This window comes from Paenibacillus antri, assembly GCF_005765165.1.
In the GTDB taxonomy this organism is placed as follows: Bacteria; Bacillota; Bacilli; order Paenibacillales; family YIM-B00363; genus Paenibacillus_AE; species Paenibacillus_AE antri.
Genome location: NZ_VCIW01000004.1, coordinates 346028 through 388108 on the forward strand (window position 1 = coordinate 346028; position 42081 = coordinate 388108).

General features: G+C 47.8%; 47 protein-coding genes (1 of these 47 running past the window's edge). 14 read left to right on the top strand and 33 right to left on the bottom strand.

Going from position 1 to position 42081, the window contains the following annotated elements:
* On the top strand, positions 1-1141 hold the 3' portion of the coding sequence (locus tag FE782_RS09220; RefSeq protein ID WP_138193782.1) for an NAD(P)/FAD-dependent oxidoreductase. 101 nt of this gene lie to the left of the window's left edge; 1141 of the gene's 1242 nt are visible here — the last part of the coding sequence; its start codon lies beyond the left edge, outside the window; its stop codon occupies positions 1139-1141.
* A gap of 934 nt (positions 1142-2075) precedes the next feature.
* Here the strand turns inward: FE782_RS09220 and FE782_RS09225 are convergent.
* Positions 2076-3149: a DUF4432 family protein gene (locus FE782_RS09225; protein ID WP_138193783.1), complete on the bottom strand. Its 1074-nt coding sequence runs from the start codon at positions 3147-3149 to the stop codon at positions 2076-2078.
* 39 nt (positions 3150-3188) lie between these two features.
* Here FE782_RS09225 and FE782_RS33275 point away from each other — a divergent pair, with 39 nt between their 5' ends.
* The gene (locus FE782_RS33275) at positions 3189-3764 is read left to right on the top strand and encodes an aldo/keto reductase (protein ID WP_369127157.1); all 576 of its coding nucleotides are present in this window, start codon (positions 3189-3191) and stop codon (positions 3762-3764) included.
* Here FE782_RS33275 and FE782_RS09230 read toward each other — a convergent pair.
* Entirely contained in the window at positions 3686-4012 is a 327-nt protein-coding gene (locus tag FE782_RS09230) for a helix-turn-helix domain-containing protein (RefSeq protein ID WP_238392399.1), read from the bottom strand. The two genes, FE782_RS33275 and FE782_RS09230, sit on opposite strands and share 79 nt — an antisense overlap.
* Before the next feature lie 234 nt (positions 4013-4246).
* Here FE782_RS09230 and FE782_RS09235 point away from each other — a divergent pair, with 234 nt between their 5' ends.
* The 3 genes from FE782_RS09235 (at position 4247) to FE782_RS09245 (ending at position 7151) form a co-directional block, all read left to right on the top strand.
* The gene (locus FE782_RS09235; protein WP_138193785.1) at positions 4247-5359 is read left to right on the top strand and encodes a fatty acid desaturase family protein; all 1113 of its coding nucleotides are present in this window, start codon (positions 4247-4249) and stop codon (positions 5357-5359) included.
* Positions 5360-5381: 22 nt separating this feature from the next.
* On the top strand, positions 5382-5702 hold the full coding sequence (locus tag FE782_RS09240) for a MocE family 2Fe-2S type ferredoxin (RefSeq protein ID WP_138193786.1): 321 nt from the start codon (positions 5382-5384) through the stop codon (positions 5700-5702).
* A gap of 213 nt (positions 5703-5915) precedes the next feature.
* Entirely contained in the window at positions 5916-7151 is a 1236-nt protein-coding gene (locus tag FE782_RS09245; protein ID WP_138193787.1) for a Gfo/Idh/MocA family protein, read from the top strand.
* A 60-nt stretch (positions 7152-7211) separates the two neighbouring features.
* On the opposite strand, the gene FE782_RS09250 is transcribed toward FE782_RS09245, so the two are convergent.
* Complete coding sequence (locus tag FE782_RS09250) at positions 7212-8033, bottom strand: phytanoyl-CoA dioxygenase family protein (RefSeq protein ID WP_138193788.1); 822 nt, start codon at positions 8031-8033, stop codon at positions 7212-7214.
* A gap of 64 nt (positions 8034-8097) precedes the next feature.
* Here FE782_RS09250 and FE782_RS09255 point away from each other — a divergent pair, with 64 nt between their 5' ends.
* Positions 8098-9003 (top strand): helix-turn-helix domain-containing protein, encoded by a 906-nt coding sequence (locus tag FE782_RS09255; RefSeq protein ID WP_138193789.1) that lies wholly within the window; start codon positions 8098-8100, stop codon positions 9001-9003.
* A 47-nt stretch (positions 9004-9050) separates the two neighbouring features.
* Here FE782_RS09255 and FE782_RS09260 read toward each other — a convergent pair whose 3' ends face one another.
* Both FE782_RS09260 and FE782_RS33280 read right to left on the bottom strand, forming a co-directional pair.
* A complete protein-coding gene (locus tag FE782_RS09260; RefSeq protein WP_138193790.1) occupies positions 9051-9950 on the bottom strand; it encodes a helix-turn-helix domain-containing protein in 900 nt (299 codons plus the stop codon).
* A gap of 244 nt (positions 9951-10194) precedes the next feature.
* Positions 10195-10500, bottom strand: a complete 306-nt coding sequence (locus FE782_RS33280; protein WP_369127158.1) for an integrase core domain-containing protein — start codon at positions 10498-10500, stop codon at positions 10195-10197.
* A 277-nt stretch (positions 10501-10777) separates the two neighbouring features.
* Between FE782_RS33280 and FE782_RS09270 the strand changes: the two genes are divergently transcribed.
* The 4 genes from FE782_RS09270 (at position 10778) to FE782_RS09285 (ending at position 14701) form a co-directional block, all read left to right on the top strand.
* Positions 10778-12388, top strand: coding sequence for an extracellular solute-binding protein (locus tag FE782_RS09270; RefSeq protein ID WP_158299321.1), 1611 nt, complete (start codon positions 10778-10780; stop codon positions 12386-12388).
* A 91-nt stretch (positions 12389-12479) separates the two neighbouring features.
* A complete protein-coding gene (locus FE782_RS09275; RefSeq protein ID WP_138193793.1) occupies positions 12480-13379 on the top strand; it encodes an ABC transporter permease in 900 nt (299 codons plus the stop codon).
* Positions 13380-13408: 29 nt separating this feature from the next.
* A complete protein-coding gene (locus FE782_RS09280; RefSeq protein ID WP_202914501.1) occupies positions 13409-14308 on the top strand; it encodes a carbohydrate ABC transporter permease in 900 nt (299 codons plus the stop codon).
* 132 nt (positions 14309-14440) lie between these two features.
* A complete protein-coding gene (locus FE782_RS09285) occupies positions 14441-14701 on the top strand; it encodes a hypothetical protein (protein ID WP_138193794.1) in 261 nt (86 codons plus the stop codon).
* Positions 14702-14804: 103 nt separating this feature from the next.
* Here FE782_RS09285 and xerS read toward each other — a convergent pair whose 3' ends face one another.
* Positions 14805-15875: a tyrosine recombinase XerS gene (gene xerS / locus FE782_RS09290; protein ID WP_138193795.1), complete on the bottom strand. Its 1071-nt coding sequence runs from the start codon at positions 15873-15875 to the stop codon at positions 14805-14807.
* An 899-nt stretch (positions 15876-16774) separates the two neighbouring features.
* On the bottom strand, positions 16775-17764 hold the full coding sequence (locus FE782_RS09295; protein ID WP_138193796.1) for a tyrosine-type recombinase/integrase: 990 nt from the start codon (positions 17762-17764) through the stop codon (positions 16775-16777).
* Between the two features lie 264 nt (positions 17765-18028).
* Here FE782_RS09295 and FE782_RS09300 point away from each other — a divergent pair, with 264 nt between their 5' ends.
* Complete coding sequence (locus FE782_RS09300; protein WP_138193797.1) at positions 18029-18499, top strand: CBO0543 family protein; 471 nt, start codon at positions 18029-18031, stop codon at positions 18497-18499.
* Positions 18500-18816: 317 nt separating this feature from the next.
* On the opposite strand, the gene FE782_RS09310 is transcribed toward FE782_RS09300, so the two are convergent.
* From FE782_RS09310 to FE782_RS09330, 5 genes are all read right to left on the bottom strand, one after another.
* A complete protein-coding gene (locus tag FE782_RS09310; RefSeq protein WP_138193847.1) occupies positions 18817-19398 on the bottom strand; it encodes a cupin domain-containing protein in 582 nt (193 codons plus the stop codon).
* A 65-nt stretch (positions 19399-19463) separates the two neighbouring features.
* Entirely contained in the window at positions 19464-20117 is a 654-nt protein-coding gene (locus tag FE782_RS09315; protein ID WP_138193799.1) for a hypothetical protein, read from the bottom strand.
* Between the two features lie 17 nt (positions 20118-20134).
* Entirely contained in the window at positions 20135-20692 is a 558-nt protein-coding gene (locus FE782_RS09320) for a peroxiredoxin family protein (protein WP_138193800.1), read from the bottom strand.
* Between the two features lie 12 nt (positions 20693-20704).
* On the bottom strand, positions 20705-21430 hold the full coding sequence (locus FE782_RS09325; RefSeq protein WP_202914502.1) for a cytochrome c biogenesis CcdA family protein: 726 nt from the start codon (positions 21428-21430) through the stop codon (positions 20705-20707).
* Positions 21430-22095 carry a hypothetical protein gene (locus FE782_RS09330; RefSeq protein ID WP_138193801.1) on the bottom strand — a complete coding sequence of 222 codons (666 nt, stop codon included), beginning with the start codon at positions 22093-22095 and terminating at the stop codon, positions 21430-21432. Before FE782_RS09330 ends, FE782_RS09325 begins: the two co-directional genes overlap by 1 nt.
* A 153-nt stretch (positions 22096-22248) precedes the next feature.
* Between FE782_RS09330 and FE782_RS09335 the strand changes: the two genes are divergently transcribed.
* Both FE782_RS09335 and FE782_RS09340 read left to right on the top strand, forming a co-directional pair.
* A complete protein-coding gene (locus FE782_RS09335) occupies positions 22249-22800 on the top strand; it encodes a C40 family peptidase (RefSeq protein WP_138193802.1) in 552 nt (183 codons plus the stop codon).
* Between the two features lie 63 nt (positions 22801-22863).
* Positions 22864-23745: a C40 family peptidase gene (locus tag FE782_RS09340; protein ID WP_138193803.1), complete on the top strand. Its 882-nt coding sequence runs from the start codon at positions 22864-22866 to the stop codon at positions 23743-23745.
* A 48-nt stretch (positions 23746-23793) separates the two neighbouring features.
* On the opposite strand, the gene FE782_RS09345 is transcribed toward FE782_RS09340, so the two are convergent.
* Together FE782_RS09345 and FE782_RS09350 are read right to left on the bottom strand one after the other, a co-directional pair.
* Positions 23794-24018 (bottom strand): hypothetical protein, encoded by a 225-nt coding sequence (locus FE782_RS09345; RefSeq protein WP_138193804.1) that lies wholly within the window; start codon positions 24016-24018, stop codon positions 23794-23796.
* Positions 24019-24094: 76 nt separating this feature from the next.
* Complete coding sequence (locus FE782_RS09350) at positions 24095-25750, bottom strand: CoA-disulfide reductase (RefSeq protein ID WP_138193805.1); 1656 nt, start codon at positions 25748-25750, stop codon at positions 24095-24097.
* Between the two features lie 179 nt (positions 25751-25929).
* Here FE782_RS09350 and FE782_RS09355 point away from each other — a divergent pair, with 179 nt between their 5' ends.
* Positions 25930-27369 carry a bifunctional metallophosphatase/5'-nucleotidase gene (locus FE782_RS09355; RefSeq protein ID WP_138193806.1) on the top strand — a complete coding sequence of 480 codons (1440 nt, stop codon included), beginning with the start codon at positions 25930-25932 and terminating at the stop codon, positions 27367-27369.
* Here FE782_RS09355 and FE782_RS09360 read toward each other — a convergent pair.
* The 19 genes from FE782_RS09360 to FE782_RS09450 all read right to left on the bottom strand — a co-directional run bounded on the left by FE782_RS09360 (position 27366) and on the right by FE782_RS09450 (position 41897).
* Positions 27366-28442: a sensor histidine kinase gene (locus FE782_RS09360; protein WP_138193807.1), complete on the bottom strand. Its 1077-nt coding sequence runs from the start codon at positions 28440-28442 to the stop codon at positions 27366-27368. The two genes, FE782_RS09355 and FE782_RS09360, sit on opposite strands and share 4 nt — an antisense overlap.
* Positions 28432-29118, bottom strand: coding sequence for a response regulator transcription factor (locus tag FE782_RS09365; protein ID WP_202914503.1), 687 nt, complete (start codon positions 29116-29118; stop codon positions 28432-28434). The genes FE782_RS09360 and FE782_RS09365 overlap by 11 nt, the downstream gene beginning before the upstream one ends.
* Before the next feature lie 106 nt (positions 29119-29224).
* The gene (locus tag FE782_RS09370; protein ID WP_138193808.1) at positions 29225-29620 is read right to left on the bottom strand and encodes a DUF302 domain-containing protein; all 396 of its coding nucleotides are present in this window, start codon (positions 29618-29620) and stop codon (positions 29225-29227) included.
* Positions 29621-29682: 62 nt separating this feature from the next.
* On the bottom strand, positions 29683-30054 hold the full coding sequence (locus tag FE782_RS09375; protein WP_138193809.1) for a rhodanese-like domain-containing protein: 372 nt from the start codon (positions 30052-30054) through the stop codon (positions 29683-29685).
* Between the two features lie 10 nt (positions 30055-30064).
* Positions 30065-30325, bottom strand: a complete 261-nt coding sequence (locus tag FE782_RS09380) for a metal-sensitive transcriptional regulator (protein WP_138193810.1) — start codon at positions 30323-30325, stop codon at positions 30065-30067.
* Positions 30326-30384: 59 nt separating this feature from the next.
* Positions 30385-30864, bottom strand: a complete 480-nt coding sequence (locus FE782_RS09385) for a DsrE/DsrF/DrsH-like family protein (RefSeq protein WP_138193811.1) — start codon at positions 30862-30864, stop codon at positions 30385-30387.
* A 60-nt stretch (positions 30865-30924) separates the two neighbouring features.
* The gene (locus FE782_RS09390; protein WP_138193812.1) at positions 30925-31308 is read right to left on the bottom strand and encodes a rhodanese-like domain-containing protein; all 384 of its coding nucleotides are present in this window, start codon (positions 31306-31308) and stop codon (positions 30925-30927) included.
* Positions 31309-31373: 65 nt separating this feature from the next.
* Positions 31374-31598 carry a sulfurtransferase TusA family protein gene (locus tag FE782_RS09395; RefSeq protein ID WP_138193813.1) on the bottom strand — a complete coding sequence of 75 codons (225 nt, stop codon included), beginning with the start codon at positions 31596-31598 and terminating at the stop codon, positions 31374-31376.
* Between the two features lie 30 nt (positions 31599-31628).
* Complete coding sequence (locus FE782_RS09400) at positions 31629-32027, bottom strand: DsrE/DsrF/DrsH-like family protein (RefSeq protein WP_138193814.1); 399 nt, start codon at positions 32025-32027, stop codon at positions 31629-31631.
* Between the two features lie 32 nt (positions 32028-32059).
* Positions 32060-32638: a sulfurtransferase TusA family protein gene (locus FE782_RS09405; protein ID WP_138193815.1), complete on the bottom strand. Its 579-nt coding sequence runs from the start codon at positions 32636-32638 to the stop codon at positions 32060-32062.
* A gap of 20 nt (positions 32639-32658) precedes the next feature.
* Positions 32659-32979 carry a rhodanese-like domain-containing protein gene (locus FE782_RS09410; protein ID WP_138193816.1) on the bottom strand — a complete coding sequence of 107 codons (321 nt, stop codon included), beginning with the start codon at positions 32977-32979 and terminating at the stop codon, positions 32659-32661.
* 21 nt (positions 32980-33000) lie between these two features.
* On the bottom strand, positions 33001-33786 hold the full coding sequence (locus FE782_RS09415) for a sulfite exporter TauE/SafE family protein (RefSeq protein ID WP_138193817.1): 786 nt from the start codon (positions 33784-33786) through the stop codon (positions 33001-33003).
* A 194-nt stretch (positions 33787-33980) separates the two neighbouring features.
* Complete coding sequence (locus tag FE782_RS09420; RefSeq protein WP_138193818.1) at positions 33981-35126, bottom strand: MBL fold metallo-hydrolase; 1146 nt, start codon at positions 35124-35126, stop codon at positions 33981-33983.
* Positions 35127-35414: 288 nt separating this feature from the next.
* Complete coding sequence (locus tag FE782_RS09425) at positions 35415-35627, bottom strand: hypothetical protein (protein WP_138193819.1); 213 nt, start codon at positions 35625-35627, stop codon at positions 35415-35417.
* A complete protein-coding gene (locus FE782_RS09430) occupies positions 35617-36675 on the bottom strand; it encodes a tyrosine-type recombinase/integrase (RefSeq protein ID WP_138193820.1) in 1059 nt (352 codons plus the stop codon). Before FE782_RS09430 ends, FE782_RS09425 begins: the two co-directional genes overlap by 11 nt.
* A gap of 15 nt (positions 36676-36690) precedes the next feature.
* The gene (locus FE782_RS32770) at positions 36691-37245 is read right to left on the bottom strand and encodes a hypothetical protein (protein ID WP_238392400.1); all 555 of its coding nucleotides are present in this window, start codon (positions 37243-37245) and stop codon (positions 36691-36693) included.
* Between the two features lie 1037 nt (positions 37246-38282).
* On the bottom strand, positions 38283-39149 hold the full coding sequence (gene ku, locus FE782_RS09440) for a non-homologous end joining protein Ku (protein ID WP_138193821.1): 867 nt from the start codon (positions 39147-39149) through the stop codon (positions 38283-38285).
* A gap of 104 nt (positions 39150-39253) precedes the next feature.
* Positions 39254-40222, bottom strand: a complete 969-nt coding sequence (locus FE782_RS09445; RefSeq protein WP_158299323.1) for an ATP-binding protein — start codon at positions 40220-40222, stop codon at positions 39254-39256.
* A 10-nt stretch (positions 40223-40232) separates the two neighbouring features.
* A complete protein-coding gene (locus tag FE782_RS09450) occupies positions 40233-41897 on the bottom strand; it encodes a TnsB C-terminal domain-containing protein (RefSeq protein WP_138193823.1) in 1665 nt (554 codons plus the stop codon).
* Between the last annotated feature and the right edge of the window lie 184 nt (positions 41898-42081).

Sequence of the window (42081 nt, forward strand, 5' to 3'; positions counted from 1 at the left end):
TCCGGGCGAAGGTCCTTCCAGATGCAATATGGGGTGGGTTTCCCCGACATTATCGGGACCGTTGCCCGGGCCTGGAATGATAGGAACGTCCATGAAGTGGCTGTTCAAGAAAGACAGCCCCTTATACGTTAAACCGAGTGCAGTCCCTTTCTTGGCGCCCTGGTTAATTCAGTTTATGCGTTACTGTAACGAACAAAAGTATCAATTGGCTTGCGATGCCGGTTTCCATATAAGCAAGGATACGTTTCAGTTGTTTGACGAGCTTGTGGACGACGGCGTCGAATTCGAAATGCACCGGAAAGGACTCCTCGTCCTGGGCTCGAACGAATCGGATTTGCAGCATAAGTACGAGGACTTGAAACAAGTCGAACGTATCGGCTTGCCGCGTCCGGAGCTGGTTACCGGGGCCGAATTGTTAAAGATGGAGCCTCATATGAAGGCGAACTTGGCCGGAGCGTTATTCCTGCCTAAAGAGCGGCATGTTCGTCCCGAGAGTATGGTGAACGGACTGATCGATTGGCTGCAGGTCAATGGAGTCGAAATGAAAACCAACGACGCGGTAACGGATATCGTCCATAACCATGCTCGAGTGGAGAGGGTAAGATGCAATACCGGTTGGGTAGAAGCCGATATGTTTTTATTAGCGGCGGGCGCGTGGTCTTCCCAACTTATGAAAAAGTTAAATTATTCTCTTCCGATCACTGCGGGGAAAGGGTACAGCATCACGTATCAGTCGCCTAATATGGAATTCAATCATCCGATTTACTTTGCAAAGGACAAAACGGCTTTGACTCCATTCGACGGCGCTCTGCGTATAGGCGGTACGATGGAATTATCCGGCATTAACGATGAGTTGATGTCGGACCGCGTGAACGGCATCAAAAGCTCAGTCGCAAAATTTCTGTCTAAAGAGATTCATGGATCGGGGGAAGTGATCTTGTCCGGGATGAGACCGATGACGCCGGACAGCTTGCCTGTTCTAGGGGGACTTCCGAACTTCAAAAATGTATTCGTAGCCGCAGGACATGGCGGGAACGGGTTATTGATGTCGCTTTCGACGGGTCGTATTCTATCGGATTTAATTAGCGGCAGGGATCCGGGTCTCGATGTTACGCCATTCTCTCCGCAGCGGTTTAAATAATATCGGACAGGGATAAGGTGCCGCTTAACTGTATGCTAATAAATAGACTATATTCGTATACTTCGAAAATTTCTTTATCTATACGCGTTCTTGTCATGAGTTTATGCTAATGTTATGATTTTTCTAGATTCTATATCCCTTTACGCAAATTTAAGCCCTAGCGGCAGTATAACCACGGTCTGTTCGACCGGAGTATGCTGCTGTTATTTTTGTGTTCAGGCAAAATCTTAGACGGAGGGGTTACTCTAGGAGGTAGTTCATTCAACGGGTCTGTAGCAAAGTACCCAATGTAAAAATATAGTCGAGGATACACTAGCATGGTAATCCTAAAAGTACAGATTAACGTATCATAGGAGGGCTCTCGTTGAGAGTTATCCCCTTGGCGGAAATTGGGGAAGAGTACGATTCGATTCTGACTTTGGACTCGAGATGACTATCGTTCCTGAACCAGCAGGGATGATATTGTTTATTATCAGAACTACGAACCGCCAGTTATTGGTACGACTCACTTTCTAATTAGTTTACATAATATATATTCTGTTTGGCAGTTTGGCCAGTTATCGTATCGTTGACATAATTATCGTACCGGCACTGGGAATTATGGGACGCGACCCTGGGAGTTATCGGTCGGTACGATAATTATTATTTCCAACATATTATTTAGTCAAAACCTTGGGGTCGCCGTTGATCTACGGCAATAGGGACCCCCCTTGAGATAAGCCCGAAGAGTCCCATGTACACACCAAACGGTTACTGGCCGGCCCCGTATGGGCACCGTTTACTCTGCTCATCGTCGATTTACTACGCAGTGAGGGAGGGACCGACTCGCCGCGGAAATGCATTATCGGGGTACGCGATACCTACCATGTCATCCAGCGTCTTTCTTATTTTAGCCCACGAATATTTGCAATCTTGAAAGCCCCATGCTGATTCTTCAGTCGGGTGCATCGGATTCGAAGTAATCTAGTTCCTCTGGCGTTGTTAAGACGGTAAACCGAAGGGTATATTCCTTCGTTTCACCCGGAGCGATCTCCTCAAGCCAGCCGAGCTCCCGGTCCTTCGACCGGCCTTCAACGCCACCGTTCATCGGCTCGAACGCCGTTACGTATTCGCCATGCCCGAAGTGCAGCCAATTACCGAGCCTTGGCAGCGCCGCTTTCGGATATTCCAGTTTTACGCCGAGACCCAGCTTGCGGTTCACGATCCCGACCTGTGCCAGCCCGTCCTCATTTTCCTTCACATCGATATATAGGAAATCCTGGGACGCGCCATCATGAATCTCCAACGGTGCCGGAATGCGACGCATGTCCTCCGCGTGGTGATTCCGTACATTGTCGGACAATCCGGATACGGTGGTTGCGCGATAGATGAGCTTCGCCCCTTCGTCCACGAGTGGATAACCGAAGGTGAAGTGATACAGCATCGCGTGAGGTGTAACCACGTTATGATGATTCGTAAATATGTCCTTCAGCTCGATCGTCGGCGAACCGAGCGAAGTCCGAATTAAGCGCCTCAGGCTTACATTCGGGCCGAACAAGGCGGTTTCACGCACTTCGCCTTCAATTTCCAACTCATACCGCCCAGCCTTCCATTCGCCCCCACAAACGCGGTTGACGGTCGCCCGAAGGTTGGAAAAGCGTCCATGCAGGCTTAACTCCTCGCCGGCGTCGACGTTCGGCCGGCCGGTGTACGTGACGCCGCAAGTGACCAGCAGCCCGCCATAGAAGGACCTCAAAAACTCCGATCCCCGGCTATAACTTTCGGATGGAGCAGTGATCCCGCCGAAGGAGCGGAAATGCAATGGTATTCCTTTGAAAAAGGTATCCGCAATGTCGAGCCCGCGATTTTTAAGCACAGAAAAGGTAAGCCCCGAGCCGTTATAGAACTCAGCAACCTTCACCCCTTCACTCGGACCGTTTTCCAACGTGTATTCTTTGATACCGCAGAGCTGTCTCATATCAATGATTTTATCGCGCAAACCGTGCTCATTGAAAAGATTAGATGACATGCCTTCACCATCCCGAACGTTTGCCTCGATTCTAGCGAAATCGCACGTCGGCAACAACCCCCCTCTTTTGGCAACCAAATTGCGTATAGTGTCTACATAAATCCTATTCGAAAACGCTACAATGGAAATCTATTCTGTTTATTGGAGGGAACGTGGTGCAATATACCTCATTTCGCTCGGCGTATACTGGATGAAGGTGGATTGACCGGATTTACTAACGCCGGAGGAACATTCGAGGACGACGATTACCGCAAGTCGTCTTCGAAGCCGTGCCCGCGAGATGCTCATCGAAGTGTAGATCGGCTGCGAAGGTTCATCCCGGAGTATACGGATAGCCTAGTAGAGCTTGCGATCAAGTACCATCCTGGCATCACAACGGCGCTCGTCTCGATGCATGGTCCTTCTTACGCGGACCAAAATATTTCCGCGTTGGACAAAGCGCCGCTGCAGCCCGACATTTTCTACGAGATCTTTAAATACCATCGATTGATCCGCACTTTTTACGACAGAAATTTTTTCTCGTACCTCCGGACCCGCTACCAGGGCAAGGAGTTATCCTGCTCTTTGTGGGTAGACACAGTAAACAACGATGCACAAAACCGGCTCAAGCTGTAGCCGGTTTTCTTTTTGAACATTTTCCCGAATGTATGCACATCTGCGTATCCTACGCGCTCCGCGATCTCGCCGACCGTCAAACCGCCCTGCAGGGCAAGCTCCTTCGCCTTCTCCACCCGGACATGGATTAAATACTGGATTGGCGTCATCCCGAACGTACGCTTGAACTGTTCGATCATGTAATTGCGGCTGAGGCCCGAAAGCTTCTCTAGGTCGCCGATCTGGACGTTGCTCCGGTACTGCTCCACGAAAAAAGTAAACGTCCTGCAACGGCTCGATCGCCTCATTGGGATTCATAAAAACAACGGTTTTTCACCCAAAACGTATCCTCCTTGATTGAAGTCCTCCAAGCATAAGCAGAAACCCCGACTTTGGCAACCAGAATGATGATTCGTGCTAAATACTTTCCGAGGGAAACGCTTTTATAATAACTCTAACAAGGACGTAATAATCTAAGATGATGAGGGGAGGAGCTAATAAAAATGGGGGCGCAGTCTGGAAAACGGGACTACAGTTTGACGGGTCTGGAAGGGAAGAGAGCCGAAGAAAGAGGACTTGTCTCGGCGCAATGGTATACGACGTCAATTCCGAGACAACGGATGAAGGAATTGATGAAGCGCAAGGACGGCCCAGCTATTCGGGACACGCTCATTTGGTTTGGGTTGTTGATCGGATTCGGCGCACTTGCCGTGTGGTCATGGGGAACCTGGTGGTCGGTGCCGATATTTGCGATATACGGCATATTATATGCGACACCGGGAGACTCCCGTTGGCACGAATGCGGCCATGGGACGGCTTTTAAGACAGCGTGGATGAACGAAGCCGTCTATCAGATCGCATCGTTCATGGTATTTCGCTCGGCGACACCTTGGCGCTGGAGCCACTCCAGACATCACAGCGACACATATATCGTAGGCCGCGATCCAGAAATATTAACTGAGCGGCCGCCGATTTGGAAAATCATTGCGATGCAATTGTTCCATCTTTACGGCGGACCGGTAGAGCTTAAGCGATTTCTTCTTCATTCCTTCGGGCGCATAGAACAGCATGAGTCGCAGTATATTCCGGTGTCCGAGTATCGAAAGACATTTTGGGAAGCGCGGGTGTACATGCTAATTCTCGTGGGAACCGTTGCGGCTTCCTTTTACGTCGGTAGCCTGCTTCCGATGATGCTCGTCGTCCTGCCTACGTTTTACGGCAATGCATTGGTGTTATTGTTTGGCATGACGCAGCACCTCGGCTTGTTCGATGACGTGCTCGATCACCGCCTGAATTCGCGCACGATGTACTTGAATCCTGTATTACGGTTTCTGTATTGGAACATGAATTATCACATTGAACACCATATGTTCCCTATGGTTCCATACCATGCTCTGCCGGCGTTGCACCAAGAGATGAAAGGCGATACGCCGGTGCCCTCGCCTGGGCTGTTCGCAGCGTTGAGAGAAGTCATCGACGCGCTCCTCAAGCAGCGGAATGATCCGTCGTATACGATCGTTCGGCCGCTTCCTGACACGGCGCGTCCTTATATGGCCGGACTCCCCGAAAACCCTTACGTTCGAAGCAAAATAAATAAATATATGAAGGCCGGATAAATCTTTGAAGGAGGGGACGGGAGTGACCGAAAAGAACACTTGGGTGCTGGCCTGTGGCGCAGACGAGATCGACGCGGAAGACGTCGTGCGGTTCGATTACGGCGATCGAACGTTCTCGGTGTACCGCACTGTGGATAACGAATACTACGCAACGGACGGATATTGCACTCATGAAAGAGTTCACCTTGCTGACGGGCTTGTAATGGGACACCTCATCGAATGCCCGAAGCATAACGGTCGATTCGACTATACAACGGGACGGGCAAAGCGAAAGCCTGTTTGCGTAGATTTACAGACATACCAAGTGAAAGTGGAGGGCGGCAATGTCTATATCGCCTTATGAAAGAGGAGGAAGGCGTGGGACGCGTATGCTGGGCTACAAGCAAGCACGGTGATCCTTCTCCTCCGAAGTGGGATTATTAGGTCATGGTTGTGTGGAAAAAATATACGCGTTTCATTCGACGGAGAACTACCTATAGAAGAAGCGATAAAGAATCTTGTAAGTGACGGTAACGCATCACAGGCTTCTAAACTAAGTTACTAAGGGAGGATTCCTATGGGCTTCAAACTGGGTGTCGTCGGCGCTGGGCAATTTTCGAGATGCTTTATTCCGCTCTTCCAAGCGCATCCGTATATCGACGAGGTCGCATTGGCGGAAATGAAATCGGATCGCCGCGAGAAATATGCTAAGGTGTTCAATATAGAACGTGTATATGATTCATTCGATGCATTGCTTGAGAGCGATGTCGATGCGGTGGCCCTGTTTACGCAGCGCCATCTGCACGGCCCACAGACAATCAAGGCGCTGCAAGCGGGAAAACACGTATATTCAGCCGTGCCTGCTGCGCAGTCTCTTGAAGAAATCGAAGGTATTTTGGAAGAAGTCAATCGAAGCGGCCTCATCTATATGACAGGTGAAACCAGCTATTATTATCCCAGCACAGTGCTCTGCCGAGACAGGTTTAAGTCGGGGGTATTCGGGGATTTCGTTTATGGGGAAGCGCAGTATATTCACGATATGCTCCACGGTTTCTACGACGCGTTCAAATATTCCGGCGGCGCGGAATGGAAGAAGGTTGCGGGAATTCCTCCGATGTTATATCCGACCCACTCGGTAAGCATGATTCTTTCCGTTACCGGAGCGAAAGCAACGAAGGTGTCCGCCTTCGGCTTTGTAGATAAGCATGAAGACGGTATTTTTCGCGAAGGCGCAAATCTCTGGAATAATAAATTCAGCAACGAAAGCGCGTTGATGCGTACCTCCGACGGCGGCATGATGCGTATTAATGAGTTCCGCCGAGCAGGCTGGGGCGGTCCTAACAGCGTGTACATGAGCATGTTTGGTACAAGCGGCAGCTTCGAGGAGCACGCCGGGGGTTCGGCATGGTCCAGCTTGCAATGGGGAGCTGTCGAGGATATAACGAATGAACTTCACTGTAAGGACAGATACGTCCGTCTAGACGAAGGCGACATTCACGAGACGCTAAAGCATGATTTTAATGCGTCATTGGCAAAGGTTCACCATAGCTTCCGCCTACCGCAGTCATTCAAGGGTTTGCCGAACGGACACTTCGGATCCCATCAATTCCTGGCCGATGACTTTTGTAAGGCGGTTCAGACCGGTAAGCTTCCGCCGAATCACGCGTGGCGAGCGGCGGACTATCTCGTTCCCGGGCTGATCGCTCATGAATCGTCAAAGCGCGACGGCGAGCTGTTAGAGATTCCGGATTTCGGCGAACCGCCGGCACATTGGGAGCTTCTTGATCCAGACAGCTTCGTAGCTTATAAGTAACGCTGCGACAAACCCGCTTGCCGCGAACGGCGGCGGGTTTGTCGATTGTTGCGTCTTTATTTAATGCGGCGCACCTTCGAATTCGACTCCGCAAGGGTCGCCACCCTTATTCGTTGCGACGGTAATAATTTCCCCATGCCGGTTATGGAGATCATCATGAATGTGATGGCCAAGCTTGAGTGTTGAGGCACCCACATAATGGCAGATGAAGGAGCGGCGGAAACGGTCCGCCGATCGGTTCGGATAGGAACCGTGAATAGTGCTGCCGTTGAAGAACAGAACATCGCCGGCCTTCATGTCCGCCGGTACGATCCGGCTGCCCTCCGGCAAATCGACTTCATCGCGGAAGTAAGATTCGGTGCGATCCGCCTCATGAGGACATTGAATATCAAGATGCTGGGTTTTCGGGACGACGACCAGACCGCCGTTCCCTTGATCCGTGTCGTCGATCGCCGTCCAAGCAGCAATGCATGTACCCGGCTCCACCCGCAAGTAGTAATTATCCTGATGCAGCGCCTGGCCTCTGGAGCCCGGGGGTTTATAGTAAAACATGCTCTGTGCGGCAAGCGCTTCTTCGCCGAACATTTCGGCCAGCACATCCATCACACGGGAATCAATCATATACTTTCTTGCTACATCGATGATTCGATGCGGATACAAGATTCGCGGATATATAAGCAAGGGCTCCCCATTAGCTTCCTCTTCGGAGACCGGCTCGAAGTAGCCCGGTAGTGTTCCATTCTTTGCTATTTCCATGAACGTCTCCCGAATTTCTCGCACCTCCTCACTGGTAAACAAGCCTCGAATCACGATGTAGCCTTCTTCCGTAAACTGACTCTTCAATTCCGGCGTCAGGAGAAATTTTGTTGATTCGGATGGCATTCGCAAGACATCCTTTCCATATATGGTATGATATAGATTATATAAGGAGCGGTTTGCGAGTTGAATGGATGCGTTTGTTAAAAGGATGCACAATGTTGCTGTCAGCTGGGAGGAGGCGTTGCTGCTGAACGAGCACTTGTTTCGGTTCGATATGGAGACGGAATCACCCACGGTCGGCGTGCTGCTGGCGGATCATTTTACCCAGTCCTACGGTTTTCAAGGACATCGCACCCGTGGCACGAAGGATTGGCTGATCATATATACGGTTTCGGGCAGTGGCTCCTTTCGCGTAGAGCGAGAAGTGCACACATGCGTCCGCGGTGATGTTGTGATTCTGTCGCCCGGTATCCCGCATCATTATGCGGCGAATGAAGGCGAAGAGTGGGAAATTTTGTGGGCGCATTTCATGCCGTTGCCGGAATGGAGCCCTTGGCTGGATTTGCCAAGGACGGAGGAACGCCTAATTTGTATAAGTACACGGAAAGAAGATGTACGCATTCGAATTGAACGTGCGTTCCAGCGGATGATTCGTGACGCGGCCATGCCCGAACTGGCTTTCCAGGAGTTGGCCAAACTAGCGCTAGCGGAAGTGCTCGTGCTGTTGAATCACGGCGTTGCAGAACAGAAGAAGGGATTTGAGATGGATGGGAGGATTACACAAGTGCTTCAATATTGCTCCCAGCATTTGAACCGCAGGCATCGCCTTTCGGACTTGGCGGCGATGGCAGGATTATCGGAGTCCCGGTTCTGCCATCTCATGAAAGAGCAAACAGGTGATACAATAACGGAGAGGCTTAGGAAAATGAGGCTTGCGAAAGCCGCAAGACTGTTAGAGTTCACAACCTTACGAATTAACGAAATCGCAGATGAAGTCGGTTTCGATTCAGCTTATTATTTCTCGCGTCAATTCTCTGCGCAGTTCGGGGTCAGCCCAACGGCATATAGACGGCGCTTTCGGCAGTTCTTGTAGAAGTTATTTCTATCTGGAGACGGCTTTTTCTCCTATCTCCAGACCCGCTACCAGGGCAAGGAGTTATCCTGCTCTTTGTGGGAAGACACAGTAAACAACGATGCACAAAATCGGCTCAAGCTGTAGCCGGTTTTCTTTTTGAACATTTTCCCGAATGTATGCACATCCGCGTAACCTACGCGCTCCGCGATCTCGCCGACCGTCAAACCGCCCTGCAGGGCAAGCTCCTTCGCCTTCTCCACCCTAACATGGATTAAATACTGGATCGGCGTCATCCCGAACGTACGCTTGAACTGTTCGATCATATAATCGCGGCTGAGTCCCGAAAGCTTCTCAAGGTCGCCGATCTGGACGTTGTTCCGGTACTTCTCCACGATGTAATTGCGAATCAGAACCATGCGGGCATGGTTGTTTCTTTGGCTTGGCGTGGAGGACGAGTCCGCGCGTTCACGAAGCCCTAAGCTCAGCTGGAGCAAGATGTCGACAAGCAGCGACTGCGATTGGAACTGATTGACAAGCCCCGGAAGCTTATAGCTGACGACCAGTTCGGATAGCTTCTTTTCCAGTTCCGTGCCTATAAAATTACCCATGGCATGAGCTTTAGGCAGCAACTCTTCCATAGGGAAGACCGTCTCACCGAAGTGGAACACGATGGATAAGCAAGCGTACGGCTTCCCTGGGCGAGTCGTGACGTCGTGTTCCTCCCCCGGACGATGGAACAGAAGGTCGCCTCTCTTAGTCTCGTACGTGATGTCCCCGATCCGATAATCTGCGACGCCGTTCATTACATACTGCAGTTGGTATTGGTGAAGGACACGCTTGCGAATCGCCCATCCCTCGGGAGCGTTAAACAGGTGAGCCAGTGTAATGTACGGGGGAAAGTAAACGTCCTGCAGCGGCTCGATCGCCTCATTGGGATTCATAAAAAACAACGGTTTTTCACCCATAACGTATCCTCCTTGAATGTTGTCTTCCAAGCATAAGCAGAAATCCCGATTTTGGCAACCATAATGATGATTCGTGCTAAATACTTTCCGAGGGAAACGCTTTTATAATAACTCTTACAAGAACGTAATCATCTTAGACAATGAGGGGAGGAGCTATTAATAATGGGGGCACAGACTAGTGTAATGCTTCCCAATGTCAAGATACGTTATTTTTGAAAAATAAGTTATGTCCTCCGTTCGGTGATTAGGATGCGATTGGCTTGATTGGATGCGAGAAGAACTGGACTGGACTTGCTTCTCCCAGCGACTGGCGGGGGCGCTCCTCAATGTAAAATTGGACAGAGTTCACCAGCCCTGTACGCAGCGCTCTAGGGTCTTCGAAATCGTTGATGTAGATGCATTCATACTTGATTGAGCGGAAGAATCGCTCAGCCCGACTGTTGTCGGTTGCCCGGCCTTTGCCGTCCATCGTGATCGTGACGCCTTCCTTCTCCAGATGTTCTACCCCACACACGCACATACACATACACTTACACATACACTTACACATACACTTACACTCATAGATGTACACACACAGGTAATCCTTATTCGAAACGTGATAGGCTTGGTCATTGACGTTGGTCCTATTGACACCAAGCAGTTTCGGTTTGACGTTAACGACCGTAAGTTTACGATCAACTGAAAGCGATTACATCATTAATAATCTTAATTTAATGCCTGCAGGACAAATCTTACGATTCGTTTTGAGTGCGGCGATGATGTGGAATCCTTTGCGATTACAAGCGATTTTCTCGCTGCAAGAGTCAAGTAAAGGAGGAAGAAGAATGTACAAACGTGTACTTAGTATTGTACTGACTATTGCCCTTGTCATAACATTGGCAGCATGTACAACCTCTGCCCCTGCCACTGAGGAATCCAAGGATCCTACGCAACAACCCAAGGATGCTACGCAACAAGAACCCATCAAGGTTAGAGTGGGACTTCCTGAGCTTGTAAACGCGAAGTTCGCAGAAGGCGAGGATTACACCAATAATCTTTGGACCAAATTGTTCAAGGAAAGACACAACGTTGAGGTAGTAGTGGATTGGATCACGACTGAGTACGACACAAAGCTCAACCTTGCGATTGCATCCGGTGAATTGCCAGATATGTTCACAGTTAATATAGTGCAACTAAACCAGCTTATGGAAGCCGGGATGCTTGAGGATTTAACGGATGTTTACAAGCAATATGCCTCACCATCTCTTCTAGATATGATTGAACCAAACCAGGACATCGTTGACACGGCTATGAAGGATGGGAAGCTATATGCTATTCCTAGACTGCACTATGGTGATGAAACTTCCACTTCGTTCCTATGGGCAAGGAAAGACTGGTTAGAAGCAAACGGCATCAAAGAAGTCAAAACGATTGCGGATTATGAGAAAATGATGGAGGCGTTTAAGACGAATAATGGTGCTGCATTCGGTACCATGCTCGATAAAACCCTCACTCAATTCTTCGAAATGGCGAGTGCATTCCACGCTTACCCCAAGATCTGGGTGGATGGTCCTGACGGTACAATCGTCTATGGTGCAACGTTGCCCGAAACGAAAAATGCGCTTGCCAAATGGGCTGAATGGTATAAAAACGGCTATATCAATAAGGACTTTGCCACGATGGACAGCTCTGCCATGCTGCGGGATGCATATAACGGAAAGGTCGGAACATATGCACAGCAAAACTGGGCTGGCTGGCAAGTCGGTCAAGACATGGTTAAAAATGCAGGAGACGGAACTTACTTTGTTTCTATGAACCTGCCCAGTGTAGATGGCAATAAAGTCCTTTATCCAAGAGAATTCAGCAACGCCGTATACAATGTTGTCCGTAAGGGCTATGAACACCCTGAGGTACTTGTCCAGCTCATAAACACATACATTGATGTTCTGGATGACGCCATTGGCAACGGAACCATGACCCTTGAAGAAGTACTGCCTTTTAACACCAATGACATGCACCATATCACCGGTCCGTTCAAGGTTGAGTTCGCCCATTATCAAGACATCAAGGATGTATCTTCTTCGGTCATTACAGGTAATGAGAATCTTGGATCAGGAAATGCGGTATTGTTTTACAATGAAATCTTGAAGTGGAAGAACGAGGGGGATTTGGTCGGTTTAGGGCGTTATCTTCAAATGGGTCATGAAACGGCATCTCTCGTCCTAGGAAACGCTCATGTCGACAATGGACAGATCAACAAAACCAAGGTATGGGGTGCAAGGCCGCAGGTCATGCTTGATTACGGTACCACACTCGATGACCTGCTGCTTGAGGGTTATACAAAAATAATCATGGGTCAGGAAGATATCAGCTATTACGATACCTTGATTGAAGCTTGGAGACGCGCTGGCGGTGACGAAGTAACGGCAGCCGTCAACGAGATGTACGGAAAGTAATGACATCATTAAACTGTCAGAGATCTCCTTGCGTCATATGTGCAAGGAGATCTCTGACATTGTAAAGTCCGTATTCTAGGAGGGATCAGCGATGAGATCATTACTGATTACATTACGTAAGCAATGGCCATTTCATATTTTGTTAATCCCCGCAGTTGTCGTGATATTTATATTCAATTATATCCCTCTATATGGACTTGTCATTGCATTTCAAAGATACAATCCGTCCATGGGCTTTCAGTCTCCTTGGGTCGGTCTTGACAATTTCGTACGTGTGTTCAGCCAGCCCAACTTTGTACAGACCATCTGGAACACTTTATTCATAGCTGGGTTCCAAATTATAGGCGGTATTATTGTGCCTGTCGTGTTTTCACTCCTGCTCAATGAGGTGCGTAAAGCTTTGGCGAAGCGTGTTTTTCAAACCGTTATCTATATGCCTTATTTTCTGTCTTGGGTGATCCTGGCAGGCGTTATGATTGATATTCTAAGTCGCGAGGGGATCATGAATACGTTCCTGTCTTCATTTAATATAGGGCCTATTCCATTTTTAGGTGACCCGCATACATTTCGATGGACGATGATTGTCTCTGAGATATGGAAAAGCTTTGGTTTCGGAACGGTTATTTTCTTGGCGGCACTGACTAGTATAGACCCCAGTCTATATGAATCAGCTGTCGTGGACGGGGCGAAACGATGGAAACAGACATGGTACATCACCATTCCTTCGATCATGCCTATCATTGTTCTCATGTCCATTTTATCACTGGGAAACATATTGAACGCTGGTTTTGATCAAATCTACAACCTATACTCACCGATCGTGTATTCTACTGGTGATATCATTGACACCTATGTGTACCGCTTAGGTATCCAGCAAGCTCAGTATTCAGTCGGTACGGCGGTGGGAATGTTCAAGGCCTTGATTGCAGCCTTTATGATTTCGATGTCCTATTATCTTGCTGACAAGCTTGCCGGTTACAGGGTATTATAGTCGGTTCTTAGGATATTGAGAATGGGGGAATGGATGTCGTGCTGAATTATCGTTCACCGTCTCGTACAGTTTTTGTTGTGTTTAATACGATTTTTTTATCTCTTACAGCTGCTGTATGTATTATCCCTTTCATTCATCTTTTGGCCATATCATTCAGCGGATCTTCCGCTGTTGCAGCTGGCAGGGTTGTTTTCTGGCCTGTTGAATTTACGACGGTATCGTATGAATTCGCCTTCCGGGGCGGTAAGTTTTTACCGGCTTTGTGGGTAAGCATTTGGCGGGTGTTGCTTGGTGTGATCGTAAACCTTGCGCTGATTGTGATAACCGCCTATCCTCTCTCAAAGAACAAGGACAAGGTTTTCGGGCGCAATATATATATGATGTACTTTGTCGTAACCATAATAATTAATGGGGGTTTGATCCCTACATATATATTAGTTACAAAAATCGGGCTTTTGAATAGTATATGGGCGTTGGTTCTGCCTGGAGCGCTGCCAATATTCAGCATGATCATCATGATGAACTTTATGAGAGGACTGCCGGAAGAAATAGAGCAGGCTGCGATGATCGATGGTGCCGGAGTGTTTGCTACCTTGTTCCGTGTTATGCTGCCCCTGTTGACTCCAGCGTTGGCGACAGTAGGTCTGTTTTCAGTCGTTTCTCACTGGAACGATTGGTTTAGTGGATTGATTTACATGCAAGACAGCAAAAAATATCCGTTGCAGACTTATTTGCATACGTTGATCATTGATTTTGAAGAGGTAATACGTTTGGCACAGGGCGACACAGCTAAGATTCTTGCTTACATGAATGTCCGCACAGGCCGGGCGGCTCAGTTGTTCCTTGCAACAATACCTGTCTTGATCGTTTACCCATTCATCCAGAAATATTTCACGACCGGATTAGTCCTTGGAAGTGTTAAGGGCTAAATTGTGTTAACTGGTTCTTTTGTACGGGGTGTGAAACCACCCCAACCGGGAGAGCGCATCGTTGGCAGCGAGACGCTCTCCCGCCATTGTTAGTTTCACTGCCCCGACTAAAACAGTAATCATTTTAGAAGCTTGGTTACATCGATTTTCGGTTGGCTGACGGACAAGGAGATCGGTGACGCGCTCGTCGCCCCTTACACGGCGCACGCGCAATTCGACCGGGCGTTCGTGGATTTTACCGGACCGGAGTTGATTCAAAAAGTCCGCTTATTACATCAACAAGGCTACAAGGGGTGCTGGTCTCTCGAACACAGAAGCGGTACGAATGAATATTTGGAGGTCGAGCGGGATTTGTTGGATCTTCGGCTCGCCGTAAAGCGAATCATCGACTAACCCGAACTTTCATAGGGAGGGTTATGACGGCGTGTTCCAAGGGAAGCTCGGGGAAGGAGCCTTTCGACTCCTTCCCTAGGGCGTTAACGATGAAATTTCAATTTTATAGCCGATTAATCGCGTTTTCCATCGTTTTGTCCGTAAGCTGCGCATACAGTTGCGTCGTTTCCGTACTTGCGTGACCGAGCTGTCGCTGCGTTTTGTAGATATCGTTTTTAATGTAGTAGCTGGTGGCGAAAGAGTGGCGTAATTTATGTACCGATAACATCGGTTTACCGAAGGCTTTAGCGTATTTACCGACCATTTGTTGTATGGCGCGTTTGGATATTCGTTTGCCCTGATTTTCCCCTCGAGGCAGCGTAAGAAATACGGCTTTTTCCGAACGTTGGGGGCTGTAAAGGGCTTCGCGTCGATGAAGATAACGTAATATCGCCTCCTTCCCGGACTCTGAAAAATATACGCCCTGTTTCAGGTCGGGGTCCTCGCTTCCTTTTCGGTACACATAGGCTATTTTCTTTGTAAGATCAAGATCTTCAAGATTAAGATTTACGACTTCAGATACACGAAGCCCTGAACTTAATATGAGTGTAACGATGCTCGCGTCCCTCGTCTTATTGACCTCGTAGTAATGCAACGCTTGAGGGTTGTCGACGATTTGCCCGATATAATCTCGTTCAATAAACGAACAAAACTCCTGAATTTCCAGGTCGTCTTCAAGAATTTTGCCTTGCAGCCTTGCTGCTGTCAAAGCGGCGCTGGAGAGGCGTTGCGTACGAAGTTTGGCCATCACATTTCGCTTCAGCAAAGGGTAGCGGTGTTCGTCTTCGGCAATCTGACTTAAATAATGAAAAAGAGACTTCAGCGATGCGAGCTTCCGTTCACGGGTGGTAAGGGAGTTGCTACTGCGGATCTGTAAGTGCAGCTTGAAAGAGTCTATATTGCCGATAGTGAGCGCTTCCAGCTCGGACAATGCAATTTCTTGAACGGATTGAGAGCGGGAGAGACCTTCATGAACCATCCACCGGAAGAAGATTTCGAAATCCCGTGAATATTCGAGCAGCGTAGAAGGGGAAAGGTCGGCAAGCTTGTGTTGAACGAATTGTTCTACAAACCACGGCAGGGAAGGGAGTCGACATTCTAACAACTTTAAATCTTGCGCTTTAATGACATTCACAACAAAACACCACCTTGTTAATATTTAACCATATAAATATATTATAGGAACACATGTTCGTTCCTGGGTAAAGTAGTAAAGGTTTAATTGTGCATTTTTAATATAGTTAATCAATACACAAAATGCGTATTTTGTGCGTAAGATGTGCCGTCCGTAATTTGAACCGCTTTCGGTTGGTGCGTGTAAGAAGTTCGAATGTTCAAACCACCATAGAAAAGATGCGTCGCCTGAACGGTACACCAGGGTCGAGTGATAGCACTGTTGCCTGAACAGCAGCCGCACCGCGTAGACGGCAAATGGGAATCCGATGCGAGACACCGACGGCGGCCGACTCGTCAGTGGCCGGCAGCGAAGACGGATCGCTTGTTATACAAACCGCCATAAGGGCCTTTAAACAAATCTCAATCAACAGTTCTCTTCAATCAATGTGCGTCCAATGTGCGTCGCAAACAATGTGCGTCGCAAAACTTTTTACATTGCTCTTTTTACATTGCTCATGGTGTATTACCAAATTCATTTCTGTAAACGACTATCGGTTGGATTCGCGTAATAATTTCAATTCGTTATGATTTTAATAAATGATGAATTTATGGATAACGCTTTGAGATATATGTATCAGATGGCGAATCTCTTAGTGGATATCGATCGCTGGGTAGCGCCTCGGTATCAAGAAATGCATTTAAGTTTACATAATATATATTATCGGACCATATTGGAGCCGTTAATTTTGGCGATAAGTGTCGGACGATGTCGGACGACAAGAACTTGACCCGTTAAGCGACAAGAACTTGACCCTTTTGTCGATGATAGAACATACATTCGTTCAGCGACAACAACATAGTCTCTTTCCGATGAACGCGAAAAACCGCTGGTGGCATTTTTTACGCCACCAGCGGTTTTTACTCAACCATAATTTTATACTTACCAATCAAGTCTGTAACTGCTAGACCTAATTGTTGTTCGGAGATAGATAATGTGTTTTTCTTTAAATAAGAAAGGACAAACCCTTGCCTTATTTTATTAGCTGTAAAATGTTCGCCATATGCGTTTGCATACTTTGTGATTATATTTGCTATGGTTCTTCTACTTAATCTCTTACCTGACACGTAATTGCTATTTGAAGTAAATAGTGGTGCTTTTTTATCAAGCTTAACTCGTAAAGAACCAAGGTATTCTTTAATATACTTCTGTGCTATTTCCCCGTATATTAAACCGACTTGGCGCATCTCTCCTCTATCTGAACTTCTCCATACAGTAACGATATTCGTATTTACTTGAATATCATCAATGTTAAGTTTAATTATCTCTGATGCGCGAATTCCGGAGTCTGAGATTAAGCTAACAACTGCTGCATCCCGTAGCCGATTTTTTTCATAGAATCGTGCATCCCTCATATCTTTAGGTACATATCCACTGTATATATACCCTACAAAATCAGACATTTCACTATGTATCTTAATGGTTTGCTCCTTATTTCTTACAGTACTCCTACCTTTTTGTATGGAAAGTACTTTAATTAGACCGTTGTTCTTAAGAAGGTACCCTCCATCTTCTCCCTGAGTAAAGAGTAGGTACTTTAACAACGACCTTAATGCGTAGATTTTTCTATGTAGAGTCTTTTTCTTTTCCAAATGTAAATGATACAGATAACTTTGTAGGTGACTTTCCTCTAAATTATTTATGTCATCCATTGAAATGTCGGATACATCTTTGTTTTTGTATATCTTGGAGTTTACTAACCAAACAAAAAAATACTTAAAATCTTCGGCATAAGAAATCTTAGTAGATACAGCCAACTGCATATTATCTTCGAAGTACCGGCGAATAAAGACTGGGAAAGCACGTATCGCGGCTTGCAGGTGTTTTTCATCGTTCTCGTTATAATTCATTTGGTCTCACCATGTCATTTATTACTCCCATTATTACCGGTGAACCACATATCTAATCAATAATTTTCTTATCATGGATCCACTTCCCTTTTCGTCGAACGCTTTAACCAAAACGAGTTCCGGATAAGATTATCATCGCTTTTTCCAATATATCTTCATTTCTTCCACATCCGTTCTACACTCTGCACCATTAATGAACCTCCATTGGAATTAGTCCACGCAATTTGAGGAACAATCTAAGTATTAACTCGCTGGAGGTTAATTATGGGTTGGGGTTATATATTTCTTTGGTTTTTGGTTTTCATATCCGTGATTTCTGCTTTTCACTGGCTGCCGAAACAGCCGATTAAAGACTGGGTCATTGTCTTTTGTTTCAAAGCCTTCCTTTCAGGATTCGTTGATTCCTTCGTTGTCGCCGAGGGTCTAGTCTCTTACCCGGTTCGATTGTTACCGGATGTATTTGAGATCCACATCGTCTTTGATTTAATGGTCTTTCCCATTCTTTGTGTATATTTCAATCAAACGACCTTACACTCCCGCCTTTCAGGAATCATTTTGCAGTCCATTCTATATGGTATTCCGATCGCCCTTTTTGAGTGGTGGGCAGAAGTAAACACAGAATTAATTAATCACCACAATTGGTGGAACATTTTCCACTCATTCTTGTTTATGGTCCTGACCTTTTTACTTGTACGAGCTTTTATCGCGCTCATTAGAAAATACTCGGATCCGTAAATATTCTTGTAGTTTTCTTATTGGCTTCCTCGTTGTATAATCCAAGTATACACATCGGATTTGGGGGTGCTAATTTTGCTACGGTTACTTGATAAATTTTTTCACGAACATTGCCCACAGTGTGGTAGCACGTTGATCGTTTGTAAAACGCCGTTCTTCTCATCCCACATTATAAAAACCTGTCCGAATGGGGATTACACGAAAGAATTCCACCCTGCTCTAGAGACGTATATTGAAACGAGGAATGTTGGCTAATGAAGCCAAGCATTAGAAAACCGGTTACCAACTTACGGTAACCGGTATTGTTCAGTTGAAAGTCAACCATGAGATGCCATCGCGTCCGCCTTCGTTACGTGTACGGTCCCGCGCGGATGCTCCGGTGGAGCGTAAATCACATATACCTTTAAGGGTGTATTCCCCGTATTAGTTAGGTTATGCCACTTGCCTGCTGGGACCATAATTGCAAAATCATCGTAGGCATCTGCTTCGAAATCTAAATGATCTTTGGAATCCCCCATCTGAACACGGCCTTGCCCCTCTTCGATCCGAATGAATTGGTCAGTTTCAGGATGTACTTCTAATCCTATGTCATCTCCGACCGGAATGCTCATCACCGTGACTTGAAAATGCCCTCCCGTCCATAGAGCAGTACGGAACGTGTTGTTCTGCTGCGTTACTTGATTAATGTTGACGACGAATGGTTCTTTCCCATAATCCTTAATTTCCATCCCATTCGAAGAACGAAACTGCCCATGACCGTAATAGGGCGGGTACGCAACAGGGTAACTAGGTACGTATTGAGAATATGTGTGGGATCGGTAATGGTGATGAGGCTGCCAGGGCTGCCAAGGATGGTACGGGTACACCGGGTACATGAAACCTTGAGGATGAGGAAACATGGTATTCAATCCCTCCAAACTAGTGTACTCCATCATATGCCTAGTCGAAGGGAGCGTACCTTGCCTTATTGAAGCGTTTCTGCGTAAAGCCGCAGATCAACGGTCTGAATTCCGAAATGCCTCAACGTATATAACAAAGTCTGCTCCATCTTAATCGTTTCCATCGAAGAAACCTGCTCTTCAACTTGGATTTCCACACTGGCGACGCGGTCCGTGAAATCGACTTTCATTAATGCTGAATTAGGCGGAAAAGGATTAATGAACCCTTCTGCAGTCGTTTCTAACAATAGCCGTATCGCTGTAATTCTAGGTGTAACGACTGCAGTTTTATTGTTATATACGGTTTCCACCGGAACAGGTACGGCCCCGTCATACAGATAAACAGTATATTTTTCCTGACTTGCAAGCGCATTCGGTACACTTTCCAGTTGTATTACTTCACCCGTTTCCATTCGACGAATGAGATCAATCAATTCCTGAGTTTCTATAAACCCGACCACTCGGTTACATTCTTTCTCCCGTTCATCTAAAAATACGACAGTAGGATTTTGAGTGATGCGATATTGATTCGTGGGGTCATGCTGGACATCCGCGTACACTACCTCATGTTCGATCCCATTCAACTGGCGGCCGACCTCTTGAACAACGGTTTGCATGGATCTTCCCATCGGACAAGCCGTCACAGAAAACAGGAGTATTTTACGGATCATTCGTCCCACGATGGCTGCCTCCTTTCCTACAATTCCTCAATCGTCTTTTGCATGATCTCGTAATTGATCGCTCCGCGGTACACTTCACGGATGATCCCTGATCCGTCGATGACATACGTCGTTGGATATCCGATCACTTGATACCCTGTCATGACATCTCCTTCTTCGTCCAAGACAATTGGGAAGGTTAACCCGAACTCCTCGATGAACGGTTCGATGCCTTCCGGTCTACCTTCGGTTGTCGTCAGATTGACCCCTAAAATCACCGTCTCGTTCTGGTAGTCCTCGTAAAACTGCTGCATATGCGGCATTTCCGCTCGGCATGGCGGGCACCACGTTGCCCAGAAATTAATCATGACATTCTTCCCGCGATAATCCTCAAGTTGTACCGAATTTCCGTTCAGGTCGTTCAATGTAAAATTCGGCGCGCGTTGCCCCTTCTCGATTCCGATCGGAACATCGTCGTTCATTACAGTCGTTTGCGGCGCGTCTAACTCTCCCATGGTTCCGGTTACATAGTCAAACACCCCGTACGCAACAAGTCCCAATAGAGCGATGATTGCCAATATGCTTTTCTTCATCATCCATACCTCTCTTTATAATGTGATATCGAATAAGGTATATCTTGCGAGCCACGCGCCGATCTTCTGAAGCTGACCGGTAAATAGCAGCAGGCCCATTCCAATAAAAAGCCAACCGTTGATCTTCGATAGGACGGGAACATATTGATTTATTATCTTCATAACGCCGGTAGAGTAGGTCAGAACCACGGAGATCAACAGAAACGGGATCCCTAATCCAAGCGAGTACACGGCCAGCATCCCGATGCCGCTCCAGAGCGTTTCGGACGAGCCCGCCATCAATAGGATCGAGGATAGAGCAAGCCCGACGCATGGCGTCCAACCGGAACCGAAGGCAAGCCCCGTAAGGAAAGAGCGCAGCGACCCTCCCGTCGATTGTAACCGGCCCGCATCCCAAGACTTATTCGTCATAAACCACCGCAGCTGCAGCCATCCGACCATTTGCATCCCGAACAGGATAATCAGAAGTCCGCTCACCTTCTGCACCAGCTCTCTCTGTTCCGCGAAAATCCGTCCAACCATACTTGCCGAAGCTCCCATCGCGATAAAGACGACGCTAAACCCAAGAATGAATGTGATGGACCGCATCAATAGGAGTTTTCGGTCGACTTCGATTTTGTTATTTCGAATCGAGGACCCCGTGATATGGGATACATAAGCCGGGATCAGCGGAAATACGCATGGCGAGAGGAAGGATAACGCCCCCGCAGCAAGTGCAATGAACACCGTCAACAAATCCACTAAGAGTCCCTCCTTTCCAAAGATGCAATTCTGAGATAAAGCAATGCAGCTGCCGCAGCACAAATCAACTGAACGAAATCAAATGAGAGGAGAACGGACTCTCGATCAGGGTTAATAAACCCAACCCCCATAAGACCGATACATAACCATAACCACCTTTGCATAACCCCTGTCCAAGGCACTTGCCGTTTAGCAAGGAGTAAGGAGAGCATTACACAAAATGTCAGAGCAGATACTGCGATGTGAAACGGCCACGCTTCGAGTTCAAACCACGACATTCCGAGATGAAATGCCGTCAACCCGCCGAGCAGATAGACCGTGGCCGCTTCCGCAGCGGTGCGAATCGCTAACTTTCCCTTCCATGCCCGGGCTACGATATATCCCGTAGCCGCTAGCCAGGCAGTCCACCGCCCCTTCTCTCCTCCGTCGAAAAAAAGCAGCGCTTGCGGATATTGAATGACTGCAGCTGGATCGAACAACAGGAGACTCCCTTTCCAGATAAGCAGCCAGATCAGGAACCCAGTTGAGGCAGCAGTAACGATATCTTCCTCTACATGAACCTTTCGCGCATAACTTCGTAAGGCAGCCCAGCCCGCTAATCCGAATGTGAAGATGAGCAATATTTCCCCGTTTAATACAAAAGAACCGACCTGAAGCGTGTACACGTCACTCCCCCTCTCCTCGCTTTCAAACTCATCGTACCGATCGATTGTTAAGAAATGATAAAGGAGACTGGAAAAAAGTGTGTCCGGGAAGCGGCGTTTCCCTATGTTAGCCTGTTCATGCAGCGACACATTCCCATTTAGGAGGTAATTACGATGAAGAAACAAATCGCTGTTGCTCTCATGATCCCTGCTCTGTTATTTGGCACCGGTTCGTTGGGACAAGCCGTAACGGAAGCGGCTGGTTACAGGAGCAGCACAGTGGTGCCGCCCGCACAGAAGGTGATCCAAGCCGGCAAGAAGTACATGGGGACGCCTTACCTATTCGGTTCCGATCGTTCCACCACGGCTACTTTCGACTGCTCCGACTTCGTAAGACAAGCCTTCAAAGAAGGTGCAGGCATTATATTGCCGGGGAACTCCAGGACACAAGCGACTTATGTCAAGAAAATCGGGAAGACAACGACAAACTGGAAGCATCTCAAACCGGGGGACATTATGTTTTTCGTTTCGTACAACGGCACCAAGGCTACCGATTATTCGAAACGTACGAAGAGCGATCCACGCATCACCCATAACGCGATTTACTTAGGAAATGGGAAGATGCTTCACACGTATTCCAACAAATCGGGCGGCGTTCGTGTAGACAGCATTGCAGGAAAGCATTGGGAGTATCGATTCGTGTTTGGCGGCAGTGCGTTTAAATAAGTAAAAAGCAATGGCCGGACGAGTTGGTCCGGCCCCCAATTTACATGTAGGAGATGTGAAGAAATGAAATTAGTAACGCCGATCGTTGCACTGGGCCTCGCTTTATCCATGACATCCTCTTTCCTTGCCGTACAAGCGTCAGCCGCTTCCTTCGAAACCAAAGTGACCTATGGCGTTAACTTTCGGGAGGCTCCGAATACAGCTTCTACTGTGAAACGCATGCTGCGGAAAGGCGAAGATATACACGTAATGCGTCAAGTGAACGATCGATGGTTGAAGATTGAGACGTCGGACGGCAAGACCGGGTACATATCCGCAAACGACAAATATACAAATTATGGGGATTCGAAATACGCTACAGCTATCGAAGGCGTAAATGTTAGGCGCGACGCGAAAATCTCCAGCAACAAGATCGGCTTTATCCAAGAAGGCGACAAAGTTCAAGTGATCGAAACCGTAAATCGATATTGGTTAAAGATCAATTATCGCGGAAAAATAGGTTATGCCTCAGCGAGTTATTTCGACTACAAGACGCCCTCTAGACCTAAGCCGGATGTATCGGCGAGCGAAATTATCGCTACGGCCAAATCGTACATGGGAGACTTCGATTACAAGTGGGGCGCGGAGCCTTGGACGACGAACGATAAATATTCGGATTGTTCCGCTTTCGTACAACTGGTATTTAATCGTGAGCATGGCTTCGACCTCCCTCGCGTTTCCCGAAACCAGGCCAAGGAAGGCAGTTACGTTAAGAAGTCGAATTTATTGACCGGCGACCTTGTATTCTTCGATACCAATACCAACGGCACCATCAATCATGTCGGGATATACATCGGGAATGGGGACTTTATTCATAGCGCCCCCAGCAATGAGGTCGGAATCAGCAACTTGCATTCGGGGTATTGGGAAGATCACTACGTAACCGCCCGTCGTGTGTTGCAGTAATTGCGGGATCGTAAAGAAACGGAAGGGAGCGAACTCCCTTCCGTTTCTTTATGCCCGCTTTGCAACATCTGGCCCCTGTATGATTTTCATTCTTGTGTGAGAAGGGTCCAGTTCAAGAAAATAACATAACTCTTCGAACCAATCAGTATGGAGGAAGGCTAGAGCATCCTGCTTATTTTGAAAGTTTCGTCCGCCCTTCCTTCTCTTGTCCAGCAGATCTAAACAAGTTTGAACCAAGATTTCGCAAGCCAAGTCGCGATAACCAAGCTGCATCCCGATCTCTCCCTTCATGGATGCTTCTTAATTATCTTACTTGGCTTATGTTAAGCTTTCGTTAAGCTACGGCAGCTTACCCTTTCGGTCTATATTGCGACATTGAATAGCTGCGGTAACCGCCCGTCAGGTTCTTAACGGCAAACCCCTTTTGCTTCAAGATGCGGGAAGCGATATACCCCCTCATCCCTACAGCGCAGTACGCATAAATCTCTTTCCCTTGCTCCAATTCCCCGCTCCTCATCCGAAGCTCGTCGACTGGGATATGCAGTGCGCCTTCGATATGCCCTTGATCGTATTCCGCCTTCGTCCGGACATCAAGCAGAATCTGCCGCTCCGGATCGAACGAGTCCAGCTCCTTCAACGTCACGACCTTGGTTCGTCCGTGTAACACGTTCTGCGCCAAGTACCCTACCATATTGACCGGGTCCTTCGCCGAGGAGAACGGAGGCGCATACGTAAGCTCAAGCTCCGCAAGATCGTCTACGGTACCTCTCAGACGAAGGACGGTAGCGATGACGTCGATCCGCTTGTCTACCCCCTCCGCCCCGAAGGCCTGCGCTCCAAGGATGTTCCCTTCGTCGTTAAATAACAGCTTTAACGCAATCGGCTTCGCCCCAGGGTAATACGTTGCGTGCGAGCTCGGGTGAACATAAACCGTGCGGTATGGAATGCCGAGCTTCACGAGCGTTCGCTCATTGCTTCCCGTGCTGGCTCCGGTGAGGCCGAAGATCTTGATAATGGCGGTGCCTTGGGTCCCCTTGTACGTCGACGCCAGCCCGCTAATATGATCGGCGGCGATTCTCCCCTGCTTGTTCGCCGGACCGGCCAGCGGTATCGCAGAGGGTTGCCCGGACACGTAATCCGTAATTTCGACGGCATCGCCGACGGCGTATACACCATCGCAGTTGGTCTGCATCGATTCGTTCACCTGGATATGACCTCTTGTCCCAAGCTTGATGCCGGACTCCTTCAAGAATGCTGTATCCGGAGCCACGCCAATAGCGAGAATGACCAGGTCCGCATGGACTTCCTTCCCGCTTTGCAGCGAGACCGAAATCCCTCCGTCCTTCTCCTCGAACGATTGAACGCCGTCTCCGAGCAGCAGACGAACCCCGTTGTCCTCGAGCTCTTTCTCCGCGAACGCCGTCATCTCCGAATCGAACGGCGCCAAAATATGCGGCGCGGCTTCGACCAAGGCGACGTCCAGTCCGCGATGCCGGAGATTCTCCGCCATCTCAACGCCGATATACCCTCCGCCGATGACGATCGCGCTTCGAATGCCTTCTTGGTCAACGTAGGACTTGATTCGGTCTGTATCCGGAATATTCCGAAGCGTAAAGATCAAGCGGCTCTCGATCCCCGGGATCGGCGGCTTCAGCGGCTTCGCGCCGGGAGACAAAATCAAGTAGTCATAGCTCTCCTCGTATACGCCCTTTTCTTTGCTGTTTACGGTAACGGTCTTTCCATGCACATCGATTCCGGTTACTTCGCTGTGAATGCGAACGTCAAGGTTAAATCGAGCCTTCATACTCTCCGGAGTTTGCACCATCAGCTTCGATCGATCTTGAATGGTTTCCCCGATGTAATACGGGAGACCGCAGTTCGCGAAAGAAATGTGGCCGTCTCGTTCGAACATGACGATCTCCGCGTTCTCGTCTAGACGTCTAAGTCGAGCGGCTGCCGACGCGCCGCCTGCGACGCCGCCTACAACGAGGACTTTCTTTTTCATGATGCATCACCTTTCTTGCTGTTTTAAAGTCATACCCCATTGGGTATCTTATAAATTCAGTATACGCCTCCGTTTCGACTGAAGATGTGAGGAAAATCACACGGGTTCCTTCCCTCATAATCCTAATTGATTATGTTAAGCCTATAACAACGACCAAGCCTCGAAAGGAATTTGCAATCATGACGCAGCTAACGATCATCCAACAAAACGATACGCACGGATACATCGAGCCCCATGCGGAGTTCTTTTGGAAAGCCGGTACGCACGAGTATCGTCAAGTCGGCGGCTTCGCTCGAATCGCCCACGTCGTACAGGAAATCAGAAAAAGTACGCCGAACGTCCTGTTCGTGGATGGCGGCGATTTTTTACATGGCACGGCTCCCGCCGTCCTTACGCAAGGCAGCATGATAATTCCCCTTCTGAATGCGATGGGAATCGATACGGCCGTACCCGGAAACTGGGATTTTGCCTATGGGGCCGATAGGATCTTGAAGTTACAAGAACAATGCGCATTTCCAATCACGGCTCTTAACGTAAAAAATAAACGAAATGACCTACCTATTTTCCACCCTTATGTAATAAAAGAATACGATTCGTTGAGGCTTGGTATCATCGGCTTAACGTACCCTTACGTCCATGTGACGATGCCGTCTTCCTTCTCCGAAGGCTTCTCGTTCTCGTTAGGGATAGAGGAATTAACCGCAACCGTACATCGGTTGAAAACCGAGGAGCGAGCGGATCTGATTATCGTCGCAAGCCATATGGGGTTGCCGCTGGATGTGAAATTAGCATCACAGGTTGGCGGCATCGACATCCTCCTCAGCGGTCATAGTCACGATCGACTGGATCGACCGATCATTCAGAACGGCTGCGTCATCATACAGTCCGGCGCGAGCGCATCCTTCCTAGGAAGACTGGATGTGACCGTCGAATACGGGAAGGTTACGAATTTCAAACATACGTTCCTGCCGCTGTATGCGGAGGATTACGAAGAAGACGTCGAAATCAAGGCAATGATCGAGGAATCGTTACTTCCCTTTCGAGATCGGTTATCGGAGCCGATAGGCGCTATCAAGACGCCGCTGCACCGGATGACGCTTCAAGAAGCGCCGATGGATCGGCTCATCACCGACGCATACCTAGCTTACACGGAAGCCGATGTCGCTTTCTCCCACGGCTGGAGGTACGGGGCCCCCGTACTCCCAGGACTCGTTACGCTGAACGACTTATACAACATCATTCCGACGAATCCCGAACTCTTTATCCTGGAAATGGACGGTGCATCCCTGCTTACGGCGTTGGAACGGAATCTAGAGCAAGTTTTCGCTGCCGATCCCTATCAGCAGAAGGGAGGGTATCTCTTGCGTTCCTCGAACCTCATGATGGCTTATAAGCCTTACAATCCGGCGGGCCACCGAATTCAACATCTTGAGATCAAAGGCAAGCCGGTGCGAGACGAACGCATGTACCGCATTGCGGGAGCTGGCGAACAGCTGTTCAAGAACCAGACTTCCGGTCGATCGATGCAAGGCGTACTAGCGCATGACGTTTTGAAATCTTATTTTGCTCAGAGAGGCGAAGTGTCCATTGAATCGAAACCTTGGATCGTCTCCATCTAGAGAGGGATCGTAAACCAGAAGGTATGCTTCGTTCCGGCACTTGATAAACCGACTTGCCCCCCGTGCTGTTCCACGATCTCCTTCACGATGGCAAGTCCCAGTCCCGTCCCTTCCTGGTTTCCATTACGCTTCCGGGAAGGGTCGCTTTTCACGAACCTCTCGAAAATGTAGGGCCTCACCTCATCCGGGATGGGCTTCCCATGATTGGTAATGGAAATGAGGAAATTTCCGTCCGAAACCTCCCCGCGAATCCAAACGTCGTTTCCGATGCTGTACAGAACCGCGTTGGCCACTACATTCGTCATCACTTGCTTGATCCCTTGCTCGTGTACCCATATTTCACAAGGCTGGACATCCTGATGAAACGCGATCTCCTTCTTTACCGACTCCAACTGAAACGTCTGTACCACCTGGCGGCAAAGTCCTTGGATCTCGACCAGACTCTTCTCCTGCACCGTGATCCGTCTCGCTTCCCAAACCGATAGGCTGTGCAGTTGCTCCACCAGGCGCGATAAGTGCTGCGATTCCTCATGGAGAGACCGGAAGAGCTCTCGATCTCCGTCGATAACGCCGTTAGTTAGAGCTTCTAGGTACCCGTTTAGGTTGCTTAAAGGTGTACGAAGTTCATGCGAGATGTTGCTCATAAGACGTTTCCGATGCTGCTCTTCGCGTTGAAGGGTTTCCGTCATTCGATTAAAGTTTCTCGTCAGACTACCGATTTCGTCATCGCTCTCCGCGGGGATCGGTTCGGGATATACCCCTCTAGTCAATGCTTGGGTAGATTCCGTTAACCGCTTCAGAGGGGAGAGCAGTTTTCTTACGAAGAAATAATGAACGAGCGCTGCAACGACAACGGCTAAGACGCTGGCTCTCCATAAATAAAACTGCATCGTTTGATTGAAGCTGCGAGTCGTCTCCTCCCCAACGGTTTCGAATTGTCCGACCACGACACAGGCGAAATCTTTGACGGACACGCCGGCCAGCCAAATCACGACCGCAACGACGAGCCCGTTCACCATCATAAGCTTCCAGGACAGTCGTCGTCTCCAGAACATTGCCTTCTTAATAAGCATTGAATCGATACCCCATGCCTCGAACGGTCTCGATCAATTCGGCCGGCGCTTCCACTGCTTGCAGTTTCTCGCGCAGCTTGCTGACATGGACGTCGACGGTTCTATCGATGACTTGTTTCTCTTCATTGGGATAAAGCTCTTGCAGAATTTGTTCACGCGCCAAGATTTGATTCGGGTGACGCATGAAAAAATATAATAATTTATACTCATGGTTCGTAAGCGGAATACTCTCCCCCTGATATTTCGCTTCTCCCCGAATCGGCTTCAAAGTCAGCCCTCTATAGCTAATTTTACTGCAACGGTTGGCGGTTCTTCTTAGGATGGTCTCCACCCGGACAATGACCTCTTGGGGGCTGAAGGGTTTGGTCACATAATCGTCCGCGCCTAATTGCAGACCCCTAATCCGCTCCGCTTCTTCCACCTTCGCGGTTAATATCAGTAACGGCACGTCGCTGTTCTGCTCCGTACGGATCCATTGACAAAGCTCTTCGCCGCTTTGTTTCGGCAGCATCAGATCGGTAATGACGAAGCACGGATCGAGTTTTTCAAATACCTCCATTCCTTCCCTACCGTCCTCCGCCTCTAAGACTTCATAACCCTCTTTTTCAAGATAGAGCCTTAACAGTCTTCGAATTTTCATATCGTCTTCAATGATCAGAACGGTTTTCCCCTTCACGTTCTTCCTCCCTCAAGTTCAGACGTCCGCAGTAATTTTACCGATTCAATATTAAGATTTGATAAAGAAAAAACCAACGAGTTCAAACTCATTGGTTCGTTCATCATTAGGCTTGAACTTTGCGAACGCCGTCGATACTCTGAATTAATCTTTCCTCGACATCCGATGCGATCCTTCTAAGGGAGTCGTTCTGCATGACATCCATTAAGGCCGAAGGTTTCAGCATTCCCACCTTGACCTTCCCCTCCGCTTCGTAAACCACGATCTTGCACGGGAGGAAATACCCAGCCATCGGCGTCTCGCTCAACACTCGATTCGCTTCGGCAGGGTTGCAGACCTCAAGCACGATGTATTTACTCTCGAATGCAAACCCCTTTTCCTGCAGCTTATCTTGAATATTAAACCTCCAAAGCACGCCGAACTGGTCTGCTTGCAGTCGTTGTTCTAACGCATCGATGGCCTCTTCCACGGTTCCATCCGTCTCCACCGTGTAATGAAACATGAGCGGCCCTCCCCGTAATCAGTCTTTACGGGTAGTATGCCGCTCATAACGATTGTCCATGCTTATTTTTGGGTCGGCCCGCTCCAAGCCATCATCCCGCCTCGAAGGTGCGCTACATCGGCGTACCCATTACGTCCAAGCAGCTTTGCGGCTTGTTTGCTCCGCATTCCGCTTTGACAGTATAAATATATCGTACGATCCTTCGGGATGTCTCCCAAGCGCTGCTGCAACTGGCTCAACGGGACATTCACAGCTCCCTTGATATGGCCGCGCTTATATTCATGGATCTCCCGGACGTCAATCACCTTGTTCCCCTTGGACTCGCTTTGAAACTGCTCAGGGGCTAAGGTACGCAGCCCTTTCACCGGAACGAACTGTTTGTACAGCAGCCAGAGAACAATCAACGATAGTAAAATATATAGTCCAGCATCCACGTTCCTTCACCTACCTGCTTTTGATTAACAAATCCACGGCTTCATGGACGACCTTGTTCGTGTCTCCGCCCTTCGCCTGCTCCTCTAGAATGCATTGCTCCAAGTTGACCGCCACGACGAGCGCCATCGTTTTGTCGATCGCGCTGCGGATCGCGGAGAGCTGATTGACGACATCCTTGCAGTTCTTGTTTTCTTCCATCATCTTCAGAACGCCGCGCACTTGTCCTTCCGCTCGGCGCAGGCGTCGTTTCATATCGTCATCGTATTTCATCGTTCATATCCCCCCGGTACCTGTATAGGTATATTATAACCACATCGGGGAGCCGGGCATCAAATGAATAAGTTCACTTTCGCGTCTGCCGCATCCCCTAGATAAGCCGCAACGCCCGCATATTCGATCCCGTCGAGCAGTTCTTCCTTCTGAAGCCCCAGCAAGTCCATCGTCATCGTGCACGCGACCAACTTAATGCCTTGCTCCTGCGCAAGCTCGATCAGCTGCGGCAAGGTGAGCGCGTTATGCTTCTTCATCACATGCTTGATCATCTTCGGCCCCATCCCGGCGAAATTCATCTTCGAGAGCCCTAATCGTTCCGCGCCGCGAGGCATCATCTTCCCGAACATCTTCTCCAAGAAACCTTTCTTCACCGGCACTTGCTGATCCTTCCGGAGCGTGTTCAAGCCCCAGAACGTAAAGAAGATCGTTACTTCATGGTCATAAGCCGCCGCACCGTTCGCGATGATGAAAGCCGCTATGGCCTTATCCAGTTCCCCGCTAAATAAAACGATTGTCGATTTTTCCTTTTCAGCCACTCCAGTCACCCTTTCTTATTACAGATACATGTATAGGTATTAAAAACTACAAAAAAAATTTTAACAAGCAACACAATGACCGTCTTCGGCATGAACTTGAGGATAGAGTAACCCGTATAACGTACACGCCCCCGCCTTTTTCTTCAAAATCCTTGCCGCCTTCTTTAGCGCAGCTCGATTCTCCGCCACCAGGACGATGGTATCTCCGGAAGCAACATGACGGTTCCACACGAACGATAATCTTCCTATGAAGATGTGTTCGGCGCCCTCGATATGTCCGGCGTAGAAGTCAGGCGCTTCCCGGAGGTCCACCACCTTTAGGGATACGCCGCTTCTCAAACCGACGATGTCGGATTCCGTTATATAGTGAAGACCTTGTACGGGCCATTGCTTTCGAATTTCAAATGTTGTCCATAGCACGAAGATGATCGACAACCAAATCATAAGGCACCTCCTTACAAAGAAGATTGGGGTGATCGCAGCGAATCTGTTTTCACCCCATCTCGTTCTTACCCCTTCTTCACGACAAACTTGAACACGCCGCCTTCTTCATTCGCTTCCACGAGCTCGTGATTCGTCTGGTTCACCCAAGCTTTGAAGTCGTTCATGGACCCTTTATCCGTCGTATGAAGCTCCATCGTCTGCCCGCTTTGGATCGAATCGATCCCCTTCTTCGCTTTGACGATCGGCATCGGGCACGCCAACCCTTTCGCGTCGATTACGATATCTGCCATCTTATATATCCTCCCTTATAGGTAATATACTTAGAAATTCAATGTCACTTGCGCGTCGAACGCGAAGTCGAGGTACGCCGCGGCGCCGCCGAGTTCGATCCCGTCGATGAAATGCTCTTTCTCGAGGCCCATCGCATCCACCGTCATCTGACAAGCGATCATGCGTACGCCGGACTCTTTCGCAATCTCGAGCAACTGCGCTACGGACGGTACATTCACCTTTTTGAACCCTTCGGCAAGACCTGCGTTTTCCGGTTTCAGTTGAAGCATTTGCTCCGAATCCTTATGAATGATGGATAACCCCTCGAACGTGAAGAAGATCCCCACTTCTGCATCCAACGCCGCTGCGGCCGTCGCGATGTTTAACACTTTATATGCCGTTTCCAATCCCGCAGAAGATGCAATGATCGCCACTCGTTTATTCGCCATGTTTTTTGTCCTCCTAAGATGTGGTTGGTTTCTTACTCGTCACGCTCCGTGGGTCCTTCCCACGCGGACATGCCAGGTACGACATTCGTAACCTTAGAATAACCTCGTTCAGAAAGCAGTTGGCAGGCGAGATCGCTCCGGGTGCCCGTTCTGCAAACCACCAAATATTCTTCATCTTTTGGAAGAGAATCGAGCTTTTGCTCCAGTTCGCCCATCGGAATCGAGATCGCTCCTGGAATCCGGTTAAAGCTGTACTCCGCCGGTTCCCGGACGTCCAGTACTTTAAAATTTCCGCCGGCCGCCAGTTTCCGGTTCAGTTCTTCGTTGCTGATGACGTGCGGATGTTTCGTTTCGGGTTTTGTCTCGTTTTCCGAGGACTTTCGCAGGAAGTGGCGGAAGACGCCGCCCTCTTCCTTCAAACCGATGTATTGATGTCCTGTCCGGTTCGCCCAGCTTTGCAAGTCAGCCACCGAGCCTTTATCCGTGGCCCGTACTTCGAGCACTTCACCGGCATTCATTTCTTCGATGGCCTTCTTCGTTTTCACGACCGGCATCGGACAAGCCAAGCCTTCGCAATCTAACGTTTGATTCGTTTGAATGATGGCTGTCATGTATTGCACCCCCTCCTGTTTTAGAGCCCGTAGGCTACTTCGCCTTCCCAATGAGACATGCCCCCGGGCATATTCGTAACGTCGTATCCCATTTCTTCAAGCATCTCGCAGGCCACTCCGCTGCGGCCCCCGCTGCGACATACGACAATGTATGGCACCGAACGTTCCAACTCGCTATGTCGCTGCCCGATCGAACCGAGCGGTAGATGCTTGGCGTTCGGGATGTGACCCGATTCCCACTCATCCGGTTCGCGCACATCAATAATGTTCAACTTTTCGCCCTTCGCTAACCGTTCTTTTACTTCCTTCGGAAGCATGTCTTTCGCGTATTTTCCTGCCATAGCGCATGACGCTCCTTTAGTTTAGGTTAAAATATCGAGCCAAATTTTAATTACGGTAGCCGCAATCAAGGCGGCGAGAATCCATTGAAGCAGCTTCACGTTCATCGTCTTCCCGACTTTCGCGCCGATCGGGGAAGCGATGATGCTTGCGATCACCATAACGGCCGCAGGAATCCAAAGCATGTGTCCCCCCATAATCTTGCCAGCCGTTGTCCCGATGGAGGAGATGAACGTAATCGCTAAGGAAGACGCGATGGCAACACGAGTCGGGATTTTGAGCAGGACGAGCATGATCGGTACGGTAATGAATGCCCCGGCCGCGCCGACGATGCCAGACAAGATACCGACCAGGGCGGCTGAGACGGAAGCCAACCCTCTATGGAACGTAAGTTTCGCGTAATCTCCATCTTCGATACCCTTCTTCGGCAAGAACATCATCACTGCAGCTACCAACGCCATGACCGCGTAGGTAAAATTGATGGCGCTGTCCGGTAGAAACTTCGAACCGTACCCGCCAAGAAAGCTGCCGATGACGATCGGTATCCCCATGTAGAGTACGAGCTTCGAATTGATGAAGCCGCCTTTGCGATAAGCGAACATTCCGGCCAGTGTCGCGAAAAACACTTGGATCGCACTAACGGCCGCGACTTCCTGGGCTGTGAAAGCTAAGAATCCCAAGGCAGGAGGGATATAAAGCAGCATCGGATATTTAATGATCGACCCGCCGATCCCTACCATGCCAGAAATAAAGGACCCGACAAAGCCGATCGCGAATAAAACAAGAATCCACACGATATCCAGGTCCATAACAGTAATCCTCTCAGTTTATGATTTGAATTTTCAACGTCTTCCACATACCCCACACGGTATTGTTTTAGTCAAAAAAATATCAGTACCACTACCCCTACGGGTATATTACAGCGCATAAACCAATTCGTCAACTGTCACCCAATACCAGTGGGGGAAGGAGTTTGCAATTTCTTCCCCCACAGTAGAGATTATTACTTATCGTGCACGGCGCAGCGGTTCGGACCCATCTCCATCTCCCGCTGTTCTTCTTCGTTCGGGGACATTCTGCCCATATTCGTTTGGCGAATTTCTTGATATGCGTTCGGCTGAGGAGGGAGATTCTCCGTGACCGTCGATCTAAACTCCTCGTCGCTCGCGATATTGAGACCCGGATTGCTTTTGAACAGATCCCCCAGTCGAGCGGAGACGCGACCCCCTTCGCCCAATTCGGTCGCCTTGCCGAAGTGCGCCGGAAGGACAATGAGATCCTCCGACAGATCTTTGTACGTCTCATATAGCGTCGTTCTGAGATCCGCCACCCAATCCTCCGCCTTCCCGGCCAAGTCCGGACGACCGATGGACTCGACGAACAAGATATCCCCGCTAAGCAAGTATTGATCATCTACAATAAAAGATGTACTTCCGATCGTATGACCGGGAGAATAAATCGGTTGGATACGGATCTTTGATTTACCGACTGTAATTTCTCTTCCTTCTTCAAGAGGTTCGTATTCGAAAATGACTTCCGTCGCATCCTTCGGAGGGAGCCAGTAGGTCGCTCCGGTTTTCTCCGCCAGCATTCTTCCTCCCGAGATGTGATCCGCGTGCAAGTGCGTATCGAGCGTGTGCTTGATCTTCGCGCCCTTGTCGTTGGCGAATTGCTCGAACACCTCGGTCATCCGCAGCGTATCGATCGTTGCGGCCTCTCCGCCCGACAGTACCATGTAGGACAAACAGCCCTTCCCGATCCGAACGAACTGGAACAGCTCGCCCCCGTCCTTCAAGTCGCCGACTTTGACCGGCTCCAAGTATTCGCTCCAGGCCTTCATGCCGCCCTTCAGATAATGTATATTCATTCTTCCGGCTTCGACGAGCTGCTCCGCAACAAAGATGGAAGACCCCTCTTTCGCGCACACGACAAGAATATCTTTGCCGTTCGGGATCTTGTCAAGCGCTTCGTCAACCCCGTCCAACAAGTCGAAGTAAGGAATGTTCAAGATCTCCGTCTTACCGCCATCGATTTTCCAGTTATCAAACTCCGATGTATTTCGAACGTCGAGGATGAATACCTCCTCGTTCGCAAGGATCTTCTTCGTGAGTTGTTGCGGCGTCATGGCTTGCATTGTCGTTGTTGCCATCGTTATTGTTCCTCCCGTAAATAGTGTTATTAGTATTTCTTCAATAATTTATGTTACTCCAACATACCCACAGGGGTATTGTTCGGGGTAAAAAATAATACCCCGTAGGGTATAAATGAATAATACACCGTTCACTTTATGTTGTCAACTTTCATGCCCAGCTGAATAATCGCCGTGCACAACACTCCATCTAAAACACCTATTATCCATATTACTATTCTTTTGCATTATGAGTCTGCCTTCGACAGATGAACAGTTACAGTAAAACAAACTAACACACCTTGTTGATTAAGGATAATCAACTTTGAGTTTTTGTGATTTAACTCTTTCTTTCCACTCCTTAAATACAGCGAGTTCTTTTTCATTTAAACCTTGTCCATTAGCAGAGGATTCAGTGAGCACACCAACAGGATCGATGATGCTCTCTTTTAAACTAGTCTTATTACTCCCGTTTCTAATCGCAACATGGATGGAACGACCACCTAAGCCCTTATACCTCACCAGTCTTCGCTTCGTCGGTCTCACCTTCATCGCTAAGATTTGCAGACAACAAACGATATACGTCGGCCGAGTTGATTGTAATGCCCATTAATTCGCTGAGTAGCCCGTGATCGACTTCATCGTATTTTAACGTTCCATAAGTTTGTCTTAATCGTTTGGGCGTTATTTCAGGACGTCCATATGCTGAGCTGTACTTATTAATTAAAACCTGAATGGTTGACTTATTGATCCTCTGTCCACTTGAAGATTTGTATCCTCTACACGCTAGAAATAATGCTTGTTCAGATGACGGAATTCGGTAACGACTTGTCCTGATGTTAATGTAACTCTCTAAATATCTTAAAGCTTCTTCATCAAAATAAACATAGGAGAGATAATAATCCCCTTTAGCACTCTTTCTGTTCACCTTTATCTTCCGGTTGGTAAGATCAATATCCCAAACAACCAAAACTACCAACTCATTTAATTTGATTCCGGAATATAAAATTAAACTTACAATCGCTAAGTCTCTCTCCTTATTGTTATCATAATATAACTCTGCACGTTTGTTAGGCGGTATGTATTCATTCTCAATGAAATTCACAAAATTTTTCCGTTCAGCATCGTTTTTCAGGATTTTTCCATGTACTGTGGAGGCTCTACTGGCAGGGCCAGCTTTCTTTCTGGATAGCTTCGCCAAAAAGTTCCGTTTCAGCAATGGGTACCCTTTCTCATCTTCAATGGTGTTTAAATATTTGGTCAAGGAGCGTAAAGAACCGATTTTTCGATTTACCGCAGCCTCCCCGTTTCCATTTTGTTCGAGTTGGTTAAAAAAGTACTGATAATGCTCAAACGTTAATGTGTTGAGATCATCCATTGTTAGTTCAGTTATCTCGGAGTAAGAGGTAAAGTAACTTTCGAGAAGCCAGGAAAGGAAAGCTTCAAAATCCCGAACATATTCGAGTTTTGTTGCAATGGATAATTTTGTTTTTGCTGAGAAAAAGTCTTGGATAAACCAAGGCATCTCCTCATTTTTTTCTTCGAATGCTCTTCTCTCAATCTCATACATGGCTTATAACCCCCATTAATAAGTAAGTAATCTTCTTACATAGGTTGTTGCAAGCTTAACCTCTTGATCGTACGACTTATCATCCAACCTCCTCATTGCCACGGATAACGGACTGAAGCTTATTTCTTTCTCACCTATTCTCCACGATTTTCTCGTTACATATGGACAAGGCAGCACCAGTTCATTCAATGGTTCTTTATGCGATTTTTCTGTATGTAGCGACATACTTCCTGTATAGGTAAGTGGTCGTTGTATAACAAAGAACGGCATATTACGGACGGCTAACTCCGCTAATTGTTCCCCACGGGGCACCGAAACCTCTACAGCACGCAAAATCGATTCCTCGGCCCAGTTGCGGAAGTATTGTGAGAAATAAAGGAAAGCTGCTCTATAAATCATCCAACTTAACTCGCCAGGCTTCTTAGGAGTAAAATCGCCTGTATGAGCGATATACCTCTCGAATAAAAACTGAAGGTCCTCAATAAAGGGCTTTCCTAATACCGAGAATGTTTGTGTGTACTCGGCCGGCGGTACCGTGCGAACCGTTCGGTAAAATGAATCTAGTCCCAATAGCGACTGCCTCCAGAAAACGTATGCGTAAGCAACAGAACATATCGGAGGAAATCCGCACTCGGGTTCCTTTAACATGTATTGCAGCCGATCAATACATGTCTTGTGTTCATGTAGTAATCCTGACTTTAAATACCGATCTAGGTCTAAATAGGCATTTCGAGTAACATTAAACAAGTGTTCAAAAATGTTGTGGTATTTGTGACTACTCTGTAGTTCAAAATGTCGCAAATGTGGATCCGTTGTTCTCGGTAGGTCGTTACAATTATCCAACTCGAAGTTTTGGCTTGGGGCGACAGAAATTCTCAATATTCCATCGCTTACCGGATCGGAACTTTCTTGTAACAGAAGTTTGATCGGATTTGAGGAGTACATTGCATGCTTTGGATTAAACACATGTAAATGCTCAGTACTTTTTTCCGATTCTAGCCAACTCATCGTTTCTTCGCACCGTATCGATAAGGGCGTGCCCCAATGTCTCCAACGGTCTTTGTAATCAACAAACGAAAAACCACATTGACACAAAAATGGCCCCTTCATGCCCTTGTCCGTAAATTTATAAGTAAGTTGTTGAAAGCAACCGGAGCATCTGTCCCTCAGCTTACTCAAGTGAAACGGACAATGGTTCACGAGCTTGAACTGGTGAAACATACTATGAAACCCTAAGCTTAGACAATCAGGGCACCATCGAAGATGGTTGTAGAACCACGAAGTAGTAGGTGTACATTTGCAGGCGACTCTCCGAGTGAGGATGAAAATCAGACGATCAGTATGACCTTTTAAATCGTAGTCAAGCACTTCTCTTAGCAACGTACGATTAAAGCCTGTCAAGGCTAATAAATTACGATGCTTATCACCAAAAGCTTTGTTCTTGACTTGCTTAACCTCATGATTTCCCAAGAAGTAAAGAACTTCATTTTTTGTCGTTACGTTTGCTAACGTATATTTCTCAAAGATGGACCAAGGCGACTCGTAAGGATGGATCCAGTCTTTAGACCAAACGGATTGAAACTTATTCACTATGCTCGCTCCTTAGGTTAAGAAACGGATTCCGTCATGTCATTATCTTCCGGGTGTTTAATAATCTTTTTTGTTTTTGGTTTTTGTTTGCGGGTCACTGGTGCGTCATCGCTCTTCTTGGAGTGGGTTCGAATGCTTTCTTGGAGGGCTGTAACCAGGTCGACGATATTTGGTGCTGATTCTAAGCGTTCAGGAGCGAACTTCTCACCAGCTGCCTTTTTTTCGATTAAACTAATAAGCTGAGCTCTGTATTCGTCATTGTAATTCGTAAGCTCAAATTTACCGGTCATAAATTCTATGAGCTTCTTGGCTAACAGTAACTCTGAGCGTTTTATGGAATAATCAGGGACAAGGTTTGGTACATGCGTAATATCCCTAACCTCGTCGCTATAATGCATGGTTTCAAGCAGTAAACAATTATCTTTTGCACGGATTAAAGCCAGGTGCGTCTTAGATCGCATTGTAAATTTACTTATTGCCACTTTACCCGTCGTCTTTAACGCGTGTAGGAACAAATAATATGCGTTCACGCCAACCTGTTCCGGTCCCATGTAATAAGTTTTTTCAACGAAAATAGGATCGACTTCGGTGTCTTTCACAAATTCGTATACGAGTACTTGCTTGGATTTGTCATTTGCGATTTGGTCCAGTTCTTCCTTTTCAATGATCACCATACGGTCATTCTCGTACTGGTACCCTTTCCCTACTTCACCCCAATCGACTTCGCTATTGCACTTGCTGCATTTCCTGACGTTTTGCAGCTGGCTGCCGCAAGGTTTATGGATGTAGTGCAACGCGATATCTCGGTCCTCCAGAGCAGAATATAATTTTACGGGAACTTGGACCATCCCGATGCTGATCGTACCTTTCCATATCGTGTGCATTCCATACACCCTCGTCATCGATTTTATTATCTTTTTTTCCAAAAGTTTTCCCGTGCAAACCTTCTAGAACTAAAAAGACCAAGGTCGTAACCCTGGTCTCGATGTTAAGCCAACGCCATATAAATCTCTGACTCGATGTAACCTGATTTTTTAATCGCATCTCGCCAGTCATTGTCCGATGGCCAATCGTGTCCCTTCCCGTTAGCCCCATATATTTTAAGCGCATTATCAACAGTGATCGAGAGATATTCCATCGGAATCTCGATCTGAGATGCAGCCAGTCCGTGTTCCCTGCGCAGTTCAACAAAGAGATTAAAGAGAGTCTTAGCACACTTCTTCAAGCGCTCTCCTTGTTGAAAACTCTCCGGGAAGAAGTAACGAGTGAACGACCATTGACTCTCCTCGGGAAACTCTGTATCCTCATCGTAGCACGCGAGGAAATACTTCATATCGTTCACGTCCTTGATCCCGTAATAGGCATGTTCGTGAACCATAAAGCGACCGATGATTTGTGCTTTCTTGTTTTTCAGGAAATAGTCTCTGCGCCCGAGCAATTCACTTTGCCCCACCGATATGACAGTCAGACTAATCTTGTCCTTATCCAAATCGTTGTAGATATCCATAAGCCACCCGTAATGCCACTCCGTCAATCGTTGTGCTTCATCCATAAATAACACAACACGTCGCAGCGTTGACTTTTCGGCATGCAACTTGAAGAAATTAACGATCTGGTTCCTTAAGTCATCCGGACTTTTCTTCGATGGCAAGGCAAAGTTAAAATCATGCAGCATATCTGCATAGAATTTCGTGTCTGAAGGCCGCATGTAGTTCCGGCAAAAAGTCGAATAGACTGGAATCGGTTGCCCGACTTCACCGGGAATCAAATCCTTGATAAACTCTATCGCCTTTGATTTCCCGATTCTCGGTCTCCCATACACAATCATCCCTGGGGCATGGTTCTTGATATTTTGACACACAGCCTCGAGCAAGCGCTGGATTTCTTTTGTCGCTAAGATGTACAATCCTTGCTCGACAGGATGAGCACCATTTAGCACTTGAGGTCTACGTTCCACGACTGCCCCCCTAGTAAATCTTCGCTTTAAAACGTCGATGTGTGGTATGATGCTCCGCTTCCTTGATTTTGTTCATCTTATCTCTGGCTTCTTCTAGAGCCTTCGATTGTGCCTCCTCGAGCTCGATTACTTCGCGTTCTTGCTTGTCCAGTTCATCAGGCTTATTCCGTTCGGTTACCTGCTTTGCGTTCGCGTAGGTATTAGCATTGGACTTTCGGCCCTTTGCAGCCTTTGTTTTTAGATATTCCAGATACATATATATCGGATCATCCCATGTTGTGAAATGAAGCAGTTTACGACGCTTTAACAGGTTAATTTGCTTTCGCATCTTTAACGAATGTTGTGTTAAGGACCACTTGCCGGCAGCAGACAACACACCGAGCTCAGAACCGTCCGGCAAAAATGCCCTGATCGTACGGATATCGTCGAGGTTAACATGCAACGTTAAGGTAGTCCCGACTAGTTCACCGGATTGGGCCAGAATGTCATTTCGGTATTCAACACCGTAATAGTAAATGAACGGTCTTTTCCCCTTACTAATGTCTCCCTTGACCTCCCGGGTTTCGTTGCTCTGAAGGAAGGCAAAGCTCGATTGTTTGCTTTCATCCAACACGCGAGGTATCATCCCCTTTCTAATTCGTTGCTCCATGACCTCCAAAGGAGAAAGGTAAGAGATCCCTGCATTCGGCGTACCGTTGTAATTGGAGATCAATACGTCAACAATCTCCTCCAGCTCATCAACCGTAATATAGTATTGAATTGCCTTTCCCTCCGGATTGTCTCTTCTCGGATCAAAATGACTTCCACCAGTGGTGTTAGGTAAGCGGTGAAATCCGTTGGCCTCCAATGTTTCAAAAAAACGCTCCACAAAGCTTCGTCGCATCGGCATGTTGACTGGACCAAAGTTTGTTGAGCAGCCAACAAGCTCAGACAAACGGTCGCGAACGATATTGGCAAGATGGGACTTCGCATTATCGAAACAAATCTCTTCCCAAACAGCCCATTCCGCTTGGGGAATCTTCTCGGAGGGAAAACCACCGACGTCGTGGTAAGTTAAGCCTGGAATCGTCAATACCTTGCGTTTATGGGGCATTATGGCGTTTTTCATGCAAAGCAGCACTTCTACGGCGCCATACTCTTTGTTGTAACAGATGCAGTAGCCTAAAGTAGCCCTTGTCGCTTCATCCACTATGGTTATGATGAAGAAGCGTTCTAGTACCCTACAAACTTCATCGCCTTCCAAAGTCGTAAACCAAATAGCGAATGTAGCGTCGATTCTGTGGCCGTCGCATTGCACACGCTGATATGGGGTTATTGGGGTTGGGTGGTTTTGTTGTCCGATCCCTGAATTGGTTGCTTTCTGGTGTGCATCATTACCGTAGCGTTTTGAGGCGGTATTGAAGTGTTTATCACGCAGTTTCTTTAAATAACGCTCCACTGCCCTTCTACCCAAATGATCAGTATTGAAAGGGTATTCGGAAAGCGGTATTTTTTTCTCTCGACAGAGCTTGATGAAATATCCAAACACCGATTTAGGGGTAGCAACCGGTTCTAAGCTTTCGCTTTTCCGTCCTAGATACATGTTATCGATCTTTTCCCGAATATCCGGGTATGTATCTAAAAGCCGAGTAAACTCCCCTGTCTTTCGAGACTCATTCCGATTCTTCTGTAACACATCGATCTCATAATCCTTAATGTTTTTCTGGGGGATGAGTCCACGCCATCCCCAGACCCTTCCGTAGGGGTCAAAAGATAAACATCGATTGGAGTGCTACGATAAAAATGCAGTCGAAAAACACCCTCGTATGAAATAAAATGAAAGCTGACGAGGGGACGAGAGACAATGAATCGGTACGACA

Bases quoted from the DNA above. Each gene is read 5' to 3' on its own strand.
- FE782_RS09250 (WP_138193788.1), bottom strand. From the start codon at position 8,033: ATGCCATCCGAATCAACAAAATTTCTCCTGACGCCGGAATTGAAGAGT.
- FE782_RS09310 (WP_138193847.1), bottom strand. From the start codon at position 19,398: ATGTTTCCTCATCCTCAAGGTTTCATGTACCCGGTGTACCCGTACCAT.
- FE782_RS09295 (WP_138193796.1), bottom strand. From the start codon at position 17,764: ATGAATTATAACGAGAACGATGAAAAACACCTGCAAGCCGCGATACGT.
- FE782_RS09255 (WP_138193789.1), top strand. From the start codon at position 8,098: ATGGATGCGTTTGTTAAAAGGATGCACAATGTTGCTGTCAGCTGGGAG.
- FE782_RS09370 (WP_138193808.1), bottom strand. From the start codon at position 29,620: ATGTTTCATTACACGGTGGAGACGGATGGAACCGTGGAAGAGGCCATC.
- FE782_RS09360 (WP_138193807.1), bottom strand. From the start codon at position 28,442: ATGCTTATTAAGAAGGCAATGTTCTGGAGACGACGACTGTCCTGGAAG.
- FE782_RS09245 (WP_138193787.1), top strand. From the start codon at position 5,916: ATGGGCTTCAAACTGGGTGTCGTCGGCGCTGGGCAATTTTCGAGATGC.
- FE782_RS09300 (WP_138193797.1), top strand. From the start codon at position 18,029: ATGGGTTGGGGTTATATATTTCTTTGGTTTTTGGTTTTCATATCCGTG.
- FE782_RS09415 (WP_138193817.1), bottom strand. From the start codon at position 33,786: ATGGACCTGGATATCGTGTGGATTCTTGTTTTATTCGCGATCGGCTTT.
- FE782_RS09275 (WP_138193793.1), top strand. From the start codon at position 12,480: ATGAGATCATTACTGATTACATTACGTAAGCAATGGCCATTTCATATT.
- FE782_RS09320 (WP_138193800.1), bottom strand. From the start codon at position 20,692: ATGATGAAGAAAAGCATATTGGCAATCATCGCTCTATTGGGACTTGTT.
- FE782_RS09355 (WP_138193806.1), top strand. From the start codon at position 25,930: ATGACGCAGCTAACGATCATCCAACAAAACGATACGCACGGATACATC.
- FE782_RS09270 (WP_158299321.1), top strand. From the start codon at position 10,778: ATGTACAAACGTGTACTTAGTATTGTACTGACTATTGCCCTTGTCATA.
- FE782_RS09390 (WP_138193812.1), bottom strand. From the start codon at position 31,308: ATGATTTGGTTGTCGATCATCTTCGTGCTATGGACAACATTTGAAATT.
- FE782_RS33280 (WP_369127158.1), bottom strand. From the start codon at position 10,500: ATGTGTAAGTGTATGTGTAAGTGTATGTGTATGTGCGTGTGTGGGGTA.
- FE782_RS09405 (WP_138193815.1), bottom strand. From the start codon at position 32,638: ATGACAGCCATCATTCAAACGAATCAAACGTTAGATTGCGAAGGCTTG.
- FE782_RS09345 (WP_138193804.1), bottom strand. From the start codon at position 24,018: ATGCAGCTTGGTTATCGCGACTTGGCTTGCGAAATCTTGGTTCAAACT.
- FE782_RS09400 (WP_138193814.1), bottom strand. From the start codon at position 32,027: ATGGCGAATAAACGAGTGGCGATCATTGCATCTTCTGCGGGATTGGAA.
- FE782_RS09225 (WP_138193783.1), bottom strand. From the start codon at position 3,149: ATGTCATCTAATCTTTTCAATGAGCACGGTTTGCGCGATAAAATCATT.
- FE782_RS09380 (WP_138193810.1), bottom strand. From the start codon at position 30,325: ATGAAATACGATGACGATATGAAACGACGCCTGCGCCGAGCGGAAGGA.
- FE782_RS09395 (WP_138193813.1), bottom strand. From the start codon at position 31,598: ATGGCAGATATCGTAATCGACGCGAAAGGGTTGGCGTGCCCGATGCCG.
- ku (WP_138193821.1), bottom strand. From the start codon at position 39,149: ATGCACACGATATGGAAAGGTACGATCAGCATCGGGATGGTCCAAGTT.
- FE782_RS09420 (WP_138193818.1), bottom strand. From the start codon at position 35,126: ATGGCAACAACGACAATGCAAGCCATGACGCCGCAACAACTCACGAAG.
- FE782_RS09410 (WP_138193816.1), bottom strand. From the start codon at position 32,979: ATGGCAGGAAAATACGCGAAAGACATGCTTCCGAAGGAAGTAAAAGAA.
- FE782_RS09350 (WP_138193805.1), bottom strand. From the start codon at position 25,750: ATGAAAAAGAAAGTCCTCGTTGTAGGCGGCGTCGCAGGCGGCGCGTCG.
- FE782_RS09335 (WP_138193802.1), top strand. From the start codon at position 22,249: ATGAAGAAACAAATCGCTGTTGCTCTCATGATCCCTGCTCTGTTATTT.
- FE782_RS09280 (WP_202914501.1), top strand. From the start codon at position 13,409: ATGGATGTCGTGCTGAATTATCGTTCACCGTCTCGTACAGTTTTTGTT.
- FE782_RS09430 (WP_138193820.1), bottom strand. From the start codon at position 36,675: ATGTATGAGATTGAGAGAAGAGCATTCGAAGAAAAAAATGAGGAGATG.
- FE782_RS09340 (WP_138193803.1), top strand. From the start codon at position 22,864: ATGAAATTAGTAACGCCGATCGTTGCACTGGGCCTCGCTTTATCCATG.
- FE782_RS09260 (WP_138193790.1), bottom strand. From the start codon at position 9,950: ATGGGTGAAAAACCGTTGTTTTTTATGAATCCCAATGAGGCGATCGAG.
- FE782_RS09235 (WP_138193785.1), top strand. From the start codon at position 4,247: ATGGGGGCGCAGTCTGGAAAACGGGACTACAGTTTGACGGGTCTGGAA.